The organism is Pseudomonas sp. EYE_354 (genome assembly GCF_023148575.1).
Classification (GTDB): domain Bacteria; phylum Pseudomonadota; class Gammaproteobacteria; order Pseudomonadales; family Pseudomonadaceae; genus Aquipseudomonas.
This window is the reverse complement of sequence record NZ_JAHXNQ010000011.1, coordinates 57,040-114,710: the sequence shown is the minus strand read 5'-3', so window position 1 is coordinate 114,710 and position 57,671 is coordinate 57,040. Positions and strand designations below refer to the sequence as shown.

The window sequence follows — 57,671 nt, the reverse complement described above, 5'->3', positions numbered from 1 at the left end:
GTCTTCATTCTGGGCGCTGGTGTCATGCCCGCTGATCTGGAACTGGTTGTACTCGGCCACCAGCTTCAGGTTGTCATTGACGTCATGAAACAGCGCAATCCCGCGGGTTTCGTAATCGGCCCCGCTGCCCACCACACCGTTGCCGTCATCCTTGGTTTTGCCGTAGGACAGCGCCAGACGGTTCTTGCCCAGCTTGTAGGAGCCTTGCACCAGGTAGCCGTTGCTGTCGACGTTGCGCAACGTGGCTTCGCCGGCATTGTTGGTAAAAAACGGGTTAATGCCCTTGGCCTGGAAGCCCGAACCGGTCAGCGACAAACCGCCCATCTTCGCCTGCACGCCGTACCCCAGGCCCTTGGAGGTCACCGATGCCACGGTGGCGTCGGTGTTGTCCGAGGTCTGGTAGCTGCCGTTGAGCCAGCTGTAGATCTTTGCCCCGCCGACGTCGAACTGGTAGGTGATCTCGCTCTCGGTGCGCGGGTTCTTCTGGTAGGCCTTGCCCAGGGCGCTGCTGTCGTTGGTGTCCACCGGGTCCATGATGCCGACGGCCACGCGCAGGCCATCCATCACCGGGGTGCGGTAGGTGATCTGCGAGGTGGGGAACGGGTACGGGTAACCGCTGCCGATATTGCCGAACGACACGCCGCCGCCGTCCACCAGGCCCAGGCTGTCGCTGACCTGGCCGTAACCGGCGAGCAGTTCATCGAGCAGGATGTTGGAGCGGGCAAACAGGCCGAAGTCTTTGCCGATCAGCACTTCGCCCCACTCGGGGTTGGCCACGGTGCCGTAGAACTGGCGCACATCGATGGCCGTGTCGGTGCCGTTGGTTTCGCTGTCGTTGATGGTGACCCAGAACGACGCACGGGCGCCGAGCTTGAGGTCGTCGACCTGCTTGCTCATGTTGAAGCCCAGATAGTTGGGCAGAAACCCCATCTTCACCCGTGACTGGCGCCGGTCGTATTGATCACCGGCGCGATCCACGTCGCTGTTGACGTAGAAGGCGTTGATGTAGCCGTCGGTGGAAAAGGTCGTTTCGTCTTTGTCGTACAGCATGATTTCAGCCTCGGCGAGCGAGCTGAGGCCAAGGCCGACGATGAACGCCGGTAACAGACGCAGGGGGAGGTTCTTATTGTTATGCATGGTGCGCTCCGCAACGGGGACGAGATGTCGGAGGCGATTATCGAAAGCGTACAGGCCGCGTCATACGCTGCCTTGGAGGGAATGCCGGGGTGCTTTGGAGGGGCTGTGGATGCCCGGCAAATGCGGCGTAAGACCGGCCTGCTCACAGGCCCGCCACTTAGGACGTAAGACCGGCCCTGACCAGCATGCCAATGGCCACCAGTACACACAGGCTGGCAAACCCCACCTGCAAGGCGCGCGCAGGGATCACCGAACACAGGCGCCGGCCGATCAGCATGCCGACGATGCTGGCGCCGATAAACGCCCAGCCCATGGGCTCGATGTTCACCCCGGCATGCAGCGCACCGGCCACGCCGATCAGCGAGATCAGGCTGATCACCATCAACGAGGTGGCGACGATGCCGCGCATCTGCACATCGGTGAGCTGCTTGAAGGCCGGCACGATCAGAAAGCCACCGCCCACGCCAAGCAGGCCGGACACCGCGCCGGTCACGGCGCCCAACGCGGCCAGGGTCGCGCTGCATTTGGCGGTCCAGGCCAGGCGCCCGGTCTGTTGGTTGAGCATGCAGTTCTTTTGGCCCCACGAGGCAGCGCCATGGTCGCTCGGCCCGGCCTCGGTTTTTTCGCGCCGCACCATGCGCCACGCCACCAGCACCATCAGTGCGCTGAACAGGCCCATCAGCACGTGCTCGGGCAGTTGATGGGCGAGAAACACACCCAGCGGCGAAAACAGCGCGCCGAGCAATGCAATCAGCAGCGCGGCGCGGTACCGCACCAGGCCATGGCGTAAACCGTCAATCGCCCCGACCGCCGCCGCCGCGCCCACCGCGAGCAACGACACCGGTGCGGCCTGGGTCATGCTCAAGCCCAAGCCCAGCACCAGCGCCGGCACCCCAAGGATGCCGCCGCCCGCGCCGGTCAGGCCCATGACCAGCCCCATCAACACCCCCAACACGCTTGCCAGCAGCATTCAGTCCACCTTGCTCAGACGGGTCAGCCATTCACGGCCCTTGAGCATGCCGTTCCAGTAGAACCACGGCAGCAACGTGGCCTTGAGAAACCACATCGAACGCCGCGCCTTGGTGGCGTCGAGGGGGAACGTCGGCAGCAACGTGCCGCCATAACCGAACTCGGCCAGCACTACCTTGCCCTTCTCCACCGTCAACGGGCACGAGCCGTAGCCGTCGTACTTGAGCGGCAGCGGCGCCTGTTTGCGCAGGGCCAGCAGGTTTTCGGCGACCACCACGATTTGCTTGCGCACGGCGGCCGCGGTCTTGGCGTTAGTGGTGCCGCACACATCCCCCAGGCCGAACACATGTGGGTAGCGCACGTGTTGCAGGGTGTGGGGGTTCACCTCGCACCAACCGGCCGCATCGGCCAGCGGGCTTTGCTGGATAAACGCCGGGGCCAGCTGCGGTGGCACCACGTGCAGCAGATCAAAGGATTTCTCGGCAACGGTGACGTTGCCCGCGGCGTCCTTCACCTCAAACCAGGCTTTGCGCGCGGGGCCGTCGACTTTCACCAGGTTGGCGTTGAACGCCAGGCGTGCGTTGTATTTCTCTACGTATTTCATCAACGGCGGCACGAAGGTCGCCACGCCGAACAGCGCGGCGCCGGCGAGGTTGAATTCCACGTCAATGTGTTTGAGATGGCCCTGCCTGAGCCAATGATCACAGGCCAGGTACATGGCCTTTTGCGGTGCCCCGGCGCATTTGATCGGCATGGCCGGCTGGGTAAAGATCGCCTTGCCGCCCTTGAATTCGCGCACCAACTGCCAAGTGTAGGGCGCGTGGTCGTAGCTGTAGTTGGAGGTCACGCCATTTTGGCCCAGGGTGCTTTCCAGGCCTTCAATCCTGTCCCAGGCCAGGTGCAGGCCGGGGCAGACGATCAGGTTATTCCACGTGACACGCTGGCCGCTGTCGAGCACCAGAGTCTGTTCGTCCGGCAGCAGTTCAGTGACGGCCGCCTGCACCCAGGTGACGCCGTTGGGCAGCACATCGGCCAACGGGCGGCGGGTCTTTTTCACGTCATAGGCGCCCCCGCCGACCAGGGTCCAGGCCGGCTGGTAGCAGTGGTAGTCGCTGGGTTCGATCAGGGTGATGTTCAGGTCGGGGTCGCGCTTGAGCAGGCTGGCCAGCAGGCCAATGCCTGCCGAGCCGCCGCCGATGACAACGATATCGCCACTGATGGTTGGGCCCCAGTGTGGGTCGGTCATGGTCTATTGCCTTTTGTCGTCAATGCACACAAGGGTCGCTGCCGTATGGCGTCACGCCCAGCTTTTTATCACCGCGCCGCAGTACAGGCCGGACAGGGTTTTCATTACTTGGACCACTTCATGGCTGGCCAGCCCGTAGAAGATGTACTTGCCTTCCCGACGGGTGGCGACCAACCCTTCGTCGCGCAAAATGCCCAACTGTTGGGACAGCGTCGGCTGGCGTACGCCGGTCATGGTTTCCAACTCACCCACGTTGCGCTCGCCCTGGGTGAGTTGGCACAGGATCAACAGACGATCCTCATTGGCCAGGGCCTTGAGCAAGGCACAGGCCTTGGACGCCGACGCACGCAGCTGGGCGACTTCGCCTTCACTCAGAGTAGATTCCATTTGCCTCGGGTCCTTTGTGTCACTTAAGCTCAAAACATTATGTGTAAATGTAAAGTGATTGTAATCACTTTTTTCAGCATCAGGGGCAACCGTCATGTCAGCGTTGATTCATTCCTTTCTGGACGAGGCGTCGTCGACCTACACCTACGTCGTCTATGAGACCGATGGCGGCCCCTGCGCCATCGTCGACTCGGTGCTTAACTACGACCCGGCGTCCGGACGCACTGACACGCGCCAGGCCGACAAGGTCATCCGCTTCGTCCGCGACCACGGCCTGCATGTCGAGTGGCTGCTGGAAACCCACGCCCACGCCGACCACCTCTCTGCCGCGCCGTATCTGCGCCGCACGCTGGGCGGCAAGATCGCCATTGGCCAGTGCATCAGCAAGGTCCAGGACGTGTTCAAGAACCTGTTCAACCTGGAGCCGGAATTTCGCGTCGACGGCTCGCAGTTCGATCACTTGTTCGCGCCGAATGAAATCTTCCACATCGGCGCGCTCCAGGCCCAGGCCCTGCACGTTCCCGGCCACACCCCGGCAGACATGGCCTACCTGATCGACGGCCGCTTGATCCTGGTGGGCGACACCCTGTTCATGCCCGACGTGGGCACGGCGCGCTGCGACTTTCCCGGAGGTGATGCGCGGCAGTTATATGCATCGATGCGCAAGCTGCTGGCCTTCCCGCCCGAGACTCGCTTGTACGTGTGCCATGACTACCCGCCTGAAGGGCGCGAAGCGAAATGCCTGACCACCGTGGCGGAACAGCGCGCGGGCAATATCCATGTGCATGACGGCGTGGATGAAGCGACGTTCGTGGCCATGCGCACCCAGCGCGACGCCGGGCTGGGCATGCCGACACTGTTGCTGCCGGCAATCCAGGTGAATGTGCGCGCGGGCAATATGCCGCCAGCTGAGGAAAACGGCGTGACGTACCTGAAGATTCCGCTCAACCAACTGTGAAATGCGCTTAGGCATGGGGAGTATCAGGCGCCGAGGCTGATGCCGTTCGCCGGCAACGGCAGTGCGGTTTTGTAACGCACCTGCTTGAGCGCAAAGCTTGACCGGATATTCGCCACACCCGGCACCTTGGTCAGGAAGTCCATCATGAAGCGCTCCAGCGACTGGATCGTTGGCACCAGCACGCGGATCAGGTAATCCGGATCGCCTGCCATCAGGTAGCACTCCATCACTTCGGGGCGGTCTGAGATCGCGCCTTCGAACTGCTGCAAGGCCAGTTCGTTCTGTTTTTCCAGGCTCACATGGATGAACACGTTGACGTGCAGCCCCAGCAGGTCGGCGTCGAGCAGCGTGACCTGCTCCCGAATCAGGCCCAGTTCCTCCATCGCCTTGACCCGGTTGAAGCACGGCGTGGGCGACAGGTTGACCGAGCGGGCCAGGTCGGCGTTGGTGATCCGTGCATTCTCCTGCAGGGCGTTGAGAATGCCGATATCGGTACGGTCCAGTTTGCGCATGAGACAAAATCACCTGTTTATTATGTTTATGCAGATTTTTTATCCGCAAATGATCCTGAGCGCAACGAAACACAGATAAATATTCTTCTACGCCACGCCTATGATTGTTGTAGGACAAGATTTCTCCCACCCGGAGACGGACTGTCAGCTAGCGCGCCCACTACAAGAAATTCACAAGATCGAGCGTAGAAGCCATGACCCAGCAGTATGAACCACTGCGCCTGCACGTCCCTGAACCCTCGGGCCGGCCAGGCTGCAAGACCGACTTTACCTACCTGCGCCTGACCGACGCCGGCCTGGTGCGCAAACCCGCCATCGACGTAGAACCTGCCGACACCGCCGACCTGGCCAAGGGCCTGATTCGCGTGCTTGACGACCAGGGCCAGGCCCTTGGGCCGTGGGCCGAGGGCGTGCCGGTAGAGATCCTGCGCAAAGGCATGCGCGCCATGCTCAAGACGCGCATCTTCGACAACCGCATGGTGGTCGCCCAGCGTCAGAAAAAAATGTCGTTCTACATGCAAAGCCTTGGCGAAGAAGCCATCGGCAGCGCCCAGGCCCTGGCCTTGAACATCGACGACATGTGCTTCCCCACCTACCGCCAGCAAAGCATCCTGATGGCTCGCGACGTGCCGCTGGTGGACCTGATCTGCCAACTGCTGTCCAACGAGCGCGATCCGCTCAAGGGTCGCCAGTTGCCGATCATGTATTCAGTCAAGGACGCAGGCTTTTTCACCATTTCCGGCAACCTGGCCACCCAGTTCGTACAAGGTGTGGGCTGGGGCATGGCCTCGGCGATCAAGGGCGATACCAAGATCGCCTCAGCCTGGATCGGCGACGGTGCCACCGCCGAATCCGACTTCCACACCGCCCTCACCTTCGCCCACGTCTACCGCGCGCCGGTCATCCTCAACGTGGTGAACAACCAGTGGGCCATCTCCACCTTCCAGGCCATCGCCGGTGGTGAAGCCACCACCTTTGCCGGACGCGGCGTCGGTTGCGGCATTGCCTCGCTGCGGGTGGACGGCAACGACTTTATTGCCGTGTACGCCGCCTCTGCCTGGGCCGCTGAACGTGCACGACGCAACCTCGGCCCGAGCCTGATCGAATGGGTCACCTACCGCGCAGGCCCGCATTCCACCTCCGATGATCCGTCCAAGTACCGTCCCGCCGACGATTGGAGCCACTTCCCGCTGGGCGACCCGATTGCGCGTCTCAAGCAGCACCTGATCAAGATTGGCCAGTGGTCCGACGAGGAGCACGCGGCGGTCAGTGCCGAACTGGAAGCCGAGGTGATTGCCGCGCAAAAACAAGCCGAACAGTACGGCACCCTTGCCGGCGGCCAGATTCCAAGCGCCGCGACCATGTTCGAAGACGTCTATAAAGAGATGCCGGAGCACTTGAAGCGCCAGCGTCAGGAGTTGGGGATCTGACATGAACGATCACAACAACAGCATTGAAGTGGACACCGCCATGACCACCACCACCATGACCATGATTCAGGCGCTGCGCTCGGCCATGGATGTGATGCTTGAACGCGACGACAACGTGGTGGTGTTCGGCCAGGACGTCGGTTATTTCGGCGGCGTGTTCCGCTGCACCGAAGGCTTGCAGGGCAAATACGGCAGCTCGCGGGTATTCGACGCGCCGATCTCCGAAAGCGGCATTATCGGCGTGGCCGTGGGCATGGGTGCCTACGGCCTGCGCCCGGTTGCCGAGATTCAGTTTGCCGACTACGTCTACCCCGCCACCGACCAGATCATCTCCGAAGCCGCCCGCCTGCGGTATCGCTCGGCCGGCCAGTTCACCGCGCCGCTGACCATGCGCATGCCCTGCGGCGGCGGCATCTACGGCGGCCAGACCCACAGCCAGAGTATCGAAGCGGTATTCACCCAGGTCTGCGGCCTGCGCACGGTGATGCCGTCCAACCCCTATGACGCCAAGGGCCTGCTGATCGCTTCCATCGAAAATGATGACCCGGTGATCTTTCTGGAGCCCAAGCGCCTGTACAACGGCCCGTTCGACGGCCATCACGACCGCCCGGTGACACCGTGGTCGAAGCACCCGCAAGCGCAGGTGCCGGACGGTTACTACACCGTCCCCCTGGACGTGGCCGCCATCGTGCGCCCCGGTTCGGCCGTGACGGTGCTGACCTACGGCACCACTGTGTACGTGTCGCAAGTAGCCGCCGAAGAAACCGGCATCGATGCCGAGGTCATTGACCTGCGCAGCCTGTGGCCGCTGGACCTGGAGACCATCGTCAAATCCGTGAAGAAGACCGGCCGTTGCGTGGTGGTGCATGAAGCCACGCGCACCTGCGGCTTTGGCGCCGAGCTGGTGGCGCTGGTGCAGGAGCATTGCTTCCACCACTTGGAAGCGCCGATCGAGCGCGTCACCGGGTGGGACACCCCCTACCCCCATGCGCAGGAGTGGGCGTATTTCCCAGGGCCGTCCCGCGTGGGCGCGGCGTTGAAACGGGTCATGGAGGTCTGAATGGGCACGCACGTTATCAAGATGCCGGACATTGGCGAAGGCATCGCAGAAGTTGAATTGTCGGTGTGGCATGTGAAGGTCGGCGACATGGTCGTCGAAGATCAGGTGCTGGCGGATGTGATGACCGACAAGGCGATGGTGGACATTCCCTCGCCGGTGCACGGCAAGGTGATTTCCCTCGGCGGCGAGCCGGGTGAAGTGATGGCCGTGGGCAGCATTCTGATCAGCATTGAAGTGGAAGGTGCGGGCAACGCCAAGGATGCGCGCGAGGCGGCGCCAGCGCCGGTGAAGGCGGCACCCGTTGTCGCCGCCAAACCGGCTGCGGTGGTGGAAAGCAAACCGGCACCCGTGGTCACCCCACAGGCCCCGGTGGAGCGCCATGCCGACGAGCGCCCTCTGGCCTCGCCCGCCGTGCGCAAGCATGCCTTGGACGCCGGGATTCAACTGCGGCTGGTGCAGGGCACGGGCCCTGCCGGGCGGGTTCTGCACGAAGACCTTGAGGCTTATCTGAAACAAGGTGCGGCGAAGCCGTCAACGGCCGCCAACCCCTACGCCGAACGCAACGACGAAGAACAGATCCCGGTGATCGGCATGCGCCGCAAGATCGCCCAGCGCATGCAGGACGCCACCCGGCGCGCCGCGCATTTCAGCTACGTGGAGGAAATCGACGTCACCGCCCTGGACGAGTTGCGTGTGCACCTCAACGAAAAACACGGCGCCACACGCGGCAAGCTGACGCTGCTGCCGTTTATCGTGCGGGCCATGGTCGTGGCACTGCGTGACTTCCCGCAGATCAACGCGCGTTACGACGACGAAGCCCAGGTCATCACTCGCCTTGGCGCGGTGCACGTGGGTGTCGCCACCCAGAGCGATGTGGGGTTGATGGTGCCGGTGGTGCGTCACTCCGAGGCGCGCAGCCTGTGGGGCAATGCCCAGGAAATCGCGCGTTTGGCCACCGCCGCACGCACTGGCAAGGCCAGTCGCGATGAGCTGTCCGGGTCGACGATCACCCTGACCAGCCTGGGCGCGCTGGGCGGGATTGTCAGCACGCCGGTGTTGAATCTGCCGGAAGTGGCGATCGTCGGCGTCAACCGCATCGTCGAACGGCCGATGGTGATCAAGGGCCAGATCGTGGTGCGCAAAATGATGAACCTCTCCAGCTCATTCGATCACCGCGTGGTCGATGGCATGGACGCGGCGCAATTCATCCAGGCCATTCGCGGCCTGCTCGAACAACCCGCCAGCCTGTTTCTGGAGTAAGGGCATGACGCAGACATTGCACACAACGCTGCTGATTATCGGCGGCGGCCCTGGCGGCTATGTGGCGGCTATTCGCGCCGGCCAACTGGGCATCCCGACCATCCTGGTAGAAGCCCAGGCACTGGGCGGCACGTGCCTGAATATCGGTTGCATTCCGTCCAAGGCCTTGATCCATGTGGCCGAGCAATTCCAGCAGACCGTGCACCACAGCCAGGGCTCGGCACTGGGCATCGAAGTGGACGTGCCGACCCTGGACATCGGCAAAAGCGTGGCCTGGAAAAACGCCATTGTCGACCGCCTGACCACGGGCGTCGCCGCCTTGCTCAAGAAGCATAAAGTGCAGGTGATTCACGGCTGGGCCAAGGTGGTAGACGGCAAGACCGTCGACGTCGGCGACCAGCGTATTCAGTGCGAGCACCTGCTGCTGGCCACCGGTTCGACCAGTGTCAACCTGCCGATGCTGCCGATTGGCGGGCCGATCATCTCGTCCACCGAAGCCCTGGCGCCGACCCGCGTGCCCAAGCGCCTGATCGTGGTCGGCGGCGGGTACATCGGCCTGGAGCTGGGGATTGCCTATCGCAAACTGGGGGCCGAGGTCAGCGTGGTCGAGGCGCAGGATCGTATCCTGCCGGCCTACGACGCGGAGCTGACGCAGCCGGTTAACGAATCCCTCAAGCAGTTGGGCGTAAAGCTGTACCTCAAGCACAGCGTGACCGGTTTCGAGCACAACTGCCTGCAGGTGCGTGCCCCCAATGGCGACACACTGTCGCTGGAGACCGATCAAGTGCTGGTGGCCGTCGGTCGCAAACCCAACACCCTGGGCTGGAACCTCGAAGCGTTGAACCTTGAGATGAACGGCGCGGCGATCCGGATCGACAGCCGTTGCCAGACCAGCATGCGCAATGTGTATGCCATCGGCGACCTGAGCGGCGAACCGATGCTGGCGCACCGCGCCATGGCCCAGGGCGAAATGGTTGCCGAACTGATCAGCGGTCAACACCGCGAATTCAACCCGGCGGCGATTCCGGCGGTGTGTTTTACCGACCCGGAACTGGTGGTCGTCGGCAAGACCCCGGACGAGGCAGCGGCCGCGGGCCTGGACTGCATCGTGGCGAGCTTCCCGTTCGCCGCCAATGGCCGGGCCATGACCCTGGAGTCGAAAACCGGCTTCGTGCGGGTGGTGGCGCGACGTGACAACCACCTGATCGTGGGCTGGCAGGCCGTGGGGGTGGGTGTGTCCGAGCTGTCCACCGCCTTCGGCCTGAGCCTGGAAATGGGCGCACGCCTGGAAGACGTGGCCGGCACCATCCACGCCCACCCGACCTTGGGTGAGGCGGTACAGGAAGCCGCGCTGCGGGCCTTGGGTCACGCGTTGCACCTTTGAAGGGGGTGCTAAGGCACCGGCTTATGAAGTATTGTTGCGCCCATTCAGAAAAAAACCGACTTGACCAAAGATAGAGGGTGTCATGGGTAACGAGAGCATCAATTGGGACAAGCTGGGTTTTGACTACATCAAGACCGACAAGCGGTTTCTCCAGACCTGGAAAAACGGCGAATGGCAAGACGGCACCCTGACCGACGACAACGTGCTGCACATCAGCGAGGGCTCCACTGCCCTGCACTATGGCCAGCAGTGCTTTGAAGGCCTGAAGGCCTATCGCTGCAAGGACGGCTCGATCAACCTGTTCCGTCCGGACCAGAACGCCGCGCGCATGCAGCGCAGCTGTGCCCGTCTGCTGATGCCGCATGTGCCGACCGACGCGTTCATCGACGCCTGCAAACAAGTGGTCAAGGCCAACGAGCGGTTCATCCCGCCGTACGGCAGCGGCGGCGCGCTGTATCTGCGCCCGTTCGTGATCGGCACCGGCGACAACATTGGCGTGCGCACTGCGCCGGAGTTCATCTTCTCGGTGTTCTGCATTCCAGTCGGCGCCTACTTCAAGGGCGGCCTGGTGCCCCATAACTTCCAGATCTCCACCTTCGACCGTGCCGCCCCGCAGGGCACCGGCGCCGCCAAGGTCGGTGGCAACTACGCCGCCAGCCTGATGCCGGGCTCGGAAGCGAAAAAATCCGGCTTTGCCGACGCGATCTACCTGGACCCGATGACCCACTCGAAAATCGAAGAGGTCGGCTCGGCCAACTTCTTCGGGATCACCCACGACAACAAGTTCATCACGCCGAAGTCGCCTTCGGTGCTGCCAGGCATCACCCGCCTGTCGCTGATCGAACTGGCCCAGACCCGCCTGGGCCTGGAAGTGGTCGAGGGCGAAGTGTTCATCGACAAACTGTCCGACTTCAAAGAAGCCGGCGCCTGCGGCACCGCTGCGGTGATCTCGCCGATCGGCGGCATCCAGTACAACGGTCAGTTGCACGTGTTCCACAGCGAGACCGAAGTGGGCCCAATCACCCAGAAGCTCTACAAAGAGCTGACCGGTGTGCAGACCGGCGACGTTGAAGCGCCAGCGGGTTGGATCGTCAAAGTCTAAGCAACGACGCAAAAGCCCGGGGGCAGGCTTGCTGCAATGCAGGCTTGCCCTGTGCTGAACACACTTTCCCTGTGGTCAACACACTCACCCCGTGGTGAGCAGGCTTGCCCTGCGCTGGGCTGCAAAGCAGCCCCACGGGTTCCCCAGTGAACCTGGCCCGCAGCTCCCTTCCCCCATCTCCTATCGGCATTCTCAAGACTGACGCGGAATATTCTCCGCAATCTTCCTGCCCATGCTGATCCTCGGCTCCATCCCATACCCCAGCGCCTCGTAGAAGCCCACCACCGCATCATTGCCGCTGGTGATCTGCAGGTTGATCTTCATGCACCCCAGAGCGGTCAACGCCTGTTCCGCATGCCGCACCAACGAGGCCCCCAGACCGTGCCGACGATAATCTGCGCGCACCGCCACCGAATACAGCCAGCCACGATGCCCGTCGTACCCGGCGAGCACCGTACCGACCACGGCTTTTTTGTCCGTTGCCACAAAGAACAACCCGTCGTTGACCGCCAGCTTCTTGTCGATCGCCAGGCTTGGCAGATTATGGGCAGTGTCATAGCCAAATGCCTCGCGCCATAACTCAATCACTTGCGCGCGGTGCGCACGGTCGCGATACGGCCCGATGGGATGGCGGGATAACAACGTCTTCTCCATCACCAGCGTGCGTTCGTTGCCATGGTAGACGTCGCGCACCGTATGGAACCCAAGCTTGGTGTAGAAGGGTTCGGCCGTCAGCGAAGCAGGCACGCTCAACACCGTCACGCCGGCTTCGCGGGCGCGCAGCTCAATGTCGAGTATCAGCAAGCGGCCGATGCCCTGCCCTTGCAGCGCCGGGTTGACGAACACCGAGCGCACCACATGCCCATCCAGCGCCGCAGTGGCGACGATCACTTGATCCTGCATCGCCACCAGCACCAGGCGGCGCTTGAGCAGTTCCAGCACCGCCTCCGGCGTGAAATTACGCGCGACCCGTGCAATCACATCCGCCGCGTAATCCCGCGCATTGCTGCTGTGCAAGGCCGCCAGAATAACCTGGCTTATTTCTTGGGCATCGGTGGGCTGGGCGAGACGAACGGCGGTCGACATTGGCTCTCCTTCCTCAATCAGATTTGATGACCGTTACCCTACCACTATGAATCCGCCGCGATGTTCACCACGGCGACCAGTTGCTCGTGTGCATCGCGGTAACCCAGCCAGTACCTGCGGCTGCAACGCCAACCTGGCGGCAAGGGGTGCTGCAACTCTTCACGCGCTTCGGTTGGCCTCGCGGGCTCGCCGTTGACGGCGCTGAAGTAATCCGCCGCACGCTCGAAAAAACCTGAAGCTCGGCCTCATCGCCAATCCCCAGCTCAACGACCCGAACGTTCTCGCGGGTACACTTGATATCCATCTCGCTCAGCCGTGCTCATTCATCCCGTGTCAGCACTTCCAGCAGCTCGATCTCAAACCGCAAATTGCTGTTGGGCGTAATATGCGCACCCATCGAACGCTCGCCATATGCCAAGTGCGCCGGCACAAACAACGTGCGCACGCCCCCCACCTGCATCCCCATCAAGCCTTGATCCCATCCCTTGATCACACGTCCGGTGCCGATTACACACTGGAACGGCTTGCCCCGCGCCCACGACGAATCGAACACCGTGCCATCTTCCAGCGTGCCGGTGTACTGGGTAGTGATCAGCGCGCCCTTGACCACGGCTTTGCCGTCGCCCAGGCGGATGTCGGTGATTTGAAGTTCGTTGGGGGTCATGGGTGTTCTCGTTGAATACGCAGAGGGTGGGGTTTTCCCGGAAACGGCAACGAATAATACAGAAACACGCGGCAGACCACCTTTTGAAGTAGGCGCAATGAGCATTCCGTTTTGGAGCACGTCGCCCTGGCCCGCAGAAACAGACGACAACACAATAGGAACCGTCTGACTACCCATTAAACATCGTGTCGCCTCTTATAAACACTCAACCACCGTCGGTTGCATAACAATAAGAGGTCACACCCATGATCGAACCCAATAGCCCCGCGCGCGTTGCCGTTATTCAACTTGACCCGCAGGTCGGCATGGCCAACAAAGCCAACAACCTGCGTCAAACGCTGACGCTGGCAACAGAAGCCGTAAACGGCGGCGCCAATTTGATCGTATTGCCCGAACTGTCCAATTGCGGCTATTTCTTCAGCAGTCGCCAGGACGCTTTCGACCACGCAGAGGAGGTTCCCGAGGGAAACAGCGTCAGAGCCTGGGCCGATTTTGCTTGCACGCATCAAGTCTATCTGGTGGCTGGCCTGAGTGAGATCGAGGGCAAGCAGTTGTTCAATACCGCGGTGCTCGTGGGGCCAGAAGGGTTTATCGGGAAATACCGTAAAGCCCATTTATGGAACCTGGAGAAGCTGTGGTTCACCCCTGGCAATGTGGGCTTTCCCGTGTTTGAAACCCCCATCGGGCGCATTGGCCTGTTGATCTGCTGGGATATCTGGTTCCCGGAAGTCCCGCGTATTCTCAGCCAGCAAGGGGCGGATATCATTTGCAGCCTGAACAATTGGGTGTGGACCCCACCACCGCTGTTCGACGACGCGGGCAAATGCATGGCGTCCTACCTCACGATGACCGCCGCCCACGTCAACAACGTGTTCATTGCCGCCGCCAGCCGCATCGGTGAAGAGCGAGACGCGCGCTACCTGGGTTGCTCGTTGATCGCCGGGACCAATGGCTGGCCGATAGGCACGGTGGCGTCGGCCAATCGGCAGGAGATCCTGTTCGCCGACATCGATATCACCAGCGCCCGCAGCGCGCCGATCTGGAACAGCCTCAACGACCTGCAACGTGACCGTCGCAATGACCTTTACGATCAGATGCTTGGATATTCCCAGCATCCTGCCCTGCCGCGCTGATCGGAGGGCGAACAACGGAGACGTCATTTTCCAAGACCACAGCCATGCGTTCACGCGCGGAAACGGCTGTGCTGGTCCTCGGCTTGCTGAGCCTGCTGCTGGTGCTCTGGGTTTCAATCAGTCACGGTGGTGCCTGGCCCGGCTAAAACGAGTTGCTGACAAGCCTGCCCCATCCTGCCGCATGGCTGCGCTGGATCGTGGGGGACATCAGCGAAGTCGCCTTCTATAAACACGAACTCGCGTCCCTGGGGCTGCTGTCCGGAGCGTATCTGGCGTGGTGGGCGAGCAAACGCGGTAAAGCCTGACAAGGCTTTTCCATTGCCTATGGCACTGGACTCTGGCCATGGCTGATAACCAGTTCGTTAATGGGGCTGCTGCTGAGCAACCTATTGTGGGGCTGGAGCGTCACCGCGCAGACCTGGCAACCCACGTTTGCAGCCTTCGTGTCACTGCCGGCAGCGATGGTGCTGATGTTCGGCGGCGGTTGGAAGGTGGCGGTCAATGGTGCGGTGTTGGGGGCGGTACTGGTCACCCCGGCGTGCTTATTGATCGTCAACTATGTGTGTGTACCGCTGGCGCTGCCGATCGTGATCGGCAATGTGCTGGGGATGGCGGTCGGCAGCGTCATTGCGTTTCTGCTCTGTCGACGCATACCGGCGTTGGTACGATCGGACTACATCGCCCCCAGTAAACCGAGCCCGGCACAGCCACCCACATACGGCGTGGCATGGAGCCTGCGTCGCGTGCTGGCAGACTTTTCCGAAGCGCCCTTCTTCGGCAATGAGCTGGCGAGCCTGGGCTTGTTGGCGGGAGTATTGCTGGCATATGCGCTCAACCCGATGAGTCCCGGCTACGGTTCCGGTCTGATCTTGCACCTGGTGGGCGCGCAGGCGCTGACCTCTGCCATCGGCGTGGTGATCTGGCGATCTCAATGGATCAAACACGGCTGGTACCCCACCTACGTGCCACTGGTTTCGGTGGTGCCCGCAGCAGTGTTGACCTACGGCGGGAGTTGGACCGTGATGGCCTCAAGCGCACTGTTCGGTGCATTGATTGCACCGCCGTTGGCCTATGCCCTGGCTCGGCGATTACCCCCGTACGTTCACCCCTACATCGGCAACGTACTTTCAATGGCCCTGAGCACCTTGATGATAGTGCCTCTGGTGGGTTGATTAGCCGCATAACCTGAGGCTTGCCTGCCATGCCGGGCTCTATCCGCTTGCAGACTGCAGCGTGAGCGTCATCTATCGCAGGCAAGCCTCACATCCTTAACCACCACGCCCTCGGGCTCCTCGGCGGCGAAGGTTGAGGGTGGCACTCGCGTGCTTGCATCCACGCAGACACGCCGCCTCATCGGGTGCATTCGCACCCCATGCCCGGCAAGTTCTCTGCACTATCCTCACGCCCAGGTGTCGTACTCCCAAGCGCCCAACACCCCAAGGAGAACCCATGACCCAGGATGTGCTCGCCAAAGAAACCAACCGCCGCCAACTGCAACAGATCATCTCCGGGTTGTCCGATGGGATCATTCTTGCAGAGGTTGACCAGACCATCCTGTGGGCCAACGAAGCCGCGCTGACGATGCACGGCGTGGACGATGTACAGGCATTGGGCGCCAACACCCAGGCGTATGCCGAGCGTTTCGCCCTGCGTTATCGCAATAACCATCCGGTGCAGTTGGACAACTACCCGTTGGCGCGTGCGGCGGCGGGCGATGAGTTCAGCGACGTGGTGGTGGAAGTCACGCCCACCGCCGACCCGGACAAAACCTGGGTCCACCGCCTGCGCAGCCTGGTGATCACCGACTCCCACGGTGAGCCGGAGTTACTCGTGCTGGTGCTCAGCGATGCCACCGAATGGGCCAGCGCCGAGCAACGTTTCGAAAAAACCTTCAACGCCAACCCGGCGCCGGCGGTGATCTGCCGCTTGAGCGACTTGCGCTACATCAAGGTGAACCAGGGTTTTCTGGAAATGACCGGCTACAACCGCGACCAGGTCATCGGCAAGTCGGTGTATGAGCTGGATGTGCTGGAACAGGCCGAGCGCAAGGACCTGGCCATTCAGCGCCTGGGCGAAGGCGCGACCATCCCGCAGATGCAGGCCGAGCTCAGGCTGCCTGAAGGCGGCAGCAAACTGGTGATCGTCGCCGGCCAGCCGCTGGACATGAACGAGGAAGACTGCATGCTGTTTTCGTTCATGGACCTGGAGCCGCGCCGCAAAGCGGAAATCGCCCTGCGCCAGAGTGAGGAACGCTTTGCCAAATCATTTCGTCTCACGCCGGTACCGACCCTGGTGTGCAATGCCGCCAATCGCCAAGTGGTGGACGTCAACGAAGCCTTTATGAGCATCACGGGCTATATCAGCGAAGAACTGATCGGTAAATCCATCGAAGACATCGACTTTATCGACAGCCCCACGGCCGGCGCGCAGCTGTTCACCACATTGGAAAAAGCCGGCAACCTTGACGGCCAGGACCTCAAGGTGCGCAAAAAAGGCAGCGAGGTGATCGACTGCGTGGTGTCCGCCGACACCGTGATCATCCAGGACGTGCCCTGCTACCTGCTAGTGCTGATGAACATCACCGAACGCAAACGCTCGGAACTGGAGCTGGTGTCGGCCATCGAGGAAGTGATGCAGGACGCCTCGTGGTTCAGCCAGACCCTGATCGAAAAACTGGCCAACGCCAAGAGCGTCAACAGCCCCAACCTGCCAAACGTCAGCTTTACCGACCTCACTGCACGCGAGCGCGATGTGCTGGGTCTGATCTGCGAAGGCCTGGCCGACAAAGAAATCGCCTCGCGCCTGAAGCTGGCGCCCAACACCGTGCGTAACCATGTGGCCACGGTGTACTCCAAGCTGGGGGTGCACAGCCGCAGCGCCGCCATGGTCTGGGCCCGTGAACGCGGGCTTTTTGCTGGGGACCTGCGCCTGAAAAACAAGCCGTGAGAGTGCAAATGCACTAGTGCATCTAGTGCGAATTCGCCTTATGGCGCGACGGTTCGATCAATAACCTTTAAGGCGTCGACGTATAACGCCCTGAAGGAATCTGCATGTTTACCCTCGCCCAACTGCGAAATTGCATCGAAGAAGGCTTGTCGCCGTTGACCTGCGAATTCACCCTGTGCCGGGACGCGTCCTTGACCCTCAAGGTCTACGACGCCGAAACCGGCCGGGTGGATCTGGTGGTCACCGGGATCAGCACCAATCGGCTGCAGACCCCGCAAGAAGTGGAAAAAATGGTCGAAGAACTGCGCTATGAGCTGCAAAGCAATAGCGTGGGCACGCTCACCTTGAAGGATTCGCCTTCAACGACGAACCAATGAAATAGAACACCCCGCCCCCAACGATAAATGCCCCCAGCATGTAGAACATGGTGTGGGCCGGGAAGCTGGCCAACACCAGCCCACACAAGACCGGCCCCAGCGCCGCGCCCAGGTTGGACAGGTTCTGCGCCCCGTAATACATGCCACGCAGGTGGTCCGGGGCGATCCGGTCGATAAACATGTACTCGGCCGGAAACACGATGATTTCCCCTACGGTAAACACCGCCATCGCCAGCACCCACCACAGCACGCTGGTGGACAGCGCAAAACCGATCAAGCCGAACATAAACATGCTCAAGCCGAGCATCAGCCACTGGCTGAGGTGACGGTGCGAGATGCGCCGACCAATCACGTACTGCAAGGCGATGACCAGCACCGCGTTGGTCGTGAGCACCGCACTGATGACGGTGTAGGTGTATTGCGCCGTGGTAGTGGTCACCAGGTACTGCGAGAGGTACGCGGTGAACTGGCCGAACACCACCGCACTGAGCACGCCGCCAAGGGTGAAGCACACCAGCCGATGGTCGCGCAGCAGCACGCGGCCGACGGCGAGGAATGACACCGGTTTTTGCGCAACGTCGACGGTAGTCAAAGTGCGGTCACCCCAGCGCCAATACAGCGCGAAAAACCCCGCGCCCAACAACGCCGAGAGCACAAATGGCAGGCTGATATCGACGTTGGCGATCATCGCGCCAAAAAACGGCCCGACTGCATAGCCAATATTGGTGAGGGTGTACTTGATGGAAAACACTTCACTGCGGGCGTCTTCCGGCAACAGGCTGGCGAAACCGGCCTTGACCGCAATATCGATGACCGCGTAGGCCAGGTTGATCAGGATCAGGCAGCTGTAGAACGCCCAGATATGGGTGGCCAACACGGTGCCGATAAACCCCAGCACAAACAGCGCGCTGAGGCCGAGCAACAGCCGATAGCTGTTGATGCGGTCGACCAGAAAGCCGCCATACACACTCAATAACGAGCCGACGATCAGCGAACTGCCGATCACCAGACCGACCTGGGTAATGTCGAGGGCGAAGTGATGGGTGAGGTAGATCACCAGGTATGGAAATGTGATGGCCTTGGCCAGCGTGAGCAGCAACGTGGCGCACAGCAACAGGTTTACGGTGCGCGGGTAGTTTCTTATTGTGGCAAGCATCCTGCTCTCATTCCTGGAAGGTAACGCGACCGTTGCGGCCGGTTACCTTAACGCAAGCACAAGACAAAAAGGAGGCTCACTTCTTGACCGGCGTGATCTCCAGAATGGTGCCGTTGGTGGTCTTGAGCAGCACGTATTTATCGCCGACCCGCGCCCATTGGCTTTCTTCTTCGGGTTGTTTGAGGCCGCGCTTTTTCCAGTCGCTGACCGCCGATTCCTTGCGCATCAGGACATCCGGCGCGCGGTCGCCTTCCTTCAAATCACGGGCGTTGATGTTGGAAGGCTGCACGGTTTCCTGGGGCGTATCACCGGCCTGGACCACAAAGCTGGCGGTGGACAGGCTGGCGGCGACTAAAACACAAGCAACGAGGGACTTGGACTTCATGGGTGCTCCTTCAATGAATGACGCGTACCCAGGTTCCGACCGCGGGTGAGCGCAATCATTCAGCCAAACTGCAGGCGCTGCGCTGACGTGGAATGGCGACGGTTCTCCCGCACAACGCTTCAGTCATTGCCTGCGTGAAATTTATCCTGTAATTTTTCATGAAATTATTCGATATAAATTTCATGAACCAACAACAAGAACTCGCCACCCTCGCCGCGCTGATCCACGACCTGCGCAAGCACAAGAAGCTCACCCTGGCCCATTTGGCACACAAGATCGAGCGCTCGGTGGGTTTCCTGTCACAGGTGGAGCGCGGTTTGTCGCGCCCGACGGTGGCGGATTTGACCGCCATCAGCCATGCCCTCGACGTGCCCACCACCTACTTCTACAGCCAACCCAAACCCAAGGCCGTGGACTGGATCACCCGCCCCAACGAACGGCGCACTGTGTATTACGCCAACGGGATCACCGACATCCTCGTCTCCCCCAGCATGAACGGCGCGTTCTCGATGCTCGACAGCCTGCTCGCCCCCGGCGCCAACAGCGGTGAGCAGACCATGAGCGATCGTGCCGAACAGGCTGGTTTCGTGCTGGAGGGTGAATTGACGCTGTGGGTCGAAGGTGAGGCCGACGCGGTCACCCTGCGCCAAGGCGACAGCTTCCATCTGGCCAGCTTCGCCCATTGCCGCTACGCCAACCTGACTGACCTGCCCGCCCGCGTGTTGTGGGTTTACAACTAGGAGCTGCACCCGTGAAAAGCCATGCCGCCACGTTACTGGCCGAAGTACGGACCTTTCGCCAGCACCATCCCGACGTGCGTTACGTCGACCTGATCGCCCTGGACATTCCCGGGCATTTCTACGGCAAGCGTTACCCGATCGAGATGCTGGAAAAGGTCGCCGCCGGCAGCCCGCTGAAGCTGCCGCAAAACGCCGTGCTGCTGGGCGCACAAGGCGGGTTGTTCAAGATCGGCGATTACTGTTTCAACGACGGCGACCCGGACGCCAACCGCCGCCTGGTACCGGGCACGCTGAAGCCGGTGAACTGGGAGTCGCAACCGTTGGGGCAGATGCTGATTACCTCCGATGGCACCGAAGCACCCATCGAATTCGAACCTCGGGAAGTCCTGGCCAAGGTGCTCGAGCGCCTGCAGCACAAGGGCATTCACCCGGTGGTGGCGTTCGAGCTGGAGTTCTACCTGTTCGACAAGAAGCTCGACAACGGCCTGCCGCAATGTGCCCGCGACCCGTTAAGCGATGATGCCGACGACCAGCCCACCCTGCACATCGAACGCCTGTCGCGTTTCAGCGAAGTGCTCGACGACATGGCGCAGACCGCCAAAGACCAGGGCATCGATATCACCGTGATCACCGCCGAACTCGGCCCGGGCCAGTTCGAGATCAACTTCGGCCACCTCGACGACGGCCTGCGCGCCGCCGACTGGGCCGCCCTGTTCTGCCGCAGCACCCGTGGCGTGGCGCTCAAGCACGGTTATCGCGCCAGCTTCATGGCCAAGCCCTACCTGCAATTTCCCGGCAGCGGCATGCATGTGCATGTCAGCCTTTACGACGCAGCCGGCAATAACCTGCTGGCCGCCCATCAGCAGCAACCGCTGCGCCACGCCGTGGCCGGTTGCCTGGACCTGCTGCCACACTGCATGCCGATCTTCTCGCCCAACCACAATGCCTTCCGCCGCCTGGGCGGCACGGTCAACGCCGCTACCCGCGCCTGCTGGGGCTTTGAAGACCGTGATGCGTGTGTGCGCATCCCTGAGTCCGACCCCCGTAACCTGCGCATCGAACACCGCCTGGCCAGCGCCGACGCCAACCCGTACCTGGTGCTTGCGGCGATTCTCGTCGGTCTGGAGCATGGCCTTGAAACCAAACAGGAGCCCATCGCGCCCCTGAACGAGGACCGTACCAGCGGCACCGCTTTCCCCGTGGAAATGCTCGACGCCGTGCGCGCCATGCAGCATCAAGCGGTGTTGCGCGATAAGCTGGGCGCTGAATTTGTCGACGTGTACTGCGAGAACAAACGCCAGGATCATCTGGCCTTCCAACAAGAGATCCACGCGCGGGAATACCGCTGGTTCCTCTGACTCAACCGCCATGGAATCACCGATGAGCGAACAACGCGCCCCGGCCCTCAAGGACATCTTCAACGTCGAACGCCTGCAACACATCGCCACCGAAATGACGGCCGTGTACCCGGCGTTCGACGCCAGGAGCTTCCTTGAGCACGCCACGGCGGGGCTCGCCGAACTGTCGGTGATGCAGCGCATGGCGCGGGTCAGCGAAAGCCTGCATGCGGTCATACCGCTGGATTACCCGCAGACCCTCGAACGGCTGTACGCCCTGGCGCCACGTTTGAACAGCGCGTTTGTCAGCCTGTTCCTGCCGCATTACGTGGCGAGTTACGGCCTGGCCGACTTCACGCGCTCCATGGCGGCGCTCAAGTACTTCACGGCCTTTGGCTCCGCCGAGTTCGCGGTACGCCCGTTCTTGCAGCACGACCTGACGCGCACCCTGGCGGTGATGCAGCAATGGTCACAGGATGACAACGAACACGTGCGCCGGCTGGCCAGCGAAGGCTCGCGGCCGCGGCTGCCGTGGTCGTTCCGCCTGGCCGAGGTGCAAGCCAACCCCGCGCTGTGCGCCCCGATCCTCGACAACCTCAAGGCCGACCCGAGCCTGTATGTACGCAAATCGGTGGCCAACCACCTCAACGACATCACCAAGGACCATCCCGAGTGGGTCCTCAGCCTGATCGAAGGCTGGTCACTGGCTAACCCCCACACCGCCTGGATCGCCCGGCATGCGCTGCGCAGCCTGATCAAGCAAGGCAACACCCGTGCGTTGACGATCATCGGCGCAGGGGCCCGGGCCGAGGTGACGCTGCATGAATTAAGCGTCACACCGGCGGTGATCAACCTGGGCGAACGGATCAACCTGTCGTTCGGCTTGGAGTCGCTCTCCAGTTCCGCGCAGAAGCTGGTGGTGGATTACGCCATTGAGTACGTCAAAAGTGCCGGACACAGCGCGACCAAAGTGTTCAAGCTCAAGGCCTTTACGCTGGGGCCCGGCGAGACGCAACGCATCAGCCGCGAACAGCATATTCGTGAGCTGACCACCCGCAAGCACTACCCCGGCCGGCATGTGGTGCATGTGATGGTCAACGGCGAGCGGTTGGGCAGTAGCGAGTTTGAACTGCGCGATTGACGCGGTTCAGTGACCCTGGGCAGGTTGATCCGGTGGCTTCAATCGGGTTGGCCGAGCAGCAGTTTTTGCTCCCGCGCGCACAATTCCACCACGTAATCCCACAACACCCGCAGTCGCACCGACTTGTGCAGTTCGCGGCGCGAGCTGATCCAGTAACTGCGCTGGATGCTCTCTCCCGGCAGTAACGCCACCAGGCCCGGATCACCCGCGGCCATGAAACACGGCAGCACCGCGATGCCCAAGCCGGAACGCGCCGCCTGATGCTGGGCGATCACGCTGGTGCTGTGGAATACCACCTTAGGGTTGCGGCAAAAGCTGCTGAGCAATTTCAGTTCCTGGCTGAACAGTAAGTCATCCACGTAATCGATCCAGGCATGGGCGGCAAGGTCTTCGCGCTTTTCGATGGGCGGGTTGCGCGCCAGGTAAGCCCGGCTGGCGTAGAGGGCCAGGCGGTAATCCGTGAGTTTGCGGGTCACCAACTGATCGACGCTGGGGCGCTCAAGGTGGATGCTGATTTCCGCTTCGCGGTTGAGGATGCTCACAAAGCGCGGCACCGCCACCAGCTCCACTTCCAACCCCGGATAACGCTCGAACAGCCCGCCCATGCGCCCGGCCAGAAACATCACCCCCAGGCCTTCGGCCACGCCCAGGCGGATCTTGCCCAGGGGCGCAGCAGAATGGGTGAGCTCGTCTTCGGCCAGCAGCGCAAGGTTTTCCATGGCTTCGGCGTGCTTGAGCAGGGCTTCGCCGGAGGGGGTCAGCTCGTAGCCTTGGGCATGCTGCACGAACAATGCGGTGCCAAGGCTTTTCTCGATGGCCTCGATATGCCGGGCCACGGTGGCGTGAGTGGTCTTCAGGCGCTGCGCGGCGGTCAGCAGGCGGCCGCTGCGCTGCAACTCAAGAAAGAACCGCAGATCATTCCAGTCAAACATCTCGCCTTCTCCCTCGGGCATAACCCTCTATGGCTCACGACAAACGTTCGCCGGTCGGAAGGGTTCGTGTCCAGCCGATGCGCTGTTTAAAAACGCACAGCAGCTGGGTAAAAACTAACATTTTTAAGACGAAAACTAACAACTAGGATGGGGCCAATAAGAAAAACAAGCGAGACCTCAGATGTCCATTGCAACTGCGCAATACGATTACGTGGTAGTAGGCGCCGGCCCCGCAGGCTGCCTGCTGGCCAATAGACTGTCCGCCAACCCCGCCCACCGCGTGCTGCTGCTTGAAGCCGGTGGTCGCGACAATTATCCCTGGATCCATATCCCCGTCGGCTACCTGTTCTGCATCGGTAACCCGCGCACCGACTGGTGCTTCAAGACCGAAGCCCAGGAGGGCCTGCAAGGTCGCGCGCTGAGTTACCCACGGGGCAAAGTGCTGGGCGGCTGCTCGTCCATCAACGGCATGATTTATATGCGCGGTCAGGCCCAGGACTACGACGGCTGGGCCGCTGAAGGCAACCCGGGGTGGGCCTGGAATGACGTCTTGCCGCTGTTCAAACAGAGTGAAAACCACTTTGCTGGCAGCTCGGAGTTCCATAGTGACGGCGGTGAATGGCGGGTTGAACAGCAGCGGCTGTCGTGGCCGATCCTGGATGCCTTCCGCGAGGCGGCAGCGCAGAGCGGCATCGCCAATGTCAGCGACTTCAACGGCGGCGATAACGAAGGCTGCGGCTACTTCCAGGTCAACCAGAAAGCCGGGGTGCGCTGGAATGCGGCCAAGGCGTTTCTCAAGCCGATCCGCCAACGGCCCAACCTGACGGTGCTGACGGACGTGGAGGTAGACCGCGTGGTGTTGGACAACGGCCGCGCCTCAGCCGTGGTCGGGCGTCAGCATGGGCAGCAAGTCACGTGGCAGGCGCGCAAGGAAATCATCCTGTGCGCGGGCTCAGTCGGCTCGCCAGGCATTTTGCAGCGCTCGGGGATAGGCCCCGCCAGCGTGCTCAAGCCACTGGGCATCAATGTGTTGCACGAACTGCCCGGCGTCGGCGGCAACCTGCAGGACCACCTGCAACTGCGGCTGATCTACAAACTGGAAAACGCCCGTACCCTGAACCAGATCGCCGGCACCGTGTGGGGCAAGATGGGCATGGGCCTGCGCTACCTCTATGACCGCAGCGGTCCGTTGTCGATGGCGCCCAGCCAGCTCGGTGCGTTTGCCCGCTCCGGCCCGGAACAGACCTCGGCCAACCTTGAATACCATGTGCAGCCGCTGTCCCTGGAACGTTTCGGCGAACCTTTGCATGGGTTCCCGGCCTTCACCGCATCGGTGTGCGACCTGCGTCCGCAGAGCCGTGGGCGTATCGATATCCGCTCGGCCAACCCGGCAGACGCGCCGCTGATCTGCCCCAACTACCTCAGCCATCCGGAGGATCTGCGCGTCGCCGCCGACGCCATTCGCCTGACTCGACGCATCGTCGCCGCACCGGCCCTGAGCCGCTTCAACCCGATTGAGTACCTGCCGGGCGACGCGCTGCAAACCGAAGCAGAACTGCACGAAGCCGCCGCACGCATCGGCACGACGATCTTCCATCCGGTGGGCACCTGCCGCATGGGCAGCGACAAAGACGCCGTGGTCGATGCGCAACTGCGCGTGCATGGCGTGCCCGGCCTGCGTATCGCGGATGCCTCGATCATGCCGCGCATCACGTCCGGCAACACCTGTTCACCCACGCTGATGATCGCGGAGAAAGCCGCGCAGCTGATCCTTTCGCCGACTACAAGGAGCCTCGTCCCGGAGAAAGAACTGGTTCATGCAATCTGAATAGCGGCGCCGCACCTGGCGCCGACAGTGGAACAACAATAAATAATCACTGTGAGGGCTACCCGATGTCAGAACACGCTCAAACCCTGGGCTCGTCGATAGACGCGAGCACCAGCAACGACTCCAAGAAAGTCATCTTCGCCTCGTCCCTGGGGACGGTGTTCGAGTGGTATGACTTTTTCCTCTACGGCGCCCTGGCGGCGGTGATCAGCAAGCAATTCTTTGCCGGGGTCAACGACACCACCGCGTTCATCTTCGCCTTGATGGCGTTCGCGGCCGGCTTTGTGGTGCGGCCCTTCGGCGCGCTGGTATTCGGCCGCCTGGGTGACATGATCGGGCGCAAATATACGTTTCTGGTGACTATCATCCTCATGGGGGTGGCCACTTTCTGCGTCGGTTTGTTGCCGACCTACGCCAGCATCGGCATTGCGGCGCCGATCATCCTGATCGTGCTGCGCATGCTGCAGGGCCTGGCGCTGGGCGGCGAATACGGCGGCGCGGCGACCTATGTGGCCGAACACGCGCCGGCGGGCAAACGCGGTTTCCACACCAGTTGGATTCAATCCACCGCAACCATCGGCCTGTTGTTGTCGCTGTTGGTGGTGCTGGCCTGCCGTTACTTCACCGGTGACCAGTTCGAAGTGTGGGGCTGGCGGATTCCGTTCCTGTTTTCCATCGTGCTGCTGGGTATTTCCACCTGGATCCGCATGAGCCTGCACGAGTCGCCGGCCTTCCTGAAAATGAAAGAGGAAGGCAAGGCCAGCAAGTCCCCGATCCGTGAGTCCTTCGGCAAATGGGAAAACCTCAAGGTGGTGCTGATCGCCCTGTTCAGCATCAACGGCGGGCAAGCGGTGACCTTCTACGCGGCGCAGTTTTATGTGCTGTTCTTCCTCACCCAGTTCCTGAAGATGGACCCCGCACTGGCCAACATGCTGCTGATCATCAGCGTGGTGATCGGCGCGCCGTTCTTTATCTTCTTTGGCTGGCTGTCGGACAAGATCGGGCGCAAGCCGGTGCTGATGCTCGGCCTGTTGCTGGCGACCGTGCTCTACTTCCCGATCTTCAAAAGCCTGGCGCACTACACCAACCCTGCGATGGACCATGCCAGCCGCCAGGCGCCAATCACCGTGCTGGCCGACCCGGCCACCTGCACCTTCCAGTTCGACCCGGTGGGCAAGGCGCGCTTTGACAGCCCGTGCGACAAAGTCAAGACGTTCCTGGTCAAGCAAGGCCTGCCCTACAGCAGCGTCGCCGCACCCGCCGGCAGCCCGGTGCAGGTGAGCGTCGGCGAAGTGCGCATCGACGGCTTTGACGAAAAAGCCCTGCGCGGCGCCGTGACCCTGGCCGGCTACCCGTCTTCGGCGGATATGGCCCAGGTCAACAAGGTGATGGTGGTAGTGCTGATCGTGGCGCTGATCCTGATCGCCGCCATGTGCTACGGCCCGCTGGCGGCGCTGATGGTGGAACTGTTCCCGACCCGCATCCGCTACACCTCGATGTCCCTGCCCTACCACATCGGTAACGGCTGGTTCGGCGGGTTCCTGCCGACCGTATCGTTTGCCCTGGTGGTGTACACCGGCGATATCTTTTATGGCTTGTGGTACCCGGTGGTGATTACGGGTGTGAGCCTGATCGTGGGGCTGTTCTGCCTCAAAGAAACACGCCATGTCGATATCGATAACAACTGAGTGAGATTCAAGCAGGGCGCGGCAAGCGGCAAGCTAAAGCGATTGTGCTTTGCTTGCCGCTTGCAGCTTGCCGTTTGCAACTTGAAGCTGTACATCCATACAGATAATGGTTGCCGAATCAGCGTCGACTGAGCATGCTGCACCGCATCGACCCGATCTGATGTGACGACCATGCGGCTGTACCTCTGTGAAAAACCCTCCCAGGCCAAGGACATCGCGGCCGTGCTCGGCGCCGGTCGCCGGGGCGATGGATGCTGGCTGGGTAACGAAGTCACGGTCACCTGGTGCATCGGCCACCTGCTGGAAACCGCCCCGCCGGACGCCTACGACGCCAAGTACAAACGCTGGGTGCTCGCCGACCTGCCGATCGTCCCGGAAAAATGGAAAATGCGCGTCAAGCCCAAGACCGCCAGCCAGTTCAAGGCGGTCAAGCGCTTGCTGGGCGAAGCCCAGGAACTGGTGATCGCCACCGACGCCGACCGCGAGGGCGAAATGATCGCCCGCGAGCTGGTGGAGCATTGCCGCTATCGCGGGCCGATCCAGCGCTTGTGGCTGTCGGCACTGGACGACGCCTCCATCCGCAAGGCCCTGGCGGCACTCAAGCCCGGCGCGGAGACCTTCAGCCTGTACCACTCGGCCCTGGGCCGCTCCCGCGCCGACTGGCTGATCGGCATGAACATGAGCCGCCTGTTTACCCTGCTGGGACGTCAGTCCGGCTATCAAGGCGTATTGCCGGTGGGGCGCGTGCAAACGCCGACCTTGCGCCTGGTGGTGGATCGCGATCGCAGCATTGCCGATTTCGTCCCGGTGGCTTACTGGGCCATCGATGTGGACCTGCGCCACGCGCACATGACATTCACCGCACAATGGCGCGCCGCCGAAGACGCCTGCGACGATCAAGGCCGCTGCCTCAACCCGCAGCTCGCCCGTGCAGCCGCCGACGCGATGAGCAATACCGCCAGCGCACGCTTGATGAAGCTGCGCACCGAGCGCATGCGCGAGGTGGCGCCCCTGCCCTTCGATCTCGGCACGCTGCAGGAGATCTGCTCCAAGAAGCTCGGCCTCGGCGCCCAGGAAACCCTGGATATCGCCCAGTCGCTCTACGAAACCCACAAAGCCATCACCTACCCGCGCAGTGACTGCGGCTACCTGCCATTGAGCCAGCACAGCGAGGCCCCGAAGATTCTTGCCGCGCTGGGCCGCGCCGACCCGGCGGTGGCCGAGCTGATGCCCCATGTCGATCCGCAGCGTCGCTCGCGGGCCTGGAACGACGCCAAGGTCAGCGCCCACCACGGCATCATCCCCACCGGGGCCGGCAAGGAGGTGGGGCAACTCAGTGGCAAGCATCGCGCGGTATACACGCTGATTCGTGCGCGTTACCTGGCGCAGTTTCTGCCCAACCATGAATACGATCGCACCCAGGCGGATTTCGACTGTGCCGGGTTTGCGTTGCGCGCGGTGGGCAAAGTCATCATCGAACCGGGCTGGAAGCGCGCCCTGCCAGAAGCCCTGGCGCCAGCCAAGGGCCGTGAGGCCCCCGCACCGCAAGCCCTGCCGGCGCTGATACAGGGCCAGGACTATGCCGTGGCCAAGGTCAACCTCAAGGACCTGTGGACCCAACCGCCCAAGCCCTACACCGAAGGCGACCTGATCAAGGCGATGAAAAACGTCGCCAAACTGGTGGAGGACCCGCTGCTCAAGCAAAAGCTCAAGGACACCACCGGCATCGGCACCGAAGCCACCCGTGCCGGGATTATCCAAGGGCTGCTGGACCGAGGCTACCTGGTCAAAAACGGCAAGGCGCTATCGGCCACCCCGGCGGCGTTCAGCCTGATCGACGCGGTACCCCGTGCCATCGCCGATCCTGGCACCACCGCCATCTGGGAGCAGGCGCTGGACATGGTGCAAAGCGGCGAGATGAGCCTGGAAGAATTCGTCGCCAAGCAGGCTGCCTGGATGAGCAAACAGGTGGCGCGCTGCAATGGCATGCGCATGACCATCACCGGCCCGGCCAGCCCGGCCGGTCGAGGTGCAAGCCCTTGGAAAAACAAGCGCAAGGCAACCCCTCGCAAAGCCGCTGCCGGCCCCAAACGCGCCAAAAAACCGACAAATACCGGCTAAACACCGAAAAAAACCGGCGAATGACGTTTTTCGACGGGTTTAACGCCGCTTTGGACCTTGCTCCAGCGTGGGCCGTCTAGGATTCTTTAGGGACCCGCTGAATTCCCTATAACAACACCGGAGTGGCCGCCATGAAAACCGTCGCACAAGTGCTCAAAGCCAAGGATCAGAAAAACCAGGAGGTCCACACCATTCAATGGGATCACACCGTGTTTGAGGCGCTGGTGCGAATGTCCGAGAAAAACGTGGGGGCGTTGCCTGTCGTCAAGGATGGCGTGGTGGTAGGGATCATCAGCGAACGTGATTACGCTCGCAAACTTATCCTCAAAGGCCTGTCTTCAGTCACCACAAGGGTCGATGACGTCATGAGCAAGCCGGTCATCACCGTTGACACCCACAAGAGGGTGGAAGAGTGCATGAACATCATGACCGACAGTCACCTGCGCCACCTGCCTGTGGTCGAAGACGGCAAACTCCTGGGCCTGCTCTCCATCGGCGACCTGGTCAAAGAAGCCATTGCCGAACAGGCTGACCTGATCAAACAGCTGGAGCAATACATCCGCGGCGAATAGGAGACTCCATGCTCGACCCCCTGAAACGTCAGCAAGACCACCTCGACACCCTGCACCGGGCCATGGCAGACCGGCGTTTTCTGGTCTTGACCGGTGCCGGGATCAGCACGTCATCGGGCATTCCGGATTATCGAGACAGCGAAGGTGTGCGCCGGGGCAAGGCGCCGATGATGTATCAGGAATTCCTCGCCACCGCGCAGGCACGCCGCCGTTACTGGGCGCGCGCCATGCTGGGCTGGCCGAGGGTGCGAATTGCCCAGCCGAATAACGCGCATCGGGCACTGGCAACGCTGCAACAGCGCCAGCGCATCAGCGGTTTGATCACGCAAAACGTCGACACGCTGCATGATCAGGCCGGCAGCCATGACGTAATCGAGTTGCACGGCAGCCTGCATTGGGTGCTGTGCCTGGATTGCCAGCAGCGCAGCGAACGCGATGTAATCCAGCGCTTGATGGAAATCCGCAACCCCTTCCTGGCCGGCGTCGATGCGGTGCAGGCACCGGATGGCGATACCCTGCTCGACCCGGCGTTCGAGGAGCGCTTTCAAATCCCCCATTGCCCCCATTGCAACGGCCAACGACTGAAACCGGATGTGGTGTTTTTCGGCGAAAACGTCGCCCAGGCCACAGCGGCCAAGGCGATGGCCGCGGTGGAAAACGCCGAGGGTTTGCTGGTGGTGGGCTCATCGTTGATGGCTTATTCGGCGTTCCGTCTGTGCAAAGCGATGGTCGAGCAAGGCAAGCCCGTGATTGCCATCAACCTGGGCAAGACCCGAGGCGACGAGTTGTTGCAGGTGAAGATCGAGGCCTCTTGCGAAGCGTTGTTACCTCTGCTGGCCCAGCGGCTGGCCTGATTCGAGCCCAATGAGGCGTGCAAAGCGCGCGTGCTCACACCTCACACACGGCCTCTGCGCGTTGACCATCACTTCCAAAAAATGACGCTTGAGTCACGTATTCCCGCATCCCCCCGTCCCCACGCGGATTTATGTAGTGATCAAAAATAATCACTACATAATCGTTGACGTAACCTTTTTGTCCTTGCATGATCTAGACGTCTCCCGCATCGGGAGCGTTGGTAACACGTGTTTTGAAAGCGCTCGTCTGACCGCCGAGCTGTTTTTTCCGGATGTGCACTGCCCACAAGGCAGATTGATGAAGCTGACCGGTCCCGAAAGGGACAGGTACAAGGAGCTCAAACGCTGCTTGTCTTCGTTATGAAACCATTGCGTAGCAGTTCATCAGCAAAACTACATGCATCAGGTTCAAGACCCTGCCCGTATTCGGCAGACCGTCACTGACGCCCGGTTTTTATAACCGGAGACAACTAAGCAGTTTTAACGGAATCAACTGATAGATCGCCAACTGGTCAAGGGGCTTACACATGAATTTGAACAACCAACCAACTATCGATGAATTGGCTGAGATGTTCGCAGCGCAGAAAGACACTCTCGATGACCATGTCCTGTGGATTGGTAAATCGGGCGAAGTGCAACTTGACTGCCTGGCGCCCAATACCGAAGAGGCCGAGTTTGACCGTACCAACCGTGAACTGGCAGCGCGCCTGAGGGTGTACCGCCGTGGTCAGGGTTACGTCGGCAAGAAGGCCGCGGCTGATCGAAACTTTATCGAGCAGGTCTTTCATACACTGAATACCGAATGGCAGAACCTTAAAGGCCAATCGCAAGTAAAAGTAATTGATAGATACTGCTGATCATTGAGCATTTAATAGTTAAGCCCGCTCGTTAGTTCGAGCGGGCTTTTTAATGGCAGCCTTAAAACAGGCCAGGAAAACGTCCCTTCCCTGCCTCATCTTGGAAAATATCAAACAACACCTGCGCCGCGGCCGAGAGCTCATGTCCTGGTTTGGTCAGCACGCCGATCGGTCGTTCGATCACCGGACTATTCAAGGTGATGCAGTGGGCGCCCGCCTCCTCCATCTGCCGGGCACACAAGGCAGGCACGGCGCTGACGCCCAGGCCACTGGCAACCATTTTGCCGACCGTTGCCAACTGATGGCTTTCCAACGCCACGGGCAATTTCATCTGCAGGGCGCCCAAGTGCTCCTCCAACATCACCCGGACCGTGGAAGGCCGCTGCAAAGTGATGAACGGCTGCTGCAGCAAGGTCGCCCAATCGATCTCGGCACACTGCGCCAACGGTGAATCACTGGGCACTACCGCAATAAAGCGGTCCAGGTACAACGGCGTGAACGCCAGCGAGGAGCCCTGCGCCGGCTCAAATGCCACGCCCAACTCAACCTGTCGGTCGCGGACCATCTCGAGCACTTGCTCATTGATCAGGTCATGCACCGTCACATTCACCTGGGGGTAACGTGCGCGGAATACCTTGAGGATCGGCGGCAGTAAATTGCCTGCGAACGACGGCATGGCGGCCAGCGTGACCCGTCCGCGTTGCAGCGTGAACCGCTGGCGCAGTTCGTCCTCAGCATTGTCCCAGTCCGCAATCAGGCGGCGCGCCAACGGCAACAACGATTCGCCCTCCGGGGTCAGCGCTACGTTGCGGGTGTTGCGGCTGAACAAGCGACCACCCAACCCCTCCTCCAACCCCTTGATCGTCAGGCTAAGGGCCGACTGAGACAGGTGCAGGCGCTCGCAGGCGGCGGCAAAACTCAGGCTCTGGGCCACGGCCAGAAAGGCCCGCATCTGTTTGACCGTCATGACGCTGCTCCGAATTGGGGATCGACTATGCTGTTTTCTAAATCAATCAACCTTAAAAAACAACTTAACAAATCAATCCGTCGGCGCAACACTCGATCCATTGGCTGGCCCACAAACAATAAAAGAGGTGCATATGGCAGGTTTCGATAAACGCGTGGCGTCCTACGAAGAAGCGCTGGCAGGCCTGGAAGACGGCATGACCGTGCTCTCCGGCGGTTTTGGCCTGTGTGGCATTCCGGAAAACCTCATCAACGAAATCAAGCGCAAAGGCACCCGTGATCTGACCGTGGTTTCCAACAACTGCGGAGTCGACGGTTTCGGGCTCGGCGTGCTGCTGGAACAAAAGCAGATCCGCAAGGTGATCGCCTCCTACGTGGGTGAAAACGCGCTGTTCGAAAAGCAGTTGCTCAGCGGCGAAATCGAAGTGGTCCTCACACCCCAAGGCACCCTGGCAGAAAAAATGCGCGCAGGCGGCGCGGGCATCCCGGCCTTCTTCACCGCCACCGGCGTCGGCACCCCCGTCGCCGAAGGCAAGGAAACCCGCGAATTCAACGGCCGCCCGTACCTGATGGAAGAATCCATCACCGGCGACTTCGCCATCGTCAAGGGCTGGAAAGCCGACCACTTCGGCAACGTCATCTACCGCCACACCGCCCAGAACTTCAACCCCCTGGCCGCCACCGCCGGCAAGATCACCGTGGTCGAAGTCGAGGAAATCGTCGAACCGGGCGAGCTGGACCCTTCGCAGATCCATACCCCTGGCATCTACGTCGACCGGATCATCTGCGGCACGTTCGAGAAGCGCATCGAACAGCGCACCGTGCGCAAATAATCCGCCTCCAGCCCGAACAATAAGGACTCATAAAATGGCTCTTACCCGCGAACAAATGGCTCAACGTGTCGCCCGCGAAATGCAGGACGGCTTCTACGTGAACCTCGGCATCGGCATTCCAACCCTGGTGGCCAACTACATTCCCGACGGCATGGAAGTGATGCTGCAATCGGAAAACGGCCTGCTCGGCATGGGCCCGTTTCCGACCGAAGAAACCATTGATGCCGACATGATCAACGCCGGTAAACAAACAGTCACCGCACGGGTCGGTGCATCGATTTTCTCTTCCGCCGAATCCTTCGCAATGATTCGCGGCGGCCACGTCGACCTCACCGTGCTCGGCGCGTTTGAAGTGGATGTGCATGGCAACATTGCCTCGTGGATGATCCCCGGCAAACTGGTCAAAGGCATGGGCGGCGCCATGGACCTGGTGGCTGGCGCGGAAAACATCATCGTAATCATGACCCACGCGTCCAAGGACGGTGAGTCCAAGTTGCTCAGCCAATGCAGCCTGCCGCTGACCGGAGCCCATTGCATCAAGCGCGTACTGACGGACCTGGCGTACCTGGAAATCGAAAATGGCGCTTTTGTCCTCAAGGAACGCGCACCTGGCGTCAGCGTTGAAGAGATTGTGAGCAAGACCGCCGGTAAACTGATCGTCCCGGACCACGTTCCAGAAATGCACTTCCAGTGAGGACAGATTCCATGCAAGACGTCGTGATTGTTGCTGCCACCCGCACCGCCGTGGGCAGCTTCCAGGGTTCGCTGGCGAATATTCCGGCACCGGAACTGGGTGCCGCGGTGATCCGTCGACTGCTGGAGCAGACAGGCCTGGACCCGGCCGAAGTGGATGAAGTGATCCTCGGCCAGGTACTCACCGCCGGCTCAGGCCAGAACCCGGCGCGCCAGGCTTCGATCCTCGCCGGCCTGCCCCATGCGGTGCCCAGCCTGACCTTGAACAAGGTCTGCGGTTCGGGCCTCAAAGCCCTGCACCTCGGCGCCCAGGCCATCCGCTGCGGCGACGCGGACGTGATCATCGCCGGCGGCATGGAGAACATGAGCCTGGCCCCGTACGTTCTGCCGGCCGCACGCACCGGTTTGCGCATGGGTCACGCCAAGATGCTCGACAGCATGATCACCGATGGGCTGTGGGATGCATTCAACGACTACCACATGGGCATCACCGCCGAGAACCTGGTGGACAAGTACGGCATCAGCCGTGAAGCCCAGGACGCCTTCGCCGCCGCGTCCCAGCAAAAAGCCAGCGCAGCCATCGAGGCCGGCCGCTTTGCCGATGAGATCACGCCGATCCTGATCCCCCAGCGCAAAGGCGACCCGGTGCCCTTCGCCGTAGATGAACAACCGCGCGCCGGGACCACCGCCGAATCCCTGGCCAAGCTCAAACCCGCCTTCAAGAAAGACGGCAGCGTCACCGCCGGCAACGCCTCGAGCCTCAATGACGGGGCCGCCGCCGTGCTGCTGATGAGCGCCGACAAAGCCAAAGCCCTCGGCCTGCCGGTGCTGGCGCGCATCGCCAGCTATGCCAATGCGGGCGTCGACCCCGCCATCATGGGCATCGGTCCGGTCTCGGCGACCCGCCGCTGCCTGGACAAGGCAGGCTGGAAGCTCAGCGACCTGGACCTGATCGAAGCCAACGAAGCCTTCGCCGCGCAATCCCTGGCGGTGGGCAAAGAGCTGGAGTGGGATGCCGACAAAGTGAACGTCAACGGCGGCGCCATCGCCATCGGCCATCCGATCGGTGCCTCAGGCTGCCGCGTGCTGGTGACGCTGCTGCACGAGATGATCAAGCGCGATGCCAAAAAAGGCCTCGCAACGCTGTGCATCGGCGGCGGCCAAGGTGTCGCCCTGGCCCTTGAACGCAGTTGATTCAAAGAGCAACACTGGAAAGGCCCGGTTCCACGAACACCGGGCCTTTCCTTATCCGGTAGACCAGAAAAAACACCCTCCCACACAAGATCCTCTTTACCTGTCAGATTGAGGCACCGCAAACACCGCATTCGCCCGCGCCACCACCTTCTCGCCTACCTGCAGGCTCACCGTGGCAAACGCCATCTGCCGTCCCCGCTTGTGATGCTCCAGCCGCACCACGACCCACTCCCCGACCTGCACCGCCCCCAGATAATCCACGGTCATGCTCGCGGTAATCAACGGCAACGGCGGTTCACTGGAAAAGGCCATCGCATACCCCATGCCGATATCCGCCAACGTCGCCAGCACCCCGCCATGCACAGTGCCGCGCCCGTTGGCATGGCGATTGTCGGCGCGCAGGCCGATTTCCAGTTGCAGGCCGTCACCTCGGCAATACGCCGGGCCCAGCAGATCCAGCAACGGACTGCTGCGGGGCAACGAGACAAAACCTTCGGGCACAGTGTGAGTGATCATGATGAGTTCTTCCTTGATGTCAGGCTCAAGATGTACGCCTGCTCCCGAACCCCGGCCACCACCATCAGCCGTGCAAATCTTGCGCGATACTTTGCGTTAATCCGCCGGACCCGCTTTAATCGCCGCCAATTTCCCTCGCACATTTAAGGATCCGCAATGCGCCATCTGGACGGCAACCCGCTTCGCGTCCCGCTATTGATCTTGCTGACCGGCCTGGTGCTGGGCGGCTGCTCGCCCAAGGAGCACTCCCGCGCCGCCGCCATCAGTGGCGAACAAGGCCGGGCCGGCGCACAACTGGCCTACGAACACGAACTGACCCTGGCCCTGCCCGGCGCCCTGCTCGCGCCGCGCATGCGCGCCACACGCGAGGCCTGCGAAACCGCGCGGTTCGGCGCCTGCAATATCCTCGGCATCACCGAAGACAGCAACGGCGGCGAGATCATCCTGCGCATCGCCCCCAACGGCGTAGAACCGATGGTCGCCCTGGCCGCTGAAGGCGGTAAGCTCGGCCAGCGCATCACAACCGCCGAGGATCTGGCCGACGCCGTCGACGATGTGCGCCGCCGCCAGGACCGCCTGCTAGCCCAGCAACAACGCCTCGACGAACTGGCCAAGCGCAAGGACATCACCGTCAGCGACCTGATCGCCTTGAGCAAGGAACAGGCCGCCATCGAAAATGATCTGCAAGCGCTGGCCCAGGTCGCCGCCGGCCAGCAACGTCGTCTCGACACCAACCGTATCACCCTGAACTTCCGCTCCTCGGACGGCGCGAACCAACCGTCACGCTTCAGCCGGATGTTCAGTAACCTGGGCACGAATATGCTGGAAGGCACCGCTGACGCCCTGGAACGCGCCAGTTACGTGCTGCCCTTCGTGATCCTGGCGTTCCCGGTGGTCTGGTTGTGGGTGTGGCTGTGGCGCAAGTTTGTGCGCCGCCGCCCCTGATCAGCGCTTCATACAGCGCTGATAGCGCTCATCGACGCGCTTGGCAAACCAGGCGGTGGTGAGCGTGCGGGTGATCTTCGGGCTGTTGAGCACAATGCCCGGCAGGATCGCCCGTGGCATCGGCGTGCCGTTGGCCTTGTCGGCCAAGGCAAATACGCGTTTGTAGAGGGTGGTTTCTTCAAAATCCAACTGCTCGCCCTGCTCCAGTTGGCTACGGATGCTGGGGTTGCGCATGTCCAGCCTGGAGCCCAGAGAGCGCACCGCCAGTTCGGTGGTGCCGGGCAGCAGTGAGCCGTAACGAATCAAATCCCCATCCAGCGCCAGCTCAGTGCCCGAAGCCCGGCTGACTGCCGCCTGGAACGCCGCATTGCGGCTGGCGTACCAGCCGGCGTTGAAGTCGGCGAAGCGGTACAGCGGCTGATCGTAGTTCACTGGGTAACCGAGCAAATGGGCGATGCCGAAGTACATGCCGCCACGCCGGGTGAAGACCTCGCGACGAATCGTGCCGTCCACCGTGTAGGGATAACCCCGCGCCTGTCGCTGCGCAAAGTCGATGCTGACCTGCATGGGGCCGGCGGTATGCACTGGGTTAAAACCGCCAAACAGGGTGTTGCCCAGTGGCACCATGCTGATGAAGTCATCGAAGATACCGCTGAGATCTTTCTCGGTGCGCGCCGCGTTCAAACGGTCGGCGTAGGACTTGCCGCTGGGCGACTTCAGCTGCAGCGCGCTGCGCACCACAAAGGCCGGCACATGCACCTTGCCGGCCCGGCGCAGGATTTCGTCCTGGGCAATCTTGCCCATGTTCGGCACGGGTGGGTCGACCTGAAACGTAGACTCCTGCTCGGTCACCGCCAGCACGGCGCAAATATTTCCGGTGCTGGGGTAGATGTTCTGGGTGTCGAAGGCGGTGTAGATGTCTTGGGCCCAGCCATTGCGGTCCGCCACCTTGGCCGGCAGCAGGCGCAGGATCTGCGCTTTCACCTCGGCCTCGCTGCGCTCCGGCTGCTGCGGGCCGCGTGAGGTGGAGCAACCGGCCAGCACCAGCAAGGGGGCGAGGCACAGGATCAGGCGGCGTAGGGACATTGAGCTTCCTTGAAGGCGATAGGCCGGGCGTTGCGATATGGACCGGTAAGTCTGGCGTGGGTTCGCCAGGTTGCCGGGAACGTTCGGCCTGCGCCATCCCGCGCGGACACGCTTTTCCTCCGGTCGCACAAATACTGTGATTGACCCTACCGGTAACTTGAAGCTGTAGGACTGCTTAACCTGTAATCCAGCTCCTACGACGGCCCCCGCATTTACCCGAAGTTTTGGCGAAACCTCCTAGCCGTCCTGGCGAACAGCGCCGACTTCTTTACCTGATAAACCTCTCCAAAGTCTCTCGCCTGATCATTCAGTGCGAGGGACCGCCATGTACCTGTCCGTTAATGCCCTGCCCACCAGGGCTGCCTCTTGATTCCGGTTATTGCCAGCTTCGTTCTGGCGCCCATGGATGCCGACGCGCCGGATGTTGAACGCGTCCTGCGTGACTTGCGTAATTGCCTTAACACCTTCGACGACTGGGCCGAAAGCTTTTGGAGTGGCTCGGCGCTTGAGGTGGAGCAGGTTTTCAAAGTCGGCGAAGAGGTTGCGTTGATCGCGCCGGTCTCTTCCAGAAAACCCAGCACGGTCGTCGCCACGTGTGATGCCCAGGGGTCGATGACCCTGGTGCATCTGTTTGAAAGCACGCGCTTCGTGCCTATCGGCAACACGCCGGTAATGCTGCAGGCCATCGCCCGGGATGGCAGCCCGACGGGTCCGCCCATCCATCGAACCATCGGTCCCAGCGGCACGCTTGAAATCCAGGAATGTAACCGCGACCAACAATACCAAATTACGTTTTATCCCGACGTTTCCACGGATCACGTCAAGGCGCTGTATGCCTCCTATCAAGCGGTGATCGCCGAGCTGGAAACGGGCCTGCGCGATGAGTGGGCGAAGACCTTCAAGCCCCAGTGGGACGAGTTTGCCGACGCCCCGTCTTTGCAACGCAGCGCAATGCAAGGCGCAGCGTTTTCCAGCGGTTTGGCTCAGGCGCTCTACAACCTGTGGGACAACATCACGCAGGTGTATGAGCTGTTATCGGATCTACAGGCCAACAGCGAAAATTTGTTGGCGTACATCTCTCAGGCCGACCTCGATGAACTGCTGACGCTCGGCAGCGACGCCATTGCCCACGCGTTGCTGGTGCTGAGTGATGAGCCGCTGTTGTTCATTTTTATCTCGGCGATGGTCAGCTGGATACGCCTGCTGCCGCCGCCGCAGATGTTCGAATTGCTCGGCGAGATCACCGGCGAGGTCTTGATCAATCTGCTGCTGATGTGGGCGACGGCAGGCACGGGCGTGACGCTGCGCCTGGGTGCTCAGGCGCTGGGGGCCATCAAGTCCGCACGGGTGCGGGGGTTGTTGGAGCTGCTGGCCAGGCACCTTGTGAGGCCAGGGTTGGAACCGCATGTCGCAACGGCCAGGCCATTACTGCTGGGCAGTGCGTCGACGCCGATCAAGACGATTCCGGTGGCGTCGTTGAAGGCTGGGGAACACGTGGTTTCGAACCCTGTGCCGGCGGTTCGCAGCAAGGCTCAGCGCACGGTGTTGGTTCGGCAGGAACCTGTCGATGATGTGCCTGTTTCGGGGAAAAATCCCAAAGGGGATGCCGCGGCTTCTGCGGACAAAACCGTCACCAATGGCTGCCCGGTGTCGATGGTCACCGGGGAAGAACTGCTCACCCTCACCGATGGCGTTTTAGACGGGATTTTGCCGTTTGAGTGGACACGGTTGTACCGCACCAGCGCGGTGGAAGTGGATGTTGGGTTGGGGTTTGGCTGGAGTCATTCGCTGGCGCAGCGGCTGGTGGTTTCAGACGAGTCGGTGGTGTGGACCGACCATGAAAACCGCGCTGTTTCGTTTCCACTGCCGACTTCTGCTCGGCCGGCGATTACCAATAGCTTGGCCGAAGCCGCGATCTATCTAGGTGCTTTGCCGGATGAATTGGTGCTGGCCCAGGCGTCGCGCTTTTATCACTTTCGCGACGGGGTGCTGGTCTCGATCAGTGATGCGTATGACAACCGGCTGCGGATTTCGCGGGATGTGTTGGGCCGCATCGAGCGCCTGGATACCGGCGCCGGCCGCTCGTTGTGCTTGCGTTATGAACGGGACCGCATCGTCGCGGTGGACTACCAGGTTCAGCGCAGCAAAGACCGCCAGCCCTACGAATGGATTACCGAACAAAACGTTGTTTCCTACGCCTATGACGAATTAGGACGACTGGTCTCGGCGACCAATGCCGTCGGCGAAAGCGAGGTTTATCGGTACGACGAGCAGCATGTGATTCTTGAGCGGGGCTTGGCCGGTGGCGCGAGCTTCTTTTGGGAATGGGAGCGGTCCGGCAAGGCAGCGCGATGCGTGCGGCACTGGGCCAGTTTTGCGCAGATGGACACGCGTTATGCCTGGGGCGACGACGGCCGTGTCACGGTTCATAACGCCGATGGCAGCCAGGAAGTGTATGTCCACGATGACCGCGCACGGCTGGTGCAGCGCGTTGATCCGGACGGCGCCCAGCACTTCAAATCCTACGACGCCAAGGGGCGACTGACGGTCGAGCAGGATCCGCTGGGGGCGGTGACGGCGTATCAGTACGACGATGCCGGACGCTTGGTGGCGGTGTTTCCCGGCGATGACGAGCCGACATCCTACGAGCATGACAACGGTTTCGTACGGGTCGTGCGGCGTGGCGAGGCGGTTTGGAAATATGAGCGTAACGATCAGGGCGACGTGACGCGCAGGACCGATCCCGATGGTGAGGTGACGGACTACAGCTACAACAAATACGGCCAACTGACGGGCGTTTGGTATCCCGATCACAGCTGTCATCGGCTGGTGTGGAATGAACGCGGCCAGCTCATTGAAGAACAACTGCCCAATGGCGGGATCAAGCGTTACCGCTACGACGATCTGGGCCGCGAAATTGCCCGCGAAGATGAACAGGGCGCGCTGACCGGGTATCAATGGGACAGCGTTGGTCGGTTAACGCGTGTTGTACTGCCGGGCGGCGCAACCTGCGAATACAGCTACAACCCCTACGGAAAAATCACCGCCGAACGCGACGAACGCGGCCACGTCACCCGCTACGAATACGCCGATGGCCTGCACCTGATCAGCCGCCGCATCAACGCCGACGGCACCCAGGTCAACTACCGCTACGACAATGCGCGGTTATTGCTCACCGAGATCGAAAACGAAGCCGGTGAAACCTACCGGCTGGATTACCACCCCAACGGCCTGATCCAGCAGGAAGTTGGCTTCGACGGTCAACGCACCGCCTACGTCTACGACCTCAACGGCCACCTGCAGGAAAAAACCGAACACGGCGACGATGGCCGTCAGCTAGTTACCGTTTACCAGCGCGATCACGCCGGCCGCCTTGTACGAAAAACCCTGCCCGACGGCAATACCGTTGATTACGCCTACGACCGCCAAGGCAACCTCCTCAGCGTCGACGACGGCCACTGGGCGCTGGCCTACGAGTACGACACACAAAATCGCCTGACCGCCGAGCATCAAGGCTGGGGCACCTTGCGTTATGGCTACGACGCCTGCGGTCAACTGCAACACCTGCGCTTGCCGGATAACAATCGCCTGACCTTCAACCATGCCAAAGGCGGCCATCTCGCCACCGTTGAGTTGAACGGCACACTGCTGACTTCCCACCTTTTCAAAGCCGGCCAGGAACACCAACGCCAGCAAGGCCAACTCCTCAGCCACTACCACTACGACGACCAGCACCGCCTGCATGCGCACAGCGTCACCCAGCAGGAAAACCACCTCTACCAACGCCACTACGACTACGACAAAGCCGGCAACCTCACTCGCCTGAACGACACCCGCAAAGGCGAACACCACTACCGCTACGACCCACTAGGCCGCCTCACCCGCGCCGACCACTCGCAGGACCTGCAGGAACGTTTCGGCCACAACCCGGCCGGCAACCTGCTGATGCAAGACCGTCCCGGCCCGGACATCGTCGCCGGTAACCGCTTGATGATCCAAGGCGACCGGCATTACGACTATGACGCCTTCGGCAACCTCATCCGCGAACGGCGCGGCAAGGGCCATCAACTCGTTACCGAGTACCGCTACGACTGCCAGCACCGGCTGATCGGCATTACCCAGCCCAACGGCCAAACCGCCAGCTACCGCTATGACCCGTTTGGGCGGCGCATCAGCAAGACCGTTGATGGCAGAACAACGGAGTTTTTCTGGCAAGGCGACAAGCTGATTGCCGAACATCATGCCGATCGTCATCGCAGCTATCTCTATGAGCCCGACAGTTTCAGGCCAATGGCCCTGCTGGAAGGCTTCGGCCCAAGCGAAACCAAGCCCTACCACTACCAACTCGACCACCTCGGCACACCGCAGGAACTGACAGACCCAGAGGGCGAAATCGTCTGGTCCGCCCACTACCGCGCCTACGGCCAGATCAGCCGCCTCGACGTCGGAAAAGTCGACAACCCGCTGCGCTTCCAGGGCCAATATTTCGACCAGGAAAGCGGGCTGCACTACAACCGCCATCGCTACTACAATCCGGATATTGGTCGTTACCTCACGCCGGACCCGGTGAAGTTGGCGGGTGGGATCAACGCGTACAGGTACGTGCCCAACCCTACGGGATGGGTGGATCCGCTAGGGTTGAGTGGATGTCCCACGAATGACAGTTGTAACTCATCACTTGTAGCTACGGAACCGATGCTACAACGCGATGTTAATGAGGGTTCACCGGTTCAACCGGATGCCAAATCACGCTTCCCTAAGGATCCAAATGATTTAACAAACGTTTTAGGCGTAGATCCTAAAATATCCAGGACAAAGCACGACACCCTTCGAGTGGAATGGAGGCCCAACAGTGATACCCGAATTAGATTTGAAAGCCATCCTGAAGATGAAGGTCACTACGCACCAAGGCATCATGGGGAGCACTATCACGTAATACTTAAACCCAATAATTTGAGTTGGAAGCAGGCTGAGAAACAAAACCTGATAATTAAAGTAAAACCCGAAAACTATCATCCCGAACATGGAACTGGCTTTTTACCAGGCGAAAAACACCCAGGAACCTAACATGTCAGACTTCCCGATTTCCGATGGAACAATTGAAAAAATAACGTGTAGCAGAACCACCCTGCTAATGGAGTTCACGGACTGGCAAGAAAAATCATGGGAGATAACTTTTGATGATTTGATTGCTTTTCACGGCATAAGTGCTGTGGGAGCGGAAGTATGCGACATGTGCGAGGAACCAGCCTCAAGCCTATCGCATGAGGCCGAACGGTTGGGAATTGACGAAACAGGAACGAGCTACAGTTTCACATCAAGCAACAGTGGCGAGATAATTTTTGTTGTCGTCGCAGGCAGCTACAGCGCTCGAAAGTTGTATTAAAAAAATGGAAGCACGCTATTTCCCAAGAACACCCTAACCCATGGCGAGCGAGCTCGCTTGCGTTGGGCCGCGAAGCGATCCCGGTAAGGGTAGCGTATCTATTCAGGTACATCGACGCATACGGGTATGTGCCCAACCCTACGGGGTGGGTAGATCCGAAGGGATTAAGTTGCAAGCAAAGTAACTACCCTGAAGGCCCGTATGGCGTAATAGTTCCTGGCGGCGGCTTATATGCACATGAATCTGCGGGCGGGCACCTGATTAAAAAGTATGTTGGCAGAACCGATGAGCAACTCGCCGAACGTTTGAAGCAAGAGCCTAATGTCCCAACCGCCTCTACTTTTCCTGATCGTGCAACAGCCGAATCTATAGCTTCAAAAGTTCTTAGCGACAACAAAGCTAAGATAAATAAATTTCTTAAAGTAGATCAAAAAAATTGGTCATAACTCAAAAAACTCAAGAACCCGTTGGTGTAAGCCTGAAAAGAGGACTTCAGAAAACGGTTCCAAGAAAAGAAATTCACCTTATTATCCAAAGAGACAAAAAAATGCCAGACGGCTATAGAATCCTTACGGGATACCCAAACCCATGAAAAAGAATCTTCTCGAGCTGCAGCAATTTTTAGCTGGCTATTTTCATCAAGACTGGGTCGATGAACATAAAAACGCAAACGACGTAATTGCGAGCTTTATATCTGAAGCATCGGTAAAAACCATAGCGCAAGTCAAAAAAGAACTTAACACGTTAATATCATCCGAAAAATCCGAAGAAGAACTTCAGGATTTTTTGTTTTGTGACATGGGTTGCAACTACTACTACCCTCACGAGTGGAGTGATGGAATATCATGGCTAAAACATGTTCACTCAGCTTTGAGCAAAAATGAAATTTAAACGAATGATTAAGCTAATAGCCACCGACATTGCAGTGCATGCACCCGCCCGTCCAGCGGGTTGGTCAGTATGGCGAGCGACCGATGCCGAAAACCACAGGGACGCTTAGCTTGAAAGAGTGAAAACCACAATAGGAATTGTAGAACCGTATTCGCCAGGACCAAAAAATGAGAACCTAAATATCCTCCTGCTGCCACGCACTATATAAGCCACAAAGATCAACCAAATTCTATTTATCGAGCGCAGCTAATTCTCCGAAGAACATCTATGAAATCACGTGAAACAACCATCATCAACAACTGCATACGTGAAAGCGCAGTGATCGAATACGCTGGGGGAAAGCCGACGCTTACTCTATTGCTGAATAATGGAGAACGAAAATCCTACAGCACTGGACCTGTTCAACCGCTTTGATTTAATCCGAGCTGACTTGTAATAAATGAGCTTTCTTGTGCAAAGGCGCAAAAATCAATGTTCACACCTCTGGCATGTCCTCACATATGTCGAATGGGCTGATTGCCTACGCAACTGACTATGGAAAAACCCGATGGAGAGCTCGTGCACATTTTTGCTTACGAGGAAAACGACCTCACCAACGACATACAGTAGCAAGGTGACCAATGGACACAGTCTTCATATACAAAACCGGCATAAACCCCTGGCCCCACCCACATCCAACAGAAGACCAAGGGTATGTCACGACCACCTTTCTTAATCAAGACTTTGAAAGTGTATGGAAAACTTCACCCTCGCATTAGTGTTGAAACACGAGTGGCCAGTGATACTCACTTGGTACACCACGAGGGCTCCCAAATACAGCAAGACACATGAATATCTAGCGTTAAAGCGCTTTGCGAAAAGCTCAACACCCAAAGACATATTCAGAAAAAATAAAAACACCTCAATTTATTCAGGAGCAGAACATCTAAACAGCAATCCAGAACATATAGGCCCAAACAAGTTAAAGACATATCGTCGCCATGTAACCCTAATGACAAAACAAGACTACCAGACAGAGCTATTGTGGCAGCGACTAAGTCATTTAAAATGCTTCTCCACAACGAACGACTTGGAATTAATATTGGCAAATGAAGAAAATTTGGCATTGAGGTTTTATGACACTGAAACGCATGGCGTCGCTCAAGTCATATGTCATTCTATACATGCATCCAGACTAAAACATGCGATCAGCTCCTTAGACATCAAGGAAATCCCCCACACAGGAGTGTACGAATACATTCACAGTTAACGTCACCCAAATATTTAGCGTCAACATCGGATAAAGATATCCCGGCGTTTTCAAGGTTGTTGTCGCGTCAACCGTCTAACTATGCCGCTTTTTTCTCCACGTGCTGCTCCCGATCCGGATTCAGCAGTACCGTTCCTACTGGCTTCCAGTTTCGCGTTTGTCCTGACCAGCGCTCCGGGCTCGTCTTTCGTGCTTGTTCGTACAGTTCGTGCAGCAGCGCCGCTGCTTTCTCGCCACTTTCCTCTTCATAAACTTCCCAGCCAACGGCCTTACGGCTGTAAATATCCTCGATCAAATACAAGTAGTAATACTTGCCTCGTATCGGCGATGGCAAATACGTGATGTCCCACTACCACACCCGATTAGGCCCATGAGCAGCATGCGTCGTCGGGGCTGCGTGCCGCCGAGGTCGTTGGCTACGACCTCGATGTTGCTGCTGGCCCGCAGCCCGCAAGACCCGATAAAACGTCGCTTCAGACGCCAGATAACGCGCCTCGTCAGCCAGGCGTGGAACGATCTGGCTTGGCGTCAAGTGCGCGTAAGTTGGGCTGTTGCACAACGTCACGATAGCCTCTCGTTCCGCTTCACTTAGAGCGTTGCGCGGCACAGGGAGAAAGGCCGTCGTTCGAGCATCGGCTTGAAGTTCCTGGACCACTGTCCAGCGTTGCAGAGTCCTGAGCGACAGCCCCACTTCCTGGCAGGCCATCGCTTTGCGGGCACCGGCGGAGATTGCTCGCGATCATCTTTTAGCGCAGCCTTTTCAGGCTTCTGACCGCTGATGAAAGCCTGCCGCCAAGTTGCTATCTGTTCGGGATAAAGCCCTTTGCGACGGCAGTATTCGCCCAGATCAATTTCAGACAGACTGGCAGCCTCAAGGACGACGGCGAACTTGGTTTCGGCTGACCATTTCTCGTAGGGTTGCTTCGTGTCGGACACTACACTTCCTTCAGCCCTGGCTTGCTTGCGCCAGTTGGAAAGTGACATTTCGCTGACCCCTTCGCGCCGAGAAACTTCGGCCATCGTCAGGCTCTGCGGGGGAAGCAACATTTTTAACAATGTGGCTCTACGTTCTGGTGAATAGTACGACACGCGTAGTCTCTTTCCGCCCCCGACGTTTTTTCAGGAAACATCGGAGAGGCGACAACTATCCTGATACTGGGGATATACTAGGCGCCACCCCAGTAAAAGCTGATGGAACTTACGTTGGATATTCCATACCAAACCCCAACAGGTAATAAAATGAAAACCGAAAATATAAAAGCAATAATCAACAACAAACACAAACAGGTCACCGTCAAATATGACGCAACGAAACTCACCATGACATTTTCAGAAGCCGAAAACTTTAAAAAAATTTATGAAGGAAAAGATCTGTATGTTTGCTTCGCAAAAATCCGAGCAGATTTCCCGCATATAACATTTTTATGCAAAGGGGCAAAAATAAATGTTAAACCCTCAAGAATGGGTTCTCAAATGAGCGCTGGGCTTGTCGCATACGAAATGACGCTAGGCCAACATGCTACCAACGACAACATAGTCCATTTATTTGACTATGAAGAAGAAAACCTGACAAATAACCCACAGGAGCAAGTTGACTTCTTCAATAAATGGTTGGCGTCATTAGGTGCGCAGGATTACGAAAAATTCAACTAAGCATTGTTCAAAATAAATATGAAAGATCGCGTTCCGCCCCCTGTGATAAGTAAGCCCGCTCATACATGGACGCCCCCAGTTTGCCAAGCGGACGCCATGCAACTGGAATACGGTTTTTGCCAAATCAATCGAAACAGTCGAAAGCTTCATGAGGACGCTCCCTTCCGTTAAGTGTGGGTAACACTTTCACTTTGGCACATAGATGCCGTTAGGAAGGGGGCGTCCATTCCATTACCACAGGGGATAAACGGCGTCCTTAGACCCCAGCCAACGCCAAATCCATCGCAAAGTAGGTAAAAATCAAATCCGCACCCGCCCGTTTGATCGAGCCCAGGGTCTCGCGAACCACGCGGTCCTCATCAATCGCCCCCGCCTGGGCGCCGAACTTGATCATCGCGTATTCACCGCTTACCTGATATGCCGCCACCGGCAGGCGTGAGGCTTCTCGGATGTCGCGGATGATGTCCAGGTAGGCACCGGCCGGTTTGACCATCAGGGCGTCCGCGCCTTCCTGTTCGTCGAGCAGCGATTCGCGCACGGCTTCGCGGCGGTTCATCGGGTTCATCTGGTAGCTTTTGCGGTCGCCCTTGAGTGCGCTGCCGCCGGCTTCGCGGAAGGGGCCGTAGAGGGCCGACGCGAATTTGGTCGAGTAGGCCATGATCGGGATGTGGGTGAAACCGGCGTCGTCCAAGGCGCGGCGGATGGCCTGGACCTGGCCGTCCATGGCGGCAGACGGTGCGATCACGTCGGCACCGGCGCGGGCCGCTGCCACGGCTTGTCTGCCGAGGTTGACCAAGGTCGCATCGTTGTCGACATGGGCGCCGTGCATGACGCCGCAGTGGCCGTGGTCGGTGTATTCGCAAAAACAGGTATCGGACATCACGATCATTTCCGGCACAGCGTCCTTGATGATTGAGGACATGCGCGAGACCAGGCCGCGTTCTTTCCAGGTGTCGCTGCCGCTGGCGTCCAGGTGGTGGGACACCCCAAAGGTCATCACCGACTTGATGCCGGCTCGGGCGTAGCGCTCGATCTCGGCGGCCAGCTTCTTCTCAGGAATGCGCTGCACGCCCGGCATGCTGGTGATGGGCACAAAGTCGTCGATTTCTTCTTCAACGAAAATCGGCAACACCAAATCGTTGAGTGTGAACTCGGTTTCCTGGAACAAACCACGCAGCTCCGGGGAGCGGCGCAGGCGGCGTGGGCGGGCTTGGGGGAACTGGCTGGTCATGGTTTTCCTGACGTAAGACAAAAGACTTTGGGGCGAAAGCTTATGCCCCAGGTCCCGACAGCACAAACGCCGGGGGCCCAACAGTGTATTGCGCGCACCGTAACAATTCATTGATCTAGAGCTGTAGACGCCCGTCGATACACACCGCGACAGCGCCGCCGACCCAGATTTGCTCGCCCTGGCGTTCGATGCGGATTCGCCCCGCACGCCCCATGGCCGTGCCCTGGCTGACCACATAGCGCTCCGGCGCCAGACCTTCACCCAGCAGCCATTGGGCCACACCGGCATTCAGGCTGCCGGTGGCCGGGTCTTCCGGTGCGCCGTCGCCGGCGACAAAGGCACGCACTTCAAATTGCGCGTCCATGTCGTCATGCGCCGGATTGCAGGGTGCGATCACCCCGACCGCCAGGCCGAGCAGTTGCGCATAATCCGGTTGCAGATCGAGTACCGCTTTACGATCGGCTAACATCACCGCCAGCCAGCCAGCGCCGTTATCCACCCATTGGCTGCGCACGATGGCTCCCGGCGCGAGGCTCAACGCCTGGCGCACGCGTTCGAGCAGATCGTGTTCAACCGGGCCCGAACGCAACAACGGCGGCGCGATAAACGCCAGCTCGTCACCTTGACGCCGGATACGCACCAGGCCGATTTCACACTCCTGGACGATCTCCTCGCCTTTGGGCATGCCACCGGCCGTCAGCCATGCGTGACAACTGCCCAGCGTCGGATGCCCGGCGAAGGGCAGCTCCTGCAAGGTGGTGAAAATTCTTACCCGGTAGTCAGCACGCGGATCGCGCGGCGTCAGTAAAAACGTGGTTTCGCTGAGGTTGGTCCATTTGGCGAAATCGGCCATCTGCTCATCGCTGAGGCTGTCGGCGCCCAGCACCACGGCCAGCGGGTTGCCTTTGAGCGGTACGCTGCTGAACACATCCAGTTGCTTGAAATCGAAAGTCGGCATCGGTCAGCTCGGAATGGTCAGGCCACGAATCACCGCAGGCCGAGCGACAAAGCCGTCCAACGCGCGCAGTACATTAGGGAAGTCGGCGATGCCCACCAGGTCACCCGACTCGTAGAAGCCGATCAGGTTGCGGATCCACGGGAAGGTGGCGATATCGGCGATGCTGTACTCGTCGCCCATGATCCAGGTGCGGCCAAGCAGGCGCTTTTCCAGCACGCCCAGCAGGCGGCGGGATTCGGCGGCGTAGCGGTCGCGCGGGCGTTTGTCCGGGTAATCCTTGCCGGCGAATTTGTTGAAAAACCCCAGTTGCCCGAACATCGGCCCAATGCCGCCCATCTGGAACATCAGCCATTGAATCGTTTCATAACGTGTCGCCGGATCTTCTGCCAGCAATTGGCTGGTTTTCTCCGCCAGGTAGATCAGGATCGCACCGGACTCAAACAACGCCAACTGCTGGCCGGCCGGGCCATCGGGGTCGATGATTGCGGGGATTTTGTTGTTGGGGTTCAGAGACAGGAACTCAGGAGATAGCTGGTCCTGGGTCTCGAAACTGACCTTGTGCGCCTCATAGGGCAGGCCCAACTCCTCGAGCATGATCGAAACTTTGACCCCGTTGGGCGTGGGCAACGAGTACAGTTGCAGGCGCTCAGGGTGCTGGGCTGGCCATTTGCTGTTGATCGGGAAGGCAGCGAGTGAGTTCATCGGGGTAATCCCTGAGGCAGAAAGCCCCCATGATAGTCATCTGAGCGGTGTCCTGCATGGGTCATCAATGCGCAACATCCGCCGGCTATTATCCCGTGCGGGCGAACCAATACGCCTTCGCGCACTCTTAAGTGCGCTCAAACGGTGAACGGAGGCACCTCGCTTTATCGACAGGGAACACCGCAAGACGCCCCAGGCGTCATTGGGGCCAGGCTTGTCCGCCTTAACGTGACGCATGAAGACTCGAACCTATAATGAAGATCAAGCCTCTGCGCCTTGTGCAACGTCTGAAACGCTATTCCTACATCATGTTGCCGCTGCTGCTGGTCAGCGGTGCCATGGTCGCCGCCCTCGACGCCCGCGAAAGCCGCGCCCAGCCCGTGGACGGCGTGCAGACGTTGGTGTTCCTGCGCCACGCTGAAAAACCGGCCGGCGGCCTGGGCCAGCTCAATTGCCAGGGCCTGAACCGGGCAATGAACCTGGCCACCCTGCTCCCGGAAAAATTCGGCAAGGCCAACTTTGTGTTTGCCGCCAACCCGACGCGAAATGTCGAGGAAGGTGAACTGGACAATTCCTACAGCTACATTCGCCCGCTGATGACCATCAGTCCCAGCGCCATCAAGCTGGGCCTGCCGGTGAACATCAAGTTTTCGGCCAATGACACCAGCGACCTGGCCGATGAACTGGTCGAAGACAAATACCACAACGCTACGATCTACACCGCCTGGTCCCATGGGTACCTGCCGGAGTTGATCAACAAGGTGGCGAGTGAAGCTTCCGGCGAAAAACACACGATCACCGACGACTGGGCCGGCAGTGACTACGACACGCTGTATGTGTTGACGCTGACCTGGCACAACGGTAAGGCCTCGCTGCTGAGCCGCAACTACAAACAGGGCTTGAACGACGGTGACGAAACCTGCCCTGAACCAACGCAGGTGAGTGCCGATAGCTGACAGCGTATGATGCGGCGCTATTGACTCATCTACGGATCAACACCATGTCCAACCTCATGTCCACCCAGCCCAACCGGGGCTGGTCGTTCTGGTGGAAACCAGCGCTGTTCCTGCTCGTCGCCTGCGTCGGCCTTTACTACGTGAAGTGGTCGCCCTACTACTTCAAGGCGTTTGTCGCGGCGGATAACCACAGCATCGGCGCCTCGATTCTCAATGATCAGCAAAGCTCGCCCCTGGCGGCGGCGCTGGCCTATGCCCAGGTGTATTTCCTGGCTATCTGGAAAGCTGCGGTGCTCGCGGTAATCCTCGGTTCGCTGCTGCAAGTACTGATCCCCCGCGACTGGCTGCTGCGTCTGTTCGGCCGTGCCGGGCTGGGCTCAACGGTGCGCGGTGGGCTGTTCGCCTTGCCGGGAATGATGTGCAGTTGTTGCGCAGCACCGGTAGCGGCGGGCATGCGCCGCCAGCAGGTGTCGGTAGGCGCGGCGCTGGCCTTCTGGATCGGCAACCCGGTGCTCAATCCGGCCACGCTGGTGTTCATGGGGTTCGTGCTGGGCTGGGGCTTTACCGCGTTGCGGTTGGTCGCGGGGATTGTGTTGGTGGTGGGCGTGTCATTGGTGGCGCAGCGCATCGCCAGGCCGGAGCAGGTGCCGGAAGCGGCGCTGGAGGCGGTGGCCGACGTCAGCACCCTGGAGTCGCAACCGTTCCTGAGCCGCTGGTTGCGCACCCTGTGGCAGCTGTTCTGGAGCACCATCCCGATTTACATCCTGGCGGTGCTGGTGCTGGGCGCGGCGCGGGTGTGGCTGTTCCCCCATGTGGACGGCGCCATTGGCAACAGCCTGGTATGGCTGGTCCCGCTGGCGATCGTGGGCACGCTGTTTGTGATTCCTACCGCAGCAGAAATTCCTATCGTCCAAACCATGATGGCCCTGGGCATGGGCACCGGCCCCGCCGTCGCCCTGCTGATGACCCTGCCGAGCGTGAGCCTGCCGTCACTGCTGATGCTGCGCAAGGATTTCGATGCGCGGGTGCTGGTGACGGTGGCTGGGTTGACCATGCTGGTGGGCGTGGTGTGCGGGTTGATCGGGGCCGTTATCCTTTGACCACGGCGCGCTCGCGCAGGTAGGCGATCACGGCCGCCTGCTCTCCCGCAAACTCGATACGTGCGCCTTTGCTTTCACGCTGGAAGGCGTACATCGGGTCGTAGTACTCACGCAATAATCCTTCGATCCAGCCGCGATGCAGGTCCACGGCGCCGCTGCGCGCCTGTTCCGCCAGGGCGTCCTGCATGATCGCCTGCAACCGTTGAAAACGTTCGCCGCCCAGGCGTTTGTGGATATTGGCCAGGCTCTGGGTCAGGCGTTCGGCGAATAACGCGTGGCCGTTTTCGCCAAACACCGTAATGAATTCAGCACACAGGTCGACCACATAATCGCGAAGGATGCGCTCGACACGCCCCTCGAGGCTGTCTTCCAGCCACACCATCCCATAGCCCTGCATGCCCTTGTGCAGCGGCAATGGCAGCGCACAGCTGCCGATCATGCGACTTTCGTCCTCGACCACAAATTGTTCGATACCGGCGGCGCGTTTTTTCAGCAGGTCCACTGCCAGGCGGTTCTCGAAGTCGATGTTGGAAGGTTGCGTCGTAGCGCGTTTGCCGAAACTGGAACCGCGATGGTTGGCGTGGCCTTCCAGGTCCAGTGCATTGCGCAACTGCCCCAGCACTTCAGTCTTACCGGTGCCGGTCATGCCGCCCAGCAACACGAAATCGCACTCGGCGGTGGCCTGCTCAATGGTCTGCACCAGGAACGTTCGCATGGCTTTGTAGCCGCCCCCGACGCGCGGGTAGTGGATACCGGCTTCGGTTTTCAACCATTGCTGCACGATCTGCGAGCGCAACCCGCCACGAAAGCAGTACAGGTAGCCATTGGGATTGGCCTGCACAAACCGAGCCCACTGTTCGATACGCTCGGCCTTGATCGTGCCGGACACCAACTCGTGCCCCAGCACGATGGCGGCTTGCTGACCCTGCTGCTTGTAGCACGTGCCCACCCGCTGACGCTCGTCGTCGCTCATCAGCGGCAGGTTGATCGCACCGGGAAAGGCGCCCTTGGCGAATTCGACCGGCGCACGGGTGTCCATCATTGGCCGGTCGTTGAGGAAGATGTCGCGGTAATCGGTGATATCAGTCGCCATCAAAACACCTCTACCGCGTTGCTCTGTCGCTCTACCAGGGCGCCGATCGGCTCAAGGCTCAGTCCCAGTTCCGCCGCCACGGCGTGGAACTCGGCGTCGCCTTCCGGGGTGACGGCGATCAACAGGCCGCCACTGGTCTGTGGGTCGCACAGCACGCGCTTGTGCAACTCCTGCAAACGCCCCAGCTTGCGGGCGTAGCTGTCGTAGTTGCGCAAGGTGCCACCGGGTACGCAGCCTTGGTCAATGTAGTACTCAACCCCAGGCAGGCGTGGGACCTTTTCATATTCAATGCGCGCCGTGAGACCACTGCCGTCAGCCATTTCCACCAAGTGCCCCAACAGGCCGAAACCGGTGACATCGGTCATGGCGGTGACGCCAGCCAACTTGCCGAAACGGCTGCCCGGCTTGTTGAGGGTGCACATCCAGTCGCGGGCCAGGCCGATATCGGCCTCGCGCAGCTTGCCCTTCTTTTCGGCGGTGGTGAGCACGCCGATGCCCAGGGGCTTGGTCAGGTACAACTGGCAGCCGGCGGTGGCCGTGTCGTTGCGCTTAATGTGGCGTTTTTGCACGATGCCGGTCACGGCGAGGCCGAAGATCGGCTCCGGCGCGTCGATGGAGTGGCCGCCCGCCAGGGGGATACCGGCGGCATCGCAGACCGCGCGGCCGCCACGGATTACCTCACGGGCGATCTCGGGCGCCAGCACGTTCACCGGCCAACCCAAAATGGCGATGGCCATCAACGGGTCGCCGCCCATGGCGTAGATATCGCTGATGGCATTGGTGGCCGCGATACGGCCAAAGTCGAACGGATCATCGACAATCGGCATGAAAAAATCGGTCGTGGACACCACGCCGCGCTCGTCGTCGATGGCGTACACCGCAGCATCGTCGCGCGAGGCGTTGCCGACCCACAGGTTGGGATCGAGGTTCTGCGCGCCGCTGCCGGCGAGGATCACTTCCAGTACCTGGGGCGAGATCTTGCAGCCGCAACCCGCGCCGTGGCTGTACTGGGTAAGGCGAATCGGCTCGTTCATGGTGGACCTCAAGCTATCAAGTGGACGGGATTCTACCAGACAGCAAAAGGCCGGCTGGGCTCTTGTGAGCACAGCCGGCCTGTTTGTTTCAACGCTTACTGGCGGGCAGCGAGCAAACGCTTGTGGCGGTTGCGCCGCGCGATGTTCAAGCACTCGATGGCTGCCGAGAAGGCCATGGCCGCGTAGACGTAGCCTTTTGGCACATGGGCACCGAAGCCTTCGGCGATCAGCGTCATACCGATCATGATCAGGAAGCCCAGGGCCAACATCACCACGGTCGGGTTATCGTTGATGAACTTGGCCAGCGGTTCAGCCGCCACCAGCATCACAATCACCGAGGTCACCACGGCAATGATCATGATCGGCAAGTGTTCGGTCATGCCCACCGCCGTGATGATGCTGTCGATGGAGAACACCAGGTCAAGCAACAGGATCTGCCCGATGGCCGCCGCGAAACCAATGGTCACGGCGTTGCCAACCGTTGCTTTCTCTTCGGGCTCCGGATCCATGCTGTGGTGGATCTCGGTAGTGGCCTTCCACACCAGGAACAGGCCGCCGGCGATCAGGATCATGTCCTTCCACGAAAACGCCTGGCCGAACACCTCGAACACCGGTGCCGTGAGTTGCACGATAAACGCGATGGTACTCAGCAGGCCCAGACGCAATATCAGCGCCATGCTGATACCGATGCGCCGTGCCTTGGCCCGGTGCTGCTCGGGCAACTTGTTGGTGAGAATCGAGATGAAGATCAGGTTATCGATGCCCAGCACGATTTCCATGACGATCAAGGTGGCCAGTGCGACCCAGGCCGTGGGGCTGGCAGCCAGTTGTAAAAGGTAATCCATGGTTCAGTCCTGACGTTGTGCTGGGAAATTAGGCTTCTTTGCTGTTCGATTCAGACGCTTGTTCTTGCTGATCGTCCTTTTTTTGCGGCGTGATCAAGCCTTGCGTCGCTTCACTCAATGCCTGCTCGGCGGCCTTATGGGTGTCATCGATGGCTTGCTTGGCCGACTCAGTGGCTTTGCCCAGCACCTGCTGTGCGCTTTTTTCCACCTGATCGCAACCGCTGATCATCACTAATGAAAGCGCAAGCAACGACGCCGCACCGAGAGAATTGAGTTTCATGATGTATTCCTCGTTAGAACCATTGGGTCCAAATAGTGGCCCCGCGATAGCGAGGCATTCTATGCAGGCGAACACTTCAGGAAAATTCGTATTTTTTTCGCTTATACTTCGGTTTTTACGAAGTGACCACATCCATGCTCAATTACCGACAGTTGCATTACTTCTGGGTTGTGGCCAAGACCGGCAGCATCGTGCGCGCCTGTGAGCAGTTGAACCTCACCCCCCAGACCATCAGCGGACAGATCAGCCTGCTGGAGCAAACCTTCGGTATCGCGCTGTTTCAACGGGTCGGCCGCCAGCTTGAACTCACCGAAGCCGGGCGTCAGGCCCTGCCCTACGCCGAACAGATGTTCCAGACCGGGAATGAATTGGAGGCCATGCTGCGCGCGCAACCCAATGAACAGCAGATTGTGTTTCGCGTCGGCGTCGCGGATGTGGTGCCCAAGTCCATCGTTTACCGGCTGATCGCACCGACCATGGAGTTGAGCGAGCCGATCCGTATCACCTGTCGCGAAGACAAACTCGAACGGTTATTGGCCGACCTGGCGATCCAGCGCCTGGACCTGGTGATTTCCGACAGCCCCATGCCAACGCACCTGGACATCAAGGGCTACAGCCAGAAGCTGGGCGAATGCGGCATCAGTTTTTTCGCCACCCAGGCACTGGCTGACCGCCATCGCGGCGATTTCCCACAATGCCTGCAAGGCGCGCCGTTGCTGATCCCAGGCGCAGAGACCGTGATACGCAGCCGTTTGCAGCGCTGGTTCGCCGAGCAGCAGATCCAACCGAAAATCATCGGTGAATTCGACGACAGCGCGCTGATGCAAGCGTTTGGCCAATCCGGCAGCGGGATTTTTATCGCCCCCAGCGTGATCGCCGATGAGGTTGTGCGCCAGTACGGCGTGGCGTTGATCGGCCAGACCGATGCAGTCACCGAGTCGTTCTACGCGATCTCGGTGGAGCGCAAGGTCAAGCATCCCGGCATTGTGGCGATTACCGAGGGCGCACGGCGCGAGTTGTTTACCGCCCTGCCCTGACCGGTCAGGCGCTGGACGCGACCGGTTGTCTGGCAGTCATCAACCATAGCGCCAGCAGGATCGACACCAGGATAAACCCGGATGCGGCAAACCCCAGGCTGCCCAGGCCAAAAGTGTCGATCACATGCCCGCCGACCAACGCCCCCAGACCAATGCCCAGGTTGCCCCCGGCAATGTTCAGCGACGCGGCAAAGGCCGGGGCATGGGGCGCGGCCTTCATCAGTCGCACATGGCTGACCAGAAACATCGCGGCCTGGGTGACGAACCACACGGCCATTGCCGCCGCCAGGGCCAACGCCGGAGTGAATCGCCGACACCAGCGCCACCATGCCCGCGATCATGAACCCGCAGAACACCATAGACGCAGCCCGGCCTGGGCGCGGGTGACCGAATGCCGCACAGGTCGGGCCGTTGGCAGCGGCATGCTAGACTTCGCGCCCTGTTTCTTACAGAACATTCCGCCCGTACTGCTGCGTCCTATTAAAAAAACTAGAGACAACTGTTTATGACTGCTGCCCCCACCCTGTTACAACGACTGATGCGCGTCAGCCTGGTCACCCAAATCGTCATCGGCCTGATCGCCGGGATTCTGCTGGCCCTGCTCCTGCCCGAGGCCGCCAGGGCTACCGGTTTTATTGGCAAGGTGTTTGTTACGGCGTTGAAAGCTGTGGCGCCGATCCTGGTGTTTGTGTTGGTGATGGCGTCGATTGCCAACCATAAGCACGGCCAGGAAACCCATATCAAACCGATTCTGTTCCTGTACTTGCTCGGCACCTTTGCCGCAGCCGTCGTGGCGGTGGTTGCCAGCATGTGGTTTCCGTCGTCGCTGGTACTCGCCAGCCATGACGTCACCGTCAGCGCGCCGGGCGGCATCGGCGAGGTGCTGCAAAGCCTGCTGCTGAGCGTGGTGGACAACCCGGTGAGCGCACTGATGAACGCCAACTTCATCGGCATCCTGGCCTGGGCCATCGGTATGGGCATCGCCATTCGCCATGCGGGCGCTACCACCCGCACCGTGCTGGACGATTTGTCCAACGGCGTGACCCTGATCGTACGTGTGGTGATCCGCTTTGCGCCGCTGGGTATCTTCGGCCTGGTCGCGTCGACCCTGGCCACCTCCGGCTTCGGCGCACTGCTCGGCTACGCGCACCTGCTGGTGGTACTGATCGGTTGCATGCTGTTCGTGGCACTGGTGATCAACCCGGCGATCGTGTTCTGGAAGCTGCGTCGCAATCCCTACCCACTGGTGCTGATGTGCCTGCGTGAAAGCGGTATTACCGCGTTCTTCACCCGCAGTTCGGCGGCGAACATCCCGGTGAACCTGGCCTTGAGCAAGCGCCTGGGCCTGCATGAAGACACTTATTCAGTGTCGATTCCACTGGGGGCCACCATCAACATGGCCGGGGCCGCGATCACCATCACGGTATTGACGCTGGCGGCCGTGCACACCCTGGGCATCAGCGTTGACCTGCCCACCGCCGTGCTGCTGAGTGTGGTCGCCGCCGTTTGTGCCTGCGGCGCCTCGGGCGTGGCCGGCGGCTCGCTGCTGCTGATCCCCCTGGCCTGCAGCCTGTTCGGTATCCCAAGTGAAATCGCCATGCAGGTCGTGGCTGTCGGTTTCATCATCGGTGTGTTGCAGGATTCTGCGGAAACCGCACTCAACTCCTCCACCGACGTGCTGTTCACCGCTGCCGCGTGCCTGGGCAAGGAAGAACAGGCGGCTTAACCAGATACAAAAAAGCCCAGGGTGGTTCTTGATTG

50 protein-coding genes and 4 pseudogenes (1 of these 54 running past the window's edge) are annotated in these 57,671 nt (G+C 60.2%); 31 read left to right on the top strand and 23 right to left on the bottom strand.

The features are described from left to right. The 4 genes from KZX66_RS16745 to KZX66_RS16730 all read right to left on the bottom strand — a co-directional run. Positions 1–1,137 carry the 5' portion of a porin gene (locus KZX66_RS16745; RefSeq protein WP_248081382.1) on the bottom strand. It extends 39 nt beyond the left edge of the window, so 1,137 of the gene's 1,176 nt are visible here — the first part of the coding sequence; the start codon lies at positions 1,135–1,137; the stop codon falls past the left edge of the window. Positions 1,138–1,294: 157 nt separating this feature from the next. Beyond that, positions 1,295–2,107 (bottom strand): sulfite exporter TauE/SafE family protein, encoded by an 813-nt coding sequence (locus KZX66_RS16740; RefSeq protein ID WP_248081379.1) that lies wholly within the window; start codon positions 2,105–2,107, stop codon positions 1,295–1,297. After that, positions 2,108–3,352, bottom strand: coding sequence for an FAD/NAD(P)-binding oxidoreductase (locus tag KZX66_RS16735; protein WP_248081375.1), 1,245 nt, complete (start codon positions 3,350–3,352; stop codon positions 2,108–2,110). Positions 3,353–3,403: 51 nt separating this feature from the next. Then, on the bottom strand, positions 3,404–3,739 hold the full coding sequence (locus KZX66_RS16730; protein WP_248081373.1) for a metalloregulator ArsR/SmtB family transcription factor: 336 nt from the start codon (positions 3,737–3,739) through the stop codon (positions 3,404–3,406). 94 nt (positions 3,740–3,833) lie between these two features. Between KZX66_RS16730 and KZX66_RS16725 the strand changes: the two genes are divergently transcribed. Continuing rightward, positions 3,834–4,697: an MBL fold metallo-hydrolase gene (locus KZX66_RS16725; protein ID WP_248081370.1), complete on the top strand. Its 864-nt coding sequence runs from the start codon at positions 3,834–3,836 to the stop codon at positions 4,695–4,697. 23 nt (positions 4,698–4,720) lie between these two features. Here the strand turns inward: KZX66_RS16725 and bkdR are convergent, their stop codons facing one another. Next, on the bottom strand, positions 4,721–5,209 hold the full coding sequence (bkdR, locus tag KZX66_RS16720) for an Lrp/AsnC family transcriptional regulator (RefSeq protein WP_248081368.1): 489 nt from the start codon (positions 5,207–5,209) through the stop codon (positions 4,721–4,723). 194 nt (positions 5,210–5,403) lie between these two features. Here bkdR and KZX66_RS16715 point away from each other — a divergent pair, with 194 nt between their 5' ends. The 5 genes from KZX66_RS16715 to KZX66_RS16695 all read left to right on the top strand — a co-directional run bounded on the left by KZX66_RS16715 (position 5,404) and on the right by KZX66_RS16695 (position 11,445). Next, entirely contained in the window at positions 5,404–6,639 is a 1,236-nt protein-coding gene (locus KZX66_RS16715) for a 3-methyl-2-oxobutanoate dehydrogenase (2-methylpropanoyl-transferring) subunit alpha (RefSeq protein WP_248081365.1), read from the top strand. A gap of 1 nt (position 6,640) precedes the next feature. Further along, positions 6,641–7,699, top strand: coding sequence for an alpha-ketoacid dehydrogenase subunit beta (locus KZX66_RS16710; RefSeq protein ID WP_248081363.1), 1,059 nt, complete (start codon positions 6,641–6,643; stop codon positions 7,697–7,699). Continuing rightward, positions 7,700–8,959 (top strand): dihydrolipoamide acetyltransferase family protein, encoded by a 1,260-nt coding sequence (locus KZX66_RS16705; RefSeq protein WP_248081361.1) that lies wholly within the window; start codon positions 7,700–7,702, stop codon positions 8,957–8,959. It begins immediately after the preceding gene. 4 nt (positions 8,960–8,963) lie between these two features. Further along, positions 8,964–10,343 carry a dihydrolipoyl dehydrogenase gene (gene lpdA / locus KZX66_RS16700; RefSeq protein ID WP_248081360.1) on the top strand — a complete coding sequence of 460 codons (1,380 nt, stop codon included), beginning with the start codon at positions 8,964–8,966 and terminating at the stop codon, positions 10,341–10,343. An 82-nt stretch (positions 10,344–10,425) separates the two neighbouring features. Continuing rightward, on the top strand, positions 10,426–11,445 hold the full coding sequence (locus KZX66_RS16695; protein ID WP_248081358.1) for a branched-chain amino acid aminotransferase: 1,020 nt from the start codon (positions 10,426–10,428) through the stop codon (positions 11,443–11,445). Between the two features lie 192 nt (positions 11,446–11,637). Here KZX66_RS16695 and KZX66_RS16690 read toward each other — a convergent pair whose 3' ends face one another. The 3 genes and pseudogenes from KZX66_RS16690 to KZX66_RS16680 form a co-directional block, all read right to left on the bottom strand. Then, the gene (locus tag KZX66_RS16690) at positions 11,638–12,531 is read right to left on the bottom strand and encodes a GNAT family acetyltransferase (RefSeq protein WP_248081356.1); all 894 of its coding nucleotides are present in this window, start codon (positions 12,529–12,531) and stop codon (positions 11,638–11,640) included. A gap of 50 nt (positions 12,532–12,581) precedes the next feature. After that, positions 12,582–12,835: pseudogene (locus KZX66_RS16685) on the bottom strand (GNAT family N-acetyltransferase); the annotation flags it as partial. Between the two features lie 15 nt (positions 12,836–12,850). Beyond that, entirely contained in the window at positions 12,851–13,195 is a 345-nt protein-coding gene (locus KZX66_RS16680) for an FKBP-type peptidyl-prolyl cis-trans isomerase (RefSeq protein ID WP_248081354.1), read from the bottom strand. Between the two features lie 245 nt (positions 13,196–13,440). On the opposite strand from KZX66_RS16680, the gene KZX66_RS16675 reads away from it, so the two are divergent. The 4 genes and pseudogenes from KZX66_RS16675 (at position 13,441) to KZX66_RS16660 (ending at position 17,651) form a co-directional block, all read left to right on the top strand. Further along, on the top strand, positions 13,441–14,328 hold the full coding sequence (locus tag KZX66_RS16675) for a nitrilase family protein (RefSeq protein ID WP_248081352.1): 888 nt from the start codon (positions 13,441–13,443) through the stop codon (positions 14,326–14,328). A 44-nt stretch (positions 14,329–14,372) separates the two neighbouring features. After that, a pseudogene (locus KZX66_RS16670) lies at positions 14,373–15,500 on the top strand (hypothetical protein). A 277-nt stretch (positions 15,501–15,777) separates the two neighbouring features. Continuing rightward, positions 15,778–17,274, top strand: a complete 1,497-nt coding sequence (locus KZX66_RS16665; protein WP_248081350.1) for a helix-turn-helix transcriptional regulator — start codon at positions 15,778–15,780, stop codon at positions 17,272–17,274. Between the two features lie 104 nt (positions 17,275–17,378). Continuing rightward, on the top strand, positions 17,379–17,651 hold the full coding sequence (locus KZX66_RS16660; protein WP_248081347.1) for a DUF1652 domain-containing protein: 273 nt from the start codon (positions 17,379–17,381) through the stop codon (positions 17,649–17,651). Here KZX66_RS16660 and KZX66_RS16655 read toward each other — a convergent pair. Both KZX66_RS16655 and KZX66_RS16650 read right to left on the bottom strand, forming a co-directional pair. Then, positions 17,614–18,807, bottom strand: coding sequence for an MFS transporter (locus KZX66_RS16655; RefSeq protein WP_248081344.1), 1,194 nt, complete (start codon positions 18,805–18,807; stop codon positions 17,614–17,616). The two genes, KZX66_RS16660 and KZX66_RS16655, sit on opposite strands and share 38 nt — an antisense overlap. A 76-nt stretch (positions 18,808–18,883) precedes the next feature. Further along, positions 18,884–19,192, bottom strand: a complete 309-nt coding sequence (locus KZX66_RS16650) for an RcnB family protein (RefSeq protein ID WP_248081341.1) — start codon at positions 19,190–19,192, stop codon at positions 18,884–18,886. A 182-nt stretch (positions 19,193–19,374) separates the two neighbouring features. On the opposite strand from KZX66_RS16650, the gene KZX66_RS16645 reads away from it, so the two are divergent. The 3 genes from KZX66_RS16645 to KZX66_RS16635 are packed head-to-tail and all read left to right on the top strand — an operon-like array spanning position 19,375 to position 22,410. Continuing rightward, positions 19,375–19,932, top strand: coding sequence for an XRE family transcriptional regulator (locus tag KZX66_RS16645; RefSeq protein ID WP_248081338.1), 558 nt, complete (start codon positions 19,375–19,377; stop codon positions 19,930–19,932). 11 nt (positions 19,933–19,943) lie between these two features. Beyond that, the gene (locus KZX66_RS16640) at positions 19,944–21,290 is read left to right on the top strand and encodes a glutamine synthetase family protein (RefSeq protein ID WP_248081335.1); all 1,347 of its coding nucleotides are present in this window, start codon (positions 19,944–19,946) and stop codon (positions 21,288–21,290) included. Positions 21,291–21,312: 22 nt separating this feature from the next. Next, positions 21,313–22,410: a DNA alkylation repair protein gene (locus KZX66_RS16635; protein ID WP_248081332.1), complete on the top strand. Its 1,098-nt coding sequence runs from the start codon at positions 21,313–21,315 to the stop codon at positions 22,408–22,410. A 38-nt stretch (positions 22,411–22,448) separates the two neighbouring features. Here KZX66_RS16635 and KZX66_RS16630 read toward each other — a convergent pair whose 3' ends face one another. Then, on the bottom strand, positions 22,449–23,342 hold the full coding sequence (locus KZX66_RS16630) for a LysR family transcriptional regulator (RefSeq protein WP_248081329.1): 894 nt from the start codon (positions 23,340–23,342) through the stop codon (positions 22,449–22,451). Between the two features lie 181 nt (positions 23,343–23,523). Between KZX66_RS16630 and KZX66_RS16625 the strand changes: the two genes are divergently transcribed. The 6 genes from KZX66_RS16625 (at position 23,524) to KZX66_RS16600 (ending at position 31,262) form a co-directional block, all read left to right on the top strand. Next, the gene (locus KZX66_RS16625) at positions 23,524–25,170 is read left to right on the top strand and encodes a GMC family oxidoreductase N-terminal domain-containing protein (RefSeq protein WP_248081327.1); all 1,647 of its coding nucleotides are present in this window, start codon (positions 23,524–23,526) and stop codon (positions 25,168–25,170) included. Positions 25,171–25,235: 65 nt separating this feature from the next. Further along, positions 25,236–26,858, top strand: coding sequence for an MFS transporter (locus KZX66_RS16620; RefSeq protein ID WP_248081324.1), 1,623 nt, complete (start codon positions 25,236–25,238; stop codon positions 26,856–26,858). A 171-nt stretch (positions 26,859–27,029) separates the two neighbouring features. Then, entirely contained in the window at positions 27,030–28,979 is a 1,950-nt protein-coding gene (locus tag KZX66_RS16615; protein ID WP_248081321.1) for a DNA topoisomerase III, read from the top strand. Positions 28,980–29,110: 131 nt separating this feature from the next. Then, positions 29,111–29,551 carry a CBS domain-containing protein gene (locus tag KZX66_RS16610; RefSeq protein ID WP_116079640.1) on the top strand — a complete coding sequence of 147 codons (441 nt, stop codon included), beginning with the start codon at positions 29,111–29,113 and terminating at the stop codon, positions 29,549–29,551. 8 nt (positions 29,552–29,559) lie between these two features. After that, on the top strand, positions 29,560–30,405 hold the full coding sequence (locus KZX66_RS16605) for an NAD-dependent protein deacetylase (protein WP_248081318.1): 846 nt from the start codon (positions 29,560–29,562) through the stop codon (positions 30,403–30,405). Positions 30,406–30,932: 527 nt separating this feature from the next. Further along, positions 30,933–31,262 carry a hypothetical protein gene (locus tag KZX66_RS16600; protein ID WP_248081315.1) on the top strand — a complete coding sequence of 110 codons (330 nt, stop codon included), beginning with the start codon at positions 30,933–30,935 and terminating at the stop codon, positions 31,260–31,262. 61 nt (positions 31,263–31,323) lie between these two features. On the opposite strand, the gene KZX66_RS16595 is transcribed toward KZX66_RS16600, so the two are convergent. After that, entirely contained in the window at positions 31,324–32,229 is a 906-nt protein-coding gene (locus tag KZX66_RS16595) for a LysR family transcriptional regulator (protein WP_248081312.1), read from the bottom strand. Positions 32,230–32,362: 133 nt separating this feature from the next. Here KZX66_RS16595 and KZX66_RS16590 point away from each other — a divergent pair, with 133 nt between their 5' ends. From KZX66_RS16590 to KZX66_RS16580, 3 genes are read left to right on the top strand one after another with little or no spacing between them, the layout of a single operon-like run. Then, positions 32,363–33,061 carry a CoA transferase subunit A gene (locus KZX66_RS16590; RefSeq protein WP_248081309.1) on the top strand — a complete coding sequence of 233 codons (699 nt, stop codon included), beginning with the start codon at positions 32,363–32,365 and terminating at the stop codon, positions 33,059–33,061. A 34-nt stretch (positions 33,062–33,095) separates the two neighbouring features. Then, the gene (locus KZX66_RS16585; RefSeq protein ID WP_248081306.1) at positions 33,096–33,755 is read left to right on the top strand and encodes a CoA transferase subunit B; all 660 of its coding nucleotides are present in this window, start codon (positions 33,096–33,098) and stop codon (positions 33,753–33,755) included. A gap of 11 nt (positions 33,756–33,766) precedes the next feature. Beyond that, a complete protein-coding gene (locus tag KZX66_RS16580) occupies positions 33,767–34,948 on the top strand; it encodes an acetyl-CoA C-acetyltransferase (protein WP_135196844.1) in 1,182 nt (393 codons plus the stop codon). Positions 34,949–35,044: 96 nt separating this feature from the next. Here KZX66_RS16580 and KZX66_RS16575 read toward each other — a convergent pair whose 3' ends face one another. Further along, a complete protein-coding gene (locus KZX66_RS16575) occupies positions 35,045–35,464 on the bottom strand; it encodes a PaaI family thioesterase (RefSeq protein WP_248081303.1) in 420 nt (139 codons plus the stop codon). Between the two features lie 156 nt (positions 35,465–35,620). On the opposite strand from KZX66_RS16575, the gene KZX66_RS16570 reads away from it, so the two are divergent. Continuing rightward, positions 35,621–36,409, top strand: a complete 789-nt coding sequence (locus KZX66_RS16570) for a DUF4349 domain-containing protein (protein ID WP_248081300.1) — start codon at positions 35,621–35,623, stop codon at positions 36,407–36,409. Here KZX66_RS16570 and KZX66_RS16565 read toward each other — a convergent pair whose 3' ends face one another. Further along, on the bottom strand, positions 36,410–37,495 hold the full coding sequence (locus KZX66_RS16565; protein ID WP_248081297.1) for a DUF1615 domain-containing protein: 1,086 nt from the start codon (positions 37,493–37,495) through the stop codon (positions 36,410–36,412). Between the two features lie 366 nt (positions 37,496–37,861). Here KZX66_RS16565 and KZX66_RS16560 point away from each other — a divergent pair, with 366 nt between their 5' ends. The 3 genes from KZX66_RS16560 (at position 37,862) to KZX66_RS16545 (ending at position 43,772) form a co-directional block, all read left to right on the top strand. Further along, positions 37,862–42,562 carry an RHS repeat-associated core domain-containing protein gene (locus tag KZX66_RS16560; RefSeq protein WP_248081295.1) on the top strand — a complete coding sequence of 1,567 codons (4,701 nt, stop codon included), beginning with the start codon at positions 37,862–37,864 and terminating at the stop codon, positions 42,560–42,562. A 1-nt stretch (position 42,563) separates the two neighbouring features. Continuing rightward, positions 42,564–42,881, top strand: coding sequence for a hypothetical protein (locus tag KZX66_RS16555; protein WP_248081292.1), 318 nt, complete (start codon positions 42,564–42,566; stop codon positions 42,879–42,881). Between the two features lie 588 nt (positions 42,882–43,469). After that, entirely contained in the window at positions 43,470–43,772 is a 303-nt protein-coding gene (locus KZX66_RS16545; protein ID WP_248081290.1) for a contact-dependent growth inhibition system immunity protein, read from the top strand. 1,328 nt (positions 43,773–45,100) lie between these two features. On the opposite strand, the pseudogene KZX66_RS16540 reads toward KZX66_RS16545, so the two are convergent. Beyond that, positions 45,101–46,110 (bottom strand): annotated as a pseudogene (locus KZX66_RS16540) (transposase). A gap of 114 nt (positions 46,111–46,224) precedes the next feature. Here KZX66_RS16540 and KZX66_RS16535 point away from each other — a divergent pair. Continuing rightward, positions 46,225–46,674, top strand: coding sequence for a hypothetical protein (locus KZX66_RS16535; protein ID WP_348983818.1), 450 nt, complete (start codon positions 46,225–46,227; stop codon positions 46,672–46,674). A gap of 256 nt (positions 46,675–46,930) precedes the next feature. Here the strand turns inward: KZX66_RS16535 and hemB are convergent, their stop codons facing one another. The 3 genes from hemB to KZX66_RS16520 all read right to left on the bottom strand — a co-directional run bounded on the left by hemB (position 46,931) and on the right by KZX66_RS16520 (position 49,565). Beyond that, positions 46,931–47,905 carry a porphobilinogen synthase gene (hemB, locus tag KZX66_RS16530; RefSeq protein WP_248081287.1) on the bottom strand — a complete coding sequence of 325 codons (975 nt, stop codon included), beginning with the start codon at positions 47,903–47,905 and terminating at the stop codon, positions 46,931–46,933. 115 nt (positions 47,906–48,020) lie between these two features. Then, entirely contained in the window at positions 48,021–48,863 is an 843-nt protein-coding gene (locus KZX66_RS16525; RefSeq protein WP_248081284.1) for a PhzF family phenazine biosynthesis protein, read from the bottom strand. 3 nt (positions 48,864–48,866) lie between these two features. Further along, positions 48,867–49,565: a glutathione S-transferase N-terminal domain-containing protein gene (locus KZX66_RS16520; RefSeq protein WP_248081281.1), complete on the bottom strand. Its 699-nt coding sequence runs from the start codon at positions 49,563–49,565 to the stop codon at positions 48,867–48,869. 254 nt (positions 49,566–49,819) lie between these two features. Here KZX66_RS16520 and KZX66_RS16515 point away from each other — a divergent pair, with 254 nt between their 5' ends. Continuing rightward, complete coding sequence (locus KZX66_RS16515; protein WP_248081278.1) at positions 49,820–50,521, top strand: histidine phosphatase family protein; 702 nt, start codon at positions 49,820–49,822, stop codon at positions 50,519–50,521. Between the two features lie 44 nt (positions 50,522–50,565). Further along, on the top strand, positions 50,566–51,621 hold the full coding sequence (locus KZX66_RS16510) for a permease (protein ID WP_248081275.1): 1,056 nt from the start codon (positions 50,566–50,568) through the stop codon (positions 51,619–51,621). Here the strand turns inward: KZX66_RS16510 and mnmH are convergent. The 4 genes from mnmH to KZX66_RS16490 all read right to left on the bottom strand — a co-directional run bounded on the left by mnmH (position 51,611) and on the right by KZX66_RS16490 (position 54,873). After that, a complete protein-coding gene (mnmH, locus tag KZX66_RS16505; RefSeq protein ID WP_248081274.1) occupies positions 51,611–52,714 on the bottom strand; it encodes a tRNA 2-selenouridine(34) synthase MnmH in 1,104 nt (367 codons plus the stop codon). The two genes, KZX66_RS16510 and mnmH, sit on opposite strands and share 11 nt — an antisense overlap. After that, a complete protein-coding gene (gene selD, locus KZX66_RS16500) occupies positions 52,714–53,748 on the bottom strand; it encodes a selenide, water dikinase SelD (RefSeq protein ID WP_248081272.1) in 1,035 nt (344 codons plus the stop codon). The genes mnmH and selD overlap by 1 nt, the downstream gene beginning before the upstream one ends. Positions 53,749–53,843: 95 nt before the next feature. Next, on the bottom strand, positions 53,844–54,593 hold the full coding sequence (locus tag KZX66_RS16495; RefSeq protein WP_248081270.1) for a TerC family protein: 750 nt from the start codon (positions 54,591–54,593) through the stop codon (positions 53,844–53,846). Between the two features lie 28 nt (positions 54,594–54,621). After that, a complete protein-coding gene (locus tag KZX66_RS16490; protein ID WP_248081267.1) occupies positions 54,622–54,873 on the bottom strand; it encodes a hypothetical protein in 252 nt (83 codons plus the stop codon). Between the two features lie 134 nt (positions 54,874–55,007). On the opposite strand from KZX66_RS16490, the gene nhaR reads away from it, so the two are divergent. Next, the gene (gene nhaR / locus KZX66_RS16485; RefSeq protein WP_248081265.1) at positions 55,008–55,910 is read left to right on the top strand and encodes a transcriptional activator NhaR; all 903 of its coding nucleotides are present in this window, start codon (positions 55,008–55,010) and stop codon (positions 55,908–55,910) included. Between the two features lie 4 nt (positions 55,911–55,914). Here the strand turns inward: nhaR and KZX66_RS16480 are convergent. After that, positions 55,915–56,275, bottom strand: a pseudogene (locus tag KZX66_RS16480) (MFS transporter); the annotation flags it as partial. A gap of 140 nt (positions 56,276–56,415) precedes the next feature. Between KZX66_RS16480 and sstT the strand changes: the two are divergent. Further along, positions 56,416–57,636, top strand: a complete 1,221-nt coding sequence (gene sstT, locus KZX66_RS16475; RefSeq protein ID WP_248081262.1) for a serine/threonine transporter SstT — start codon at positions 56,416–56,418, stop codon at positions 57,634–57,636. Positions 57,637–57,671: the final 35 nt, after the last annotated feature.

Coding starts and splice junctions, on each gene's coding strand:
- KZX66_RS16740 (WP_248081379.1), bottom strand. CDS start 2,107: ATGCTGCTGGCAAGCGTGTTGGGGGTGTTGATGGGGCTGGTCATGGGC.
- KZX66_RS16735 (WP_248081375.1), bottom strand. CDS start 3,352: ATGACCGACCCACACTGGGGCCCAACCATCAGTGGCGATATCGTTGTC.
- KZX66_RS16730 (WP_248081373.1), bottom strand. CDS start 3,739: ATGGAATCTACTCTGAGTGAAGGCGAAGTCGCCCAGCTGCGTGCGTCG.
- KZX66_RS16725 (WP_248081370.1), top strand. CDS start 3,834: ATGTCAGCGTTGATTCATTCCTTTCTGGACGAGGCGTCGTCGACCTAC.
- bkdR (WP_248081368.1), bottom strand. CDS start 5,209: ATGCGCAAACTGGACCGTACCGATATCGGCATTCTCAACGCCCTGCAG.
- KZX66_RS16715 (WP_248081365.1), top strand. CDS start 5,404: ATGACCCAGCAGTATGAACCACTGCGCCTGCACGTCCCTGAACCCTCG.
- KZX66_RS16710 (WP_248081363.1), top strand. CDS start 6,641: ATGAACGATCACAACAACAGCATTGAAGTGGACACCGCCATGACCACC.
- KZX66_RS16705 (WP_248081361.1), top strand. CDS start 7,700: ATGGGCACGCACGTTATCAAGATGCCGGACATTGGCGAAGGCATCGCA.
- lpdA (WP_248081360.1), top strand. CDS start 8,964: ATGACGCAGACATTGCACACAACGCTGCTGATTATCGGCGGCGGCCCT.
- KZX66_RS16695 (WP_248081358.1), top strand. CDS start 10,426: ATGGGTAACGAGAGCATCAATTGGGACAAGCTGGGTTTTGACTACATC.
- KZX66_RS16690 (WP_248081356.1), bottom strand. CDS start 12,531: ATGTCGACCGCCGTTCGTCTCGCCCAGCCCACCGATGCCCAAGAAATA.
- KZX66_RS16680 (WP_248081354.1), bottom strand. CDS start 13,195: ATGACCCCCAACGAACTTCAAATCACCGACATCCGCCTGGGCGACGGC.
- KZX66_RS16675 (WP_248081352.1), top strand. CDS start 13,441: ATGATCGAACCCAATAGCCCCGCGCGCGTTGCCGTTATTCAACTTGAC.
- KZX66_RS16665 (WP_248081350.1), top strand. CDS start 15,778: ATGACCCAGGATGTGCTCGCCAAAGAAACCAACCGCCGCCAACTGCAA.
- KZX66_RS16660 (WP_248081347.1), top strand. CDS start 17,379: ATGTTTACCCTCGCCCAACTGCGAAATTGCATCGAAGAAGGCTTGTCG.
- KZX66_RS16655 (WP_248081344.1), bottom strand. CDS start 18,807: ATGCTTGCCACAATAAGAAACTACCCGCGCACCGTAAACCTGTTGCTG.
- KZX66_RS16650 (WP_248081341.1), bottom strand. CDS start 19,192: ATGAAGTCCAAGTCCCTCGTTGCTTGTGTTTTAGTCGCCGCCAGCCTG.
- KZX66_RS16645 (WP_248081338.1), top strand. CDS start 19,375: ATGAACCAACAACAAGAACTCGCCACCCTCGCCGCGCTGATCCACGAC.
- KZX66_RS16635 (WP_248081332.1), top strand. CDS start 21,313: ATGAGCGAACAACGCGCCCCGGCCCTCAAGGACATCTTCAACGTCGAA.
- KZX66_RS16630 (WP_248081329.1), bottom strand. CDS start 23,342: ATGTTTGACTGGAATGATCTGCGGTTCTTTCTTGAGTTGCAGCGCAGC.
- KZX66_RS16625 (WP_248081327.1), top strand. CDS start 23,524: ATGTCCATTGCAACTGCGCAATACGATTACGTGGTAGTAGGCGCCGGC.
- KZX66_RS16620 (WP_248081324.1), top strand. CDS start 25,236: ATGTCAGAACACGCTCAAACCCTGGGCTCGTCGATAGACGCGAGCACC.
- KZX66_RS16615 (WP_248081321.1), top strand. CDS start 27,030: ATGCGGCTGTACCTCTGTGAAAAACCCTCCCAGGCCAAGGACATCGCG.
- KZX66_RS16610 (WP_116079640.1), top strand. CDS start 29,111: ATGAAAACCGTCGCACAAGTGCTCAAAGCCAAGGATCAGAAAAACCAG.
- KZX66_RS16605 (WP_248081318.1), top strand. CDS start 29,560: ATGCTCGACCCCCTGAAACGTCAGCAAGACCACCTCGACACCCTGCAC.
- KZX66_RS16600 (WP_248081315.1), top strand. CDS start 30,933: ATGAATTTGAACAACCAACCAACTATCGATGAATTGGCTGAGATGTTC.
- KZX66_RS16595 (WP_248081312.1), bottom strand. CDS start 32,229: ATGACGGTCAAACAGATGCGGGCCTTTCTGGCCGTGGCCCAGAGCCTG.
- KZX66_RS16590 (WP_248081309.1), top strand. CDS start 32,363: ATGGCAGGTTTCGATAAACGCGTGGCGTCCTACGAAGAAGCGCTGGCA.
- KZX66_RS16585 (WP_248081306.1), top strand. CDS start 33,096: ATGGCTCTTACCCGCGAACAAATGGCTCAACGTGTCGCCCGCGAAATG.
- KZX66_RS16580 (WP_135196844.1), top strand. CDS start 33,767: ATGCAAGACGTCGTGATTGTTGCTGCCACCCGCACCGCCGTGGGCAGC.
- KZX66_RS16575 (WP_248081303.1), bottom strand. CDS start 35,464: ATGATCACTCACACTGTGCCCGAAGGTTTTGTCTCGTTGCCCCGCAGC.
- KZX66_RS16570 (WP_248081300.1), top strand. CDS start 35,621: ATGCGCCATCTGGACGGCAACCCGCTTCGCGTCCCGCTATTGATCTTG.
- KZX66_RS16565 (WP_248081297.1), bottom strand. CDS start 37,495: ATGTCCCTACGCCGCCTGATCCTGTGCCTCGCCCCCTTGCTGGTGCTG.
- KZX66_RS16555 (WP_248081292.1), top strand. CDS start 42,564: ATGTCAGACTTCCCGATTTCCGATGGAACAATTGAAAAAATAACGTGT.
- KZX66_RS16545 (WP_248081290.1), top strand. CDS start 43,470: ATGAAAAAGAATCTTCTCGAGCTGCAGCAATTTTTAGCTGGCTATTTT.
- hemB (WP_248081287.1), bottom strand. CDS start 47,905: ATGACCAGCCAGTTCCCCCAAGCCCGCCCACGCCGCCTGCGCCGCTCC.
- KZX66_RS16525 (WP_248081284.1), bottom strand. CDS start 48,863: ATGCCGACTTTCGATTTCAAGCAACTGGATGTGTTCAGCAGCGTACCG.
- KZX66_RS16520 (WP_248081281.1), bottom strand. CDS start 49,565: ATGAACTCACTCGCTGCCTTCCCGATCAACAGCAAATGGCCAGCCCAG.
- KZX66_RS16515 (WP_248081278.1), top strand. CDS start 49,820: ATGAAGATCAAGCCTCTGCGCCTTGTGCAACGTCTGAAACGCTATTCC.
- KZX66_RS16510 (WP_248081275.1), top strand. CDS start 50,566: ATGTCCAACCTCATGTCCACCCAGCCCAACCGGGGCTGGTCGTTCTGG.
- mnmH (WP_248081274.1), bottom strand. CDS start 52,714: ATGGCGACTGATATCACCGATTACCGCGACATCTTCCTCAACGACCGG.
- selD (WP_248081272.1), bottom strand. CDS start 53,748: ATGAACGAGCCGATTCGCCTTACCCAGTACAGCCACGGCGCGGGTTGC.
- KZX66_RS16495 (WP_248081270.1), bottom strand. CDS start 54,593: ATGGATTACCTTTTACAACTGGCTGCCAGCCCCACGGCCTGGGTCGCA.
- KZX66_RS16490 (WP_248081267.1), bottom strand. CDS start 54,873: ATGAAACTCAATTCTCTCGGTGCGGCGTCGTTGCTTGCGCTTTCATTA.
- nhaR (WP_248081265.1), top strand. CDS start 55,008: ATGCTCAATTACCGACAGTTGCATTACTTCTGGGTTGTGGCCAAGACC.
- sstT (WP_248081262.1), top strand. CDS start 56,416: ATGACTGCTGCCCCCACCCTGTTACAACGACTGATGCGCGTCAGCCTG.